Origin of the sequence: Streptococcus taoyuanensis (assembly GCF_029589235.1) — a bacterium.
Taxonomy (GTDB): domain Bacteria; phylum Bacillota; class Bacilli; order Lactobacillales; family Streptococcaceae; genus Streptococcus; species Streptococcus taoyuanensis.
Map to the genome: position 1 here is coordinate 1 of NZ_JARQVW010000001.1, position 57,671 is coordinate 57,671.

The window sequence follows — 57,671 nt, forward strand, 5'->3', positions numbered from 1 at the left end:
GTAGAGCCCACTCAACCACTGCGTCTTGCTCGACAATCCAAAAACAATTGAGAGGCTAGGACTTTTGTCCCAGCCTCTTTTTCATTATAAAATCAGAATTTCTAAACTCTAACTCATTCTATGGTATACTAGGAATATGTTAGATTTGAAAGATTACGGAATTACCATGTGGGAGGAGGAAAAAATTGCTTCCTTCAGAGAAAAGTTATTAGCCTGGTATGATGCCCATAAACGGGATCTCCCCTGGAGAAGGACCCAGGATCCTTATAAAATTTGGATCTCAGAAATTATGCTTCAGCAAACACGAGTCGATACGGTGATTCCTTATTATGAGCGTTTTTTAGACTGGTTTCCGACGGTCGCTGATTTGGCTCAAGCTCCTGAAGAAAAACTCTTAAAAGCTTGGGAAGGCTTGGGGTATTACTCACGTGTCCGCAATATGCAGAAAGCTGCCCAGCAGATAATGGAAAATCATGGAGGAGTGTTTCCATCAAGTTATGAGGAAATATCTAAACTCAAGGGAATTGGGCCTTATACAGCTGGTGCGATCGCTAGTATTGCCTTTGGATTACCAGAGCCAGCAGTAGATGGCAATGTCATGCGTGTTCTAGCCCGCTTGTTTGAGGTGGACTACGATATCGGAGTTCCAACTAATCGCAAGATTTTTCAAGCTATGATGGAAATCTTGATCGATCCGGCCCGTCCGGGTGATTTCAATCAGGCTTTGATGGATTTGGGATCCGATATTGAATCGCCAGTCAATCCACGGCCGGAAGAGAGTCCTGTTAAGGAATTTAGTGCGGCCTACCAACAAGGGACAATGGATCGTTATCCCATTAAGGCTCCTAAGAAGAAACCTGTACCTGTCTATCTCACAGCCTTTATTATCAAGGATAGTCAAGGCCGCTATTTGTTGGAGAAAAATGAGCGAGAGGGGCTTTTATCAGGTTTCTGGCATTTCCCCTTGATCGAAGTGGATAGCCTATCTGAGAACCTAGGCCAATTATCTCTATTGGATGGGAAGGGGGAAGCAGAGAGTAACCCAGAAATTATTTCTTTTGAACAGGACTATGACTTGGCCATTGATTGGCAGGACAGATCTTATCCTATCGTTCAGCATGTCTTTTCGCATCGCAAATGGCAGGTTCAAATTCGATATGGTCTGGTAAAAGAAGGAGAACAGCCAGCAAGTGAATCGACTGTTTGGTTAACACCAGAAGAATTTTCGGACTATCCTTTTGCTAAACCCCAGCAGAAGATTTGGATGACTTTTTCGGAAAATGAAAAATAGCTAGAGACTGATCTCTAGCTAATTTTTTTATAGATGAGCGAATGCTTTGATTTCTTCTTCGGACATGGATGAGTCGCAACGAACACTGACTTCACCGGATTCGACATGTAAAAATCCTGGGACAGTTGGGATGCCGTAGTTTGAGCGGAAGGCTTGTAATGCGTCTAGCTGACTTGGTTCTTCACTATTGATGAAGTAGATATGAGCTTTTGTTTTAGCTACGACAGTTGCCAACTTAGCAGCGAACTTCCGGCAGTAAGGACAAGTCTTGCGTCCGATAAAGAAGGTTGCTGTTTCTTTTTGATCGATTGCTTCCTGCGCACGCGCGACAGTTGTCACTTCAAGATCTTTAATATCTTCTAAAAATTGTTCCATGAGATTACCTCGCTTTCTTCTATGTCTAGTATGCCATATTTTCTATAAAATCGCTGGTATTTGCTACGAAAGAAAGAGAGAGTGGGACAGAAATCGGTTATTCGTTAGAATTCGATTTCGTCGTCACACCTCCGCACAGTTGAGTAGGGCTGTAAAAGCTGATAAAATCAGCGTACTAGAGTCCACTCAACCACTGCGTCTTGCTCGACAATCCAAAAATAATTGAGAGGCTAGGACTTTTGTCCCAGCCTCGTGTTTTAGCCTACAAAAGCATTGATTTCTGCTTCGATATTTGCAATTTTTTCTTTAGCATCTGCTTCAGATTCACCAACTGTAGCGATGTAGAATTTGATTTTTGGTTCGGTACCTGAGGGACGAACGGCAAACCATGAATCATCAGCCAAAATGTATTTAAGCACGTTGCTTGGAGGAGTTGTCAACTTTTCAACGCCGTCAGCAGTAGTAGCTGTTTGTTCCAAGAAGTCTTCTGTCTTAGCAATGTCTGTATTGTTAAATTGTTTAGGAGCATTGCCACGGAATTTATCCATAATTTTCTTGATTTCAGCAGCCCCGTCCACACCTGAAAGGGTAACAGAGATGGTTTTTTCTGCGAAGTAGCCGTATTGTTTGTAGATTTCTTCGATACCATCTGCCAAAGTCATACCACGTGAGCGGTAGTAAGCTGCGATTTCGGCGACGATAAGAACAGCTTGGATAGCGTCTTTGTCACGTACGAATGGTTTGATGAGGTAACCGAAGCTTTCTTCGAAACCAAGCATGTAAGTGTGGTTGTGTTGTGTTTCAAATTCATGGATTTTTTCACCGATAAATTTGAAACCAGTCAAGACGTTAAACATTGTTGCGCCGTAGCTTTCTGCAATCTTAGTCACCAACTCAGTTGATACGATTGATTTACAGAGGGCAGCATTGGCAGGAAGTGTACCAGCTGTTTTGTGAGCTTCAAGAATGTATTTAGCAATGATCGCTCCGATTTGGTTACCAGAAAGGTTTAGGTAAGAACCGTCTGGTTGGCGGATTTCAACACCAAGGCGGTCAGCATCTGGGTCAGTTGCAACCAATACATCAGCGTCTACTTTGCGACCAAGTTCTTCAGCAAGAGCAAAGGCAACTTGGTTTTCAGGGTTTGGAGATTTAACAGTTGAGAAGTCAGCATCTGGAACAGCTTGAGCTTCAACAACTTGAACAGCTTCAAATCCAGCTTGGGCAAGAGCACGACGAGCCAACATTTCACCAGTACCATGAAGTGGAGTGTAGACGATCTTCATGTCGCGTCCGAATTCATTGATCAAGTCTTGGTTGATGTTAACACCTTTCACTTCTTTCAAGTATTCAGCGTCGACGTTTTCACCGATAACTTCAATCAAGCCGTTAGCTTTGCTTTCTTCAAGGTCAGCTAATTGTACAGTGAAAGGATTTTCGATAGCACGGATGTAATCTGTCAATGCATCAGCATCTGCTGGAGGCATTTGTCCACCGTCTTCACCGTATACTTTGTATCCATTAAATGGAGCAGGGTTGTGGCTAGCAGTTACCATGATCCCAGCAAATGTGTGGAGATGACGAACAGCAAATGATAATTCAGGTGTTGGACGAAGGCTTTCAAATACATACGATTTGATCCCATGAGCAGCCAAAACTTGAGCAGATTCAAAAGCAAACTCAGGAGAGAAGTGACGGCTATCGTAAGCGATCGCAACTCCGCGTTTCTTGGCTTCCTCACCTTTTGAGTCGATCAATTGGGCCAAACCTTCAGTTGCTTGGCGAACAACGTAAATGTTAATGCGGTTGGTACCAGCACCAATCAATCCACGCATACCAGCTGTACCGAATTCAAGGTTGGTATAGAAGGCATCTTCTTTTGTTTTTTCATCCATTGCGACCAACTCATCACGAAGGTAAGCTGGTAATTCAGCAAAGTCGAGCCATTTTTGGTAGTTTTCTTGATAGGTCATGCAAGCGTCTCCTTTTTGCTTATAATTTAATCGCTTACATTATAGCAAATTTTTTCTGAAAATTCTAGCGATAAATGTAAATCTTTTCAAAAAAATAGAGCTAATTCACCATCAAATAAAGCCAAGATAAATTGGTCTTGGCTTGAAAGGTTATTTTAATTTTTCAAGAGATGGAACGACGGCACTGGTAATGAGGACTGTAGCAATGACTTCGATGAGAGAGTTGGTAGATATAATCAAGGCTAGGAAATGTTGAATTCCACCACCGAAGCTATTTCCAAAGAAGAAATAAATCCCACTTAGAACGAAAACAGTATTGGTCATAGAGCCGACAATTCCAGCGATCATAAGTCCTGTACGATTGCGAATCCAGCGATAGACGAAGTAAGGGGTTACCCCAATGAGAATCCGAGGGACTATGGCAATGATAAGGGAGTAGAGATTCCCGTGAGGGACAAAGGGACTAAAGAGATAGCTGGCTGGTGTTATAACCAGGGTATTCATGGTGAGGCTAAAGAGTCCCATGAGGAGTCCTAGAATTGCTCCAGTTCGAGGTCCGTAGATAATAGAAGCGATCACGACAGGAATATGAACCAAGGTTGGTTGAATTCCTGATGGGACAAATTGCAAAATGAAGGACGTCACAAAGTGAATGGTGATCATCACGGCAAAAAAGATGGCAATTCGTGAAATAGAGGCTGATTTTCTCATAAACAATTCTCCTTAACAGCTTGGATGATAGTGTCGACAGTGGCTAGAGCTCCAGAACCTTGATCTCCACAAGCGAGAGTAGCCTCTCGAGGTTGGATGATCTGGTAACCATAGTCTTGTAAGAGTTTTAGATTTCGTTGGGTAGCAGGATGATCTAGCATTTTTGTATTCATAGCAGGGGCCAGTAATTTTTTAGTCCTTTGAGGCAAGGCTAGAGCTGTGCTTGTGACCATATTATCTGCAAGTCCCATGGCCAATTTAGCAATGGTGTTGGCACTGGCCGGCGCTACAAGAAAGAGGTCAGTTTCTTTCCCAATGTCGATGTGCTCGATCCGCTGTGGATCGTCTTCAATCATAACATCAAGCCCCACTTGATTTTTTGAAAGAACTTGCAAGGTTAAAGGGGTGATAAATTTTTGGGCTGAAGGAGTCATGAGGACCTTCACTTCAAATCCCAATTTGGTTAGTTGGCTAGTAATATCAGCAGCTTTATAGGCGGAAATACTACCGGTAACCGCTAAAGTAATGTGTGTCATATGTTCCTTTTTATTTGATATAACGTAGGATAGCCTCTGCGATTTCTGCTTTCGTAGAAGCTTCTAGGACCTGATCATCTGTCACTAGATAGGCTTGATGCTGACCGTTCTGAATCTTGGTCAGATCGTTGGCAACGATCATGCTGGCATGATTTTTAACGAGGCTTTCACGCGCTACTTGGATCAACTCTGCAGAAGAAACGTCGACTAATAGCTTAAAGCCGATCAGTTGAATGGCAGGGTTCCATTCTTTGACGAGCGAGATAATCTTCGGATTTTTTTTTAGAAAGAGTACTTGGTATTCTTCTTTGGAAGAAATTTTCGCTTCCTGATTTTCACGATGGATAAAGCTATGAAGGTCTTGAGCTTTCTCAACTTCATCAAGGCCTGTCATGTAAACAGGTGTGTAGTCTGAGACTGCCATAGCGTGAATCAAAACCTGATGTTGAGGGACTTCCGTTTTCATTTGTGTGAGAAGTTCTTCGACATTCTGGATCAATAGAAGTCGAAGCTGTGGGTGAGGATCAGGTTTAAGCGCGGTAGGCGTTGTGATCAAGGTCACCTGATGTCCCTTTGCAAGAGCCATTTCGGCAAGGATTTTTCCTAGGCTTCCGGTGGAATGATTGGTGATCGCACGAACGCTATCAATGGCTTCGCTTGTCCCGCCAGATGTAATTAAAATATGCATATGCTTATTTTACACAAAAAAGATACGTAAGTAAAGTTCTGAAGCTATTAGGATTAGCTATGTGTAGCCATAAAATTTACATAAAAAACGAACGTTCGATTCAAAAGGTGGAAAAACTATGTTATTTTCGCGAATTTTAGGTATAATAGATCTATCAAATATAAAGGAGTCCCTTATGAAAACAGATATCGAAATTGCTCAAAGCATTGAACTCCAACCGATTGTGGACGTTGTGAAGAAAATTGGTTTGGTTGACGATGATCTTGAATTGTATGGAAAATACAAGGCGAAATTGAGCTTTGATAAGATTCGTGAAGTTGAGAAAAATCCAGTAGGAAAACTTATCTTAGTCACTGCGATCAACCCAACTCCAGCTGGAGAAGGGAAATCAACCATCACCATTGGTCTAGCAGATGCTTTGAATAAAATCGGTAAAAAAACCATGATTGCCATTCGCGAACCTTCTTTAGGTCCAGTTATGGGGATTAAAGGTGGTGCTGCTGGTGGTGGCTATGCCCAAGTTCTACCGATGGAAGATATCAACCTTCATTTCACAGGGGATATGCATGCGATCACAACGGCTAATAATGCCCTCTCAGCATTGATTGATAATCATTTGCACCAAGGAAATGAGCTAGGAATTGACCAACGTCGGATTATCTGGAAACGGGTAGTGGATTTGAATGACCGCGCTCTTCGTCATGTTTCTGTCGGTCTTGGCGGCCCTTTAAATGGGATTCCGCGTGAAGACGGTTTTGATATTACCGTTGCTTCTGAGATCATGGCCATCCTTTGCTTGGCGACAGATATTGAAGATTTGAAACGTCGTTTGGCCAACATCGTGATTGGTTACCGTTATGATCGTAGCCCAGTTTATGTCCGTGATTTGGAAGTGGAAGGGGCTCTTGCCTTGATCCTCAAAGATGCGATTAAGCCAAACTTGGTTCAAACTATCTATGGAACACCTGCCTTTGTTCACGGTGGTCCATTTGCCAATATCGCCCATGGATGTAACTCTGTATTAGCAACGACGACAGCTCTTCATTTAGCAGACTATACGATTACAGAAGCAGGATTTGGTGCTGACCTTGGCGCTGAAAAATTCCTGGATATTAAGACTCCAAACTTACCTACATCACCAGATGCAGTCGTAATCGTAGCGACACTCCGTGCCCTTAAGATGAACGGTGGAGTGACCAAGGATGCTCTGACAGAAGAAAATGTAGAGGCTGTTCGTGCTGGTTTTGCCAACTTGAAACGTCACGTTGAAAATATCCGTAAGTTTGGCATTCCTACAGTGGTTGCCATCAATGAATTTATCACCGATACAGAAGCAGAAATTGCTGCTTTGAAAGAATTGTGTGCTGAAATTGATGTACCAGTTGAGCTTGCGAGCGTATGGGCGAATGGTGCGGACGGTGGAGTTGACCTTGCTGAAACCTTGGTTAAAACCATCGAAACAAATCCAGCTAACTACACACGCTTGTATGATAACAACCTTACTGTTGAAGAAAAAATTGAAAAGATTGTTACAGAAATTTATCGCGGTACTAAGGTGAATTTTGAGAAGAAAGCCAAGACACAAATTGCCCAAATCGTGAAAAATGGTTGGGATAAGTTGCCAATCTGTATGGCTAAAACACAATATAGCTTCTCTGATAATCCAAATGCCTTGGGAGCTCCTGAAAACTTTGAAATCACTATCCGTGAAGTGGTTCCAAAATTGGGTGCAGGCTTTATTGTCGCTTTGACGGGGGATGTGATGACCATGCCTGGTTTACCAAAACGTCCAGCTGCTTTGAATATGGATGTGGCTGCTGATGGAACAGCCATCGGTTTGTTCTAATAGCTAGATATCTAAAAACAACTTCTGTTCAAATGAGCAGAAGTTGTTTTGGTCTTGTTAATCAATCATTATTCAGTAAGGAGTTGGTACCTGATTTTTCGATAGATTATGATGAGCTGTAGGGTCATGGGAATCCAGATAAGGGGTTCGCAGAGAATGACCCCCATGTAGCCGGTGTGAGGAATAATCCACAGAACGAAGAAAATTTTTCCAAACAATTCAATAAAACTGGATGTGAGTGGGGTTAATTTTTTACCCATTCCCTGTAGGGCATTTCTCAGGATGATGAGACTCGCCAAAATAGGATAAAAGCAAGAGCTGATCTGGAGATAAAGACTGGCATTTGCAATGAGATCAGGATTTGTCGAGCCGGAAATAAAGCTGGTTAAAGACGGACTTGTGAAGAATAGAAGAGCAGCAACCAAGACAGACCAAACCCAAGAAAGAAGGTTGGCAATGGTAACGCCTTTTTTGATCCGCTGGAATTGCTCTGCGCCAAAATTCTGCGAGATAAAGGTTGTGATACTTGAGGCGATAGCTGTAATCGGTAAAACGGCAAAGGACATGATACGACGGGCTGCGACCTGTGCACTGATAATGGTTGTTCCAAGCTGATTAATAGCGGATTGGAGGATAACCGTTCCAATCGAAACGATGGAAGTCATGAGGCCCATGGCAAGGCCCTGACTTAGCAGATCCTGATAAAGATCCTTGTCCCAAACAAAATCCTTGCGATGTGGGAGCAGAAAAGGGACCTTCTTACGAATATAGAGAAGACAAAGAAGGGCCGAAATACCCTGGGCGATGATGGTCGCAATCCCAGCAGATTGAACTCCGAGATGGAGTTGGGTAATAAAATAAAGATCGAGAAGAATATTGAGAATGGCAGCGATAATCAGGAAGTAGAGTGCTACTAAGCTATCGCCAACCGCTCTAAGAAGTCCGGCACAAAGATTATAGGCAAAGGTCACAGCCACACCGTTAACAATGGTAGAAATATAGAGATAAGACTGGGACACAATTGCTGATGGGGTCCCTAAAAACTGGAGCAGGGGATAAAGTCCGACAGCACCAATGAAGATCACGAAGAGACTGAGGATGCCACCAGTAATAGCAGTTGCGGCAACTGATTTTCGTAATTGATCTTCATTTTTGGCTCCATAATTTCTCGCGATAATAATCCCCATCCCATTGCCAACACCGACAGCAAATCCAACAATCAAATCAAAAATAGCAGAGGTTGCCCCAATGGCGGCCAAAGATTTTTGACCTAAAAAACGCCCTACAATCATGACATCTGAGATATTGTAGAGTTGTTGAAAGATATTGGACAAAAGAATAGGAAAGGCGAAACTCAAAAGAGCGGGTAAAATAGGACCATCTATGAGGTCCACACGTTGAATTCTTTTCATAGTGTCATTATACCAACTTCAGTAACCAGCGACAAGCATCGGTAGTTGAATCCCCTTACATTTTTTGGTATAATCAGGGCAGAAAAGGAGGCTTTTATGAGCTTAACCAGCCAATTAATCACGGAAACGTTCCCAGATCTGGACAAGGTCGAGAGGCTGAATATCGAGGCATTTCCAGAAGAAGAGCGAGTTCCTTTGTCGGAATACCTGCGTTATACGGACAATGACGATGCTAATTTTTTTGCTTTTTATAACGAAGAAGAATTTGTAGGATTTGCTTTTTCTATCTATAACCAGAAAGTTTTTTATGTTAGCTTCTTTGCCATTATGCCCCACCTACGTAGCCACGGTTATGGTCAAGAAATCATTGAAAAATTGGTAGAATTTTACCAAAGAACCATGATACTTGAAGTGGAACGTTTAGATGAAGAATGTGACAATCTAGAGCAACGTAAGTCTCGGATGGATTTCTATAAGCGAAATGGATTTAAAACTGCCAATGCCTTTTTAGAATACGAAGGACTGAGCTTTGAAATTCTCTATCGGGGTGATCACTTTGACGAAGAGGCTTATCGCGATATTTTCCGTAAACTGCAGGAAGAAAATTATTTCGATTTCCGCATTAAATATAGACACTTTAGTGACCACTAGACAAGAAAGGGAGTGGGAAAGAACTCTGATTAGTTAAAAAGAGTTCGTATTCCCACCCCCGCACAGTTGATTAGGTCATCTTTGTAGCTTGAAAAGCGAACAAAGATGCCAATCAACCACTGCGTCATATAGTTACTTCTATCAAGCATAGAAGGCTGGACAGTTTTTGCCCAGCCTCTTTTAGTTTAGATGTTGCATGAAGAACTCAATCAGTTTCATGATTTGTGTAAAGAACCAAGGTAGAAACAGAAGAGCTAGGAAGGCAACATGCCATTTCCAATAGAGTGAAACCAAGCCAACGGTTTCTCGAATCCAAGCGGATGGGAGATAGTAAAAAGCTGTTCTTGAACCGATACTTCGACCAGGTATTTTCAATCGTCTCATAAAGACACCTGCACGGAGCGCGTGAAAAGAATTGGTCACCACAAGGACTCTCTTGCCAAGCCCCTGTTCTTCAAGGATACGCTTGCTAAAGGTCAGGTTTTCAAAAGTAGTACGAGAGCGATTCTCGATGAGAATGGCGTCTTCAGGAACCCCGTGTTCCATTAAGTATCTGGCCATCGCTTCCGCCTCAGCGATCAGCTCATCTGACCCTTGGCCACCGGAAACAATCAGCTTTGGTCGTCCCTCGAACTGCTCATAGATGAACTTTCCTTTCTCAAGACGCTGGGCCAAGAGTGGGGGAACCTTGTCTCCGATCAAACCTGAGCCAAGGATGATGATGGCGTCTGGCTCTTTGCGAACCGGAAAGAGATTGCAAAAGGTCCCATAGGATACATAAGAGAGGTAGAGAAAGGTCATGTAAAACAGGGCAAAGTCAGTCAGATAAATGAGGATGTCATTCCCTGGGAAATAGGGTAGAAAATGAAGTGCCAAAGCTCCGATAATAAACAGCCCATAGAGAAGCGAGAGGAGGTTGGCCAGTCTTTTTCCTTCAAAAGCCATCATTTGACGGCCGTTAAAAAGGAGAAAGATAGATGAGAAAATAATGCTGAGAAAAACGAAGATGGAAATCACAACAAAGACAATAATTGCAATTTGTTGATTAAACCATAGCTCAGTTCGAACGACTAGGAGAAATGCAGAAATCAGTAGAAGAAGTCCTAGGTTTATCGAAAAGAGATAAGCATTGAAAATCCTTCTGCGATCACTCATAAAGAACAATAAAAAAATAAGAGCTGGAAATAACCAGAATAGATATAGATACATGTTTTGCACCTCGTAAAATCTTACATCCATTGTACCATAATGACTGATAGAACTAGCGGATTGTTCATGCAAATAAGTTGCATTCTTCAAATGAATTTGATAAAGTTAAGATTATCGTTTTTTTAAGGAGATCGTATGTTACGAAAAGGTTCCCTGACAGGTTTATTACTGTTTGGTATTTTTTTTGGTGCTGGAAACCTGATTTTCCCACCGGCTCTTGGTGCTTTATCGGGTAATCAATTTTGGCCAGCTATTGCTGGGTTTGTCCTTTCAGGAGTGGGAATTGCCATTGTGACCTTGATTATCGGGACGCTTAATCCCAAAGGATATATTCATGAGATTTCTCGTAAGATTTCACCTGTTTTCGCGATTGTATACTTAGTTGCGCTGTATCTTTCGATTGGTCCTTTCTTTGCCATTCCAAGAACGGCGACGGTATCTTTCGAAGTGGGGACAGCCCCCTTATTAGGTGGAATGAATGCCAGTTTAGCACTTTTCATTTTTACCCTGGTCTATTTTTTGTTAGCCTTTCTGATTGCTTTGAATCCATCTAAGATTCTAGATCGGATCGGTCGTATATTGACTCCAATCTTTGCGATTCTCATTTTGATTTTGGTCGTTCTTGGAGCTTTAAAATACAGTGGACACGCTCCAATGGTGGCCACCAAAGCCTATCAGGCTTCTACCTTTGGGCAAGGATTTTTAGAGGGCTACAATACCTTGGATGCCTTGGCTTCTGTTGCCTTTAGTGTGATCGCAGTGACTACCCTGAATCAACTTGGATTTTCAAGTAAGAAAGAATACATCAAGACCATTTGGTTGGTTGGGATTGTCGTAGCGCTTGGTTTTAGTGTGCTGTATATCGGTTTAGGATATCTGGGGAATCATTTTCCAATTCCGGCTTCTGTTATGGCATCTGATACCAATAAAGGGGTGTATGTATTATCAGAAGCGACCAAAGCGATCTTTGGTCCGACTGCTCAGATTTTCCTAGCAGGAATGGTGACGGTAACTTGCTTTACCACAACAGCTGGTTTAATCGTCTCTACTAGTGAATTCTTCCATAGCACCTTCCCTAAGGTTTCTTACAAGGTCTATGCAAGTGTCTTCACTCTGATTGGTTTTGCGATTGCCAACCTTGGCTTGAATACCATTATTGCTTTCTCATTGCCAGTCTTGATGATTCTTTACCCAATCACCATTACCATTGTATTGATTGTGATAGTGAATAAATTTGTGGCTCTTTCAAAACCAGGAATGCAACTGACTATTTTCTTGGCCAGCTTGGTCTCTCTTGCAAGTGTTCTGGCAAGTACCTTTAAAATTTCACTAGTAGAAAAGGGGATTGCTTTGCTTCCATTTGCGGCTCAATCTCTTCCATGGTTAGTGCCAGTAGTCATCGGGATTCTTTTATCGCTCGTATTACCAAATAAACAAACGGCAGAAGAATAAGTTATATTAGAAACTCTAAAGTTTCATGCTTTAGAGTTTTTCTTTTGAAACTAGTATCTAAATCCAAACTTTAGTAAAAAAACGTAGCAGAAATTTTTATTTTTTGTCAGTCAATGTTATACTGAATGTAGCATATCAATATACGGAGTGAACTATGAATCCAATCGTTTTTTCATTGACAGTTTTTCTTGCGGGTATTCTGTCTTTCTTTTCTCCCTGTGTCTTTCCTTTGCTTCCGGTTTATATTGGAATCTTACTAGGAAGTGATCAGGAAAAGGCTATCCAATTGTTCGGGAAAAAAATTCGCTGGCATGGCTTGCTGAAAACCCTTTGTTTTATTGCAGGTATTTCTGTTATTTTCCTCCTCATTGGTTTTGGAGCGGGCTTGCTTGGAAAGATCATGTACACCAATTGGTTTCGTTATCTGATGGGAGCCCTCATCATTATCCTTGGTCTTCATCAAATGGAAGTCTTTCATTTTCATTTCCTTGAAAAGCAAAAATCAGTAGATTTTGGAGCCAACAAACAGAAGAATGAATTGTTTTCAGCTTTTCTCCTTGGTCTTGGCTTTAGTTTTGGTTGGACGCCTTGTATTGGTCCGGTATTAGGATCAGTTCTTGCTTTAGCAGCATCAGATGGACAAGATGCTCTTATGGGAGCTATTTATCTCCTTGTTTATACCTTGGGAATGGCTCTTCCGTTTTTACTGTTGGCCTTAGCATCTAGTCTGGTCCTACCTTACTTTAATCGTCTCAAACCCCATTTGTTATTGCTGAAGAAAATCGGCGGAGCCATCATTATTCTGATGGGAATTCTCTTACTTTTGGGACAATTGAACAGTTTGTCATCTATCTTTTCATAAAATAATCCGGAGGTTTAACGCATGATGAAAGGTTTTAAATACGCTTGTTTCTCAGTTCTCTCTTTAGCTTTGCTGTCAGCTTGTTCCATGAATCAATCCAGTGAGAGTAGTATGGACAATCAGCCAACAATGAATACAACAACGAATAAGAATCCTTTGGTAGGAAAAGACGCTAGTGACTTTGAACTAAAGGATATGAAGGGGAATACGGTCAAACTTTCAGACTATAGAGGCAAAAAAGTCTATTTGAAATTTTGGGCAACCTGGTGTGGCCCTTGCCGGCAAAGTATGCCTGAATTAGAGAAATTGGTCAAGGATTCGGATAGAGACTTTGAAATTCTAACCATTATGGCACCAGGACTCCAAGGTGAAAAAACAGAAGAAGAATTCGTTAAATGGTTTGATCAACAAGATTACAAGTCCGTACCGGTCTTGTACAATCCAGACGGTTCTGCATTTGCAGATTATCAGGTTCGCTCTATTCCTACAGAAGTCTTTATAGACAGTCATGGGAAAATTGGACATGTCCAATTAGGGGTTATTTCAAACGACGATGCTAAGAAGATCATTAAAGAGTTACAATAAAAAAATGAAGCACGAAGCTTCATTTTTTTCTAGTTTCTTAGTTGCTTGCACCAGATGTAGCATCAGCAGCTCCATCACTGTGTCCTCCAGCATCGGAAGCACCTGAAGTTGCATCTGCATCACCATGACCACCAGCAGGAGCAAATGGCCCGCTTCCGCCAACTAGACGTTGTCCTGTTGTTTGTAGGTACCAGTCCAACCATGGTTTGAAGTTGAAGACAATCTCATTGATACCAGCGTATGAACCATCTTCATAGTACATAGCTTGGTAGTTGTGAGTATTGATCACGCCTTCAGGAGACCCTGGAACAATGGTCCGAACATAGTCTTGGTTACCGTTACGAAGGGTACCAATCACCCATTCCACGTTTTTCATACGTGCTGGTGGTAGGGAGCCATGAACGGTTGACATCCGGCTACCTGATTGAGGTGGCACGCGTTTCGCAAACATGGTATCTGGATCTTGGTGGGCATTGTTGTAGTAGAGGAATTGGTTGTTGTCATCAGCGTACGTCAATTCGAAAGGCATAGCTTTCAAGAACATATCAATCTGATTAACAGTCAGGATACCGTGGTCCAATTTGACATAAGTATCACCAGATACAGCCCCTGTAATTTCTGCAACTTTTTCTACCCAATCTGGATCATCCGGATCAACCTCGGTAACAGTAGTAGCGATTGGTTTTCCGCAATCCAAATCTTCTGTTTCAATTGGTTTTGGTTTTTTCAATTTAGAAACGACTCCTACGTATTTCACAAAGTTATCTAAACAAGTTTCAAGGAATTTTACAGTCCCTTCGTTGATGATATTGCCGTCTGCATCAAAAGCTTCTTTCGCTTTTCCGAGAAGGAATTCGTTCCCCGGAAGGGTATAGGCATTGACACCAGGAGCATCTAGAATCTTACGAAGGTGAACTTGGGCACGAGAAGTACCTTGGTCGTAGTAAGAAGCACCTACAATCATGACAGGTTTGCTTTCAAAAGGATGCACTTCATAGGAAAGCCATTCTAAAACAGATTTTAATCCTGCTGAAATAGTGTGGTTGTGTTCAGGTGTTGCGATAATCACACCATCAGCACGGGTAATTTTATTGTTAAGGAGACGCAATTGGAAGCTTTCGTCCCATTTCTCATCTTGGTTAAACATTGGAACTTCATCGATTTCAAGAACTTCTAATTCAAATTTGATCTTGAAGTGACGACGGATGAATTCCAAAAGTTTGCGGTTATATGATTGGTCGTAGTTCGATCCTACAAGTCCTACAAATTTCATGCTAGTATGTCTCCTATCTTACAAGTTTTCCCAGTCAAAGTCTTCTGCATCTTTGCGAAGCAGTTCTTGAGCGTTGCGCAATTTTTCAGTAACTTTTACAAAGATACGGAAGTCATCAAAGATGGCATCCAATTTCTTGATGACATCAAGGTCTACCAAGTCACCATTTTGATCAAACGCTTGAAGAGAGTGAGAAAGCAAGAATTCGTCTGGAAGAACAGTTGCTTTGATTTCTGGTGAGTTCAAGATTTGACGAAGTTGCAATTGCGCACGAGAAGAACCAAGTGTTCCATATGATGCACCTGTGATCATCACTGGCTTGCTTAAGAGAGGGTAGATCCCATAAGATAACCAAGCAAGGGCGCTCATCAAGACAGCAGGGATGGAATGATCGTATTCTGGTGTGCCAATGATGACACCATCAGCTTCCTCGATTTTAGCAGCAATCTCTAAGGTAGCTTCAGGAACTTGTTTGTTGGCTGGCTTGTTGAAGACAGGGATATCTTTGATCTCAACCAATTCAATTTCAGCCTTATCAGCAAAATGCTTTTGCATGTATTGAAGTAGTTGGCGGTTTGTTGAACGTTTGGAGTTTGTTCCAACGATCGCAATAAGTTTTGTCATGGAAAATTCCTTTCTGATAGGAGAATTATAAATAAGATTGAAGCCCACTTGTATAGGCAATCTTGCCTGATTGAGAAACCAATAAGGTGTCTATACCAGGAAGTGATTCAACAGTGTTGAGGATAGAAGCAGGAGCTTCCCCGAACAGGCGGGTAGTCCATATCTCCCCGTCTACGGATCGATCAGATATGATGGTGATACTGGCTAAGTCTGTCTCAACCGGATAGCCCGTCTTACTATCAAAAATATGGTGAAACGACTGGCCGTCAACTTCTAAATGACGCTCGTAGATACCAGAGGTGACAACAGATTTATCCTTGACTGAGAGGACCAGTAGGTGCTGGCCTCTTTTTTCGACTGGATTTTGAATACCAATCCGCCAAGGCTGTTGTTTGATGGGGTGTTGACCGACAGTGAGGATATTGCCTCCCAGATCAATCAAGGCATCTGTTACTCCCTGGCTCTTTAAAAAGGTCGCAATGCAGTCTGCACTATAACCCTTAGCCAAGGCTCCTAAATCAATCTTCATTCCAGGACGCATCAGAAAGACTGTATGGTTTTCTAGGTCGAGCTGGATTTGGTGAGGATCGATCTTGGCCAGGGCTTGATCAATTTCCCCTTGCTGGGGACGTCTAGCATCTGAAAATCCAATTCGCCAGGTCTGTACAAGAGGACCAATGGCAATGTTTAAATGGCTGTTTTGAGCTTGACTATGTAAGGTTCCTAAAGCAATCAGTTCAAAAAGATCTGGATGCACCTGAACTGGCGCAATACCAGCTTGGTGATTGACCTCCATGAGTTCAGAACTTGCATCATTGGCACTGAAGCGATGTTCGTAGGAGCGAAGAAGTTCAAAGCAGCGGGCTAAGAGTTCATTCGCTTGTGGGTGACAGATTGAAACAGTGATGGTTGTTCCCATCAAACGTTCGGATCGACTACTTAGGTCCACTAAAAATCTATCCCTTCCTATTTTCACTTATTTATAGTATATCAGAAAGAGACCGTTTTCACAATCCTTTCAGTCAAATTATTTGACATTTTTTGAAACATGTGAAATGTGATTTTCTGGAAAATTGAAAAAAAGATCACAAATTCTGAGCAAAATAATTGTAACCGATATCATTTTTGTGATATACTCAAGAAGTAAATTAAATTAAAGGTAGGATTAATTCTATGAGTAAAATCGTTGTTGTAGGGGCTAACCATGCCGGAACAGCTTGTATCAACACTATGTTAGATAATTTCGGAAATGAAAATGAAATTGTAGTTTTTGACCAAAACTCAAACATTTCATTCCTTGGATGTGGGATGGCGCTTTGGATCGGTGAGCAAATCGATGGTCCTGAAGGTCTTTTCTACTCTGACAAAGAAAAATTGGAAGCAAAAGGTGCAAAAGTCTACATGAACTCTCCTGTTCTTTCAATTGACTATGACAACAAAGTGGTGACTGCAGAAGTTGATGGAAAAGAACACAAAGAATCTTACGAAAAATTGATCTTTGCGACTGGATCAACACCAATCATTCCTCCAATTAAAGGAGTTGAAATCGTACCTGGTAACCGCGAATTCAAAGCAACTCTTGAAAATCTTCAATTCGTTAAATTGTACCAAAACGCTGAAGAAGTGATCGAAAAATTGAAAGACAACAGCAAACACTTGAATCGTATCGCCGTAGTTGGTGGTGGTTACATTGGTGTTGAACTTGCTGAAGCTTTCGAACGTCTTGGTAAAGACGTTGTCTTGGTGGATATCGTGGACACTGTCTTGAATGGCTACTACGACAAAGACTTCACTGACATCATGGCGAAAAACTTGGAAGACCACAACATCCGTTTGGCACTTGGACAAACAGTTCAAGCGGTTGAAGGAGATGGTAAGGTGGAACGCCTTGTAACTGATAAAGAAACCTTCGATGTAGATATGGTTATCTTGGCTGTTGGTTTCCGTCCTAATACAGCTCTTGCTGATGGTAAGATCGAACTCTTCCGCAATGGTGCCTTCCTTGTTGATAAGAAACAAGAAACTTCACTTCCAGGTGTATACGCAGTTGGTGACTGTGCGACTATCTTCGATAACGCTCGTAACGAAATGAGCTACATCGCTCTTGCGTCTAATGCGGTTCGTTCAGGTATTGTCGGTGCCTACAATGCGACTGGTCATGAATTAGAAGGAATCGGTGTTCAAGGTTCTAACGGTATCTCTATCTACGGCCTTCACATGGTTTCAACTGGTTTGACGCTTGAAAAAGCGAAAGCTGCAGGCTTCAATGCCACTGAAACTGGCTTCAACGACCTTCAAAAACCTGAATTTATCAAACATGATAATTACGAAGTTGGTATCAAGATCGTCTACGATAAAGACACTCGTCAAATCCTTGGGGCTCAAATGGTATCACGTGATAGCGCCATTTCAATGGCTATCCACATGTTCTCACTTGCGATTCAAGAACACGTGACGATTGATAAATTGGCTTTGACTGACTTGTTCTTCTTGCCACACTTCAACAAACCTTACAACTACATCACAATGGCGGCTTTAACTGCTGAATAATAACTAAAGTTCTATTAAAAACTTTCCTTAGGTGAGTACGGACGTCAGCGAACTTCGTAGAAGTTCCATGACTAATTATTGAGCCTAAGGTCTCAATAATTCCGAGTGCCTGAAACTGTATTGTTTCAGGCATTTTTCTCACAGCGGAAAGTTTTGACTTTTCTTTATTCGTTCCATAATAAATAGAACATATTTATATTTCTTTGTAGAATTTCTTAACTTATTTTACTTGATAAAATGGTTTGTCTACATTCTAAACAAAACTAACAAGGGTGTTTTTGTTTTTTTCTGTCTTTCCATGTATTCAGAGGCAGTGAAATAAGGTATAATGAATAGGATAAGAGTTTGAAGGAGTTAGGGAATGTCTGCTAAAGAAGAAGCCTTAAAAAAGGAATTTCATTTTGCCTCTAGTTCGATTGTAGCCCATATTGTCAGAGGTGTTCTGGTTGGGATTGTTGTGGGATGCATCGTCTCGAGTTTTCGTTTTTTGATCGAGCATTTGTTTCATTTTGTTCAAGGTGTCTACAAGGAGATGTCTGGTCAACCATTTTATTTGCTGGCGATGCTGTTGGGGTATGGGGTGATCGTACTGATTGCTGGTCGCCTCATTCGCACCAATCGGGATATCAAGGGATCAGGAATTCCGCAAGTCGAAGCAGAGCTAAAGGGTCTCTTAGCGGTCAGTTGGTGGGATACCTTGTGGAAGAAGTATATTCTAGGTGTCTTGGCCATCGGAAGTGGCTTGATGCTTGGTCGTGAAGGTCCTAGTATTCAATTAGGAGCGATGGGTGGAAAAGGAGTGGCTCATCATTTGAAGGTCAGTCCGGTTGAAGAGCGATCTTTGATTGCAAGTGGAGCTGCTGCTGGTCTTGCGGCTGCCTTTAATGCACCTATAGCGGGGCTCTTATTTGTGGTTGAAGAGGTCTACCATCATTTTTCACGCTTCTTTTGGATTTCGACCTTGGCTGCTAGTTTGACTGCTAATTTTATTTCACTCAATGTCTTTGGTCAAACACCAGTGCTTCATATGCCACAAAATATTCCGCCGCTCCATCTGTCTCAGTACTGGATTTATCTTTTTCTTGGAGTCTTTTTAGGGGCAGCGGGTTATGTCTACGAAATAGTGGTTCTCAATATCGGTCGATTGTATCGTTTACTTGAAAAGATTTTTCATGTTCCCTCTCATTACTCTTCCTTATTTGCCTTTGTCTCGATTCTTCCAATCGGCTATTTTCTTCCACAAATTCTTGGTGGCGGGAACCAATTGGTGTTAGATTTAGCTCGAGTACCGTATCCAGTTCTATCGATCCTTCTCTATTTTACGATCCGGTTTATCTGGAGTATGTTGAGCTATGGTAGTGGTCTACCTGGCGGAATTTTCTTGCCCATTCTAGCTTTAGGATCTCTTTTAGGGGCCATTGTTGGAACTTTCCTCCAAAATATTGGCTTTATCTCTCAAAATCAATTACCTCTCTTCATTATTTTAGGAATGAGTGGGTATTTTGGGGCTATTTCGAAAGCTCCTTTAACAGCGATGATTTTGGTAACAGAGATGGTAGGCGATATTCGAAGTTTAATGCCACTAGGGATGGTCACCTTGGTAGCTTATATGATTATGGATCTCTTCCATGGTGCGCCAGTCTATGAAGCCATGCTGGAGCAACTCTTGCCAGATAAGGCGCAAGAAGAAGGAGAGTTGACTTTAATTGAGATCCCTGTATCAGAAAAGATCGCAGGAAAGCAAGTCCATGAACTGCACCTCCCTCAAGATATCTTGATCACCACGCAAATGCGAAGTGGTAAGAGCTATACGGTCAATGGTGCGACCCGCTTGTATCTAGGTGATAGCATCTTTGTGGTGGTTAAAGAATCCGAAATCGGACGAGTCAAAGATATTCTTTTGTAAAAGACAGATTCTCAGAAAAGTTTTTCTATTATTAAATTTTCAGACAATTATTGAAAAATGAGAAAATATCTGGTAAAATAAGGGCAAGAACAAATGAGGAGAAGTCTTTCATGAAAAAATATAGTCTACTCTTATTGAGTGTTGCTCTTTTAGCAGGGTGTGCAAATACTACTAGCAAACAGTCCAGTCAAAAGACGCAAACCAGCTCAACGGTGCAGTTGTCAAAGGCTGACCAGAAGACCTTGGACAATGCGACAGCTGAATACAAAGACTTTGTTGAAATGCAAATTGACCAATTGCTCAAGGATACAGAAGGATTCCGAGCTACCCTAAAAGACGGGAATTTGGAAGAAGCTAAAAAACAATATCCCTTGATCCGTATGGCCTATGAACGTTCCGAACCGATTGCTGAAACCTTCGGAGAATCGGATGTCAAGATCGACTACCGTTTGGTGGATTATGTGGATGAAAATAAATCAGAAGATGGCTGGTCAGGTTTCCACCGGATTGAACGTATCCTTTGGGAAAACAATACTACAGATGGAACAGACAAATACGCTGACCAACTAGTGAACGATATCAAGGAGTTGAAAGCTAAAATTGCTACAGTAGAAGTCACACCGGATATCATGTTGACCGGAGCTGTCGATTTGCTCAACGAAGTGGCAACGCAAAAGATTACGGGTGAAGAAGAAGTCTTCTCTCATACAGATCTTTACGACTTCCGTGCCAATATTGAAGGGGCTGAAAAGATCTTCTCTCTCTTTAAACCCTTGATTGAGAAAAAAGATGCTAAATTGGTTAAAACCTTGGAAGCAGAGTTCAAGAATGTTAATGCTTTATTGGACAAACACATGACAGATGATTCAAACTATAAGTCTTACACAGATTTATCCAAGGAAGATACCAAGGAATTGGCTGAAGCTGTGACCAAACTTGGTGAACCTTTGTCTCAAATGGGTGTGATTTTAGATGGGAAATAAGAAAAATGGCTGACGAAAAATTTTTAGATAAAAAAATGGACCGTCGTGAATTTCTTAAAAAAGCAGGTATTGGAGGGGCTGGTCTAGCGCTAGGTCTCTCTGGTGCATCTGCTTTTTTCGCTAAACAAGAAAGTTCCAGCAAAAAAGCTTATGATGGGGATGAAGACATCTCCTTTTATGGCAAGCACCAAGCAGGGATTACGACGGCCATGCAGAAGGCTTGCTACTTGGTGGTGTTAGACCTTCACACGACGGACAAAAAAGAAGTCATCCAGCTCTTTAAAGACTGGACTGATTATAGTAGTAAATTAGTCGAAGGAGAGTTGGTCAAAAAAGATGGGTCCAATGCCCTCTTGCCACCAACAGATACTGGTGAAACAGTAGGACTTAACCCCTATCGCTTGAGCCTGACGTTTGGGGTTTCGGCTTCCTTTCTAAAGAAACTGGGCTTGGAGTCCAAGCGTCCGAAACTCTTTCGTGATTTGCCTCCATTTCCAAAGGAGCAGTTGCAGGACAAATACACTGGTGGTGATATCGTCATTCAAGCCTGTGCAGATGATGAGCAAGTAGCCTTTCATGCGGTGCGAAATCTGATTCGTAAGGGTCGCAATACCATTACCATGAAGTGGAGCAAATCAGGCTTTGCAGCTATTGGTGACCGAAAAGAAACGCCGCGCAACCTCTTTGGTTTCAAGGATGGAACAGCAAATGTCACGACTGAGAAGGATTTTGACAAGGTCGTCTGGACTGACAGCAAGGACTGGATGAAGGGTGGTTCCTATATGGCTCTTCGCCTAGTGCAAATGCACTTGGAAACTTGGGATCGAACCAATTTGCAGGAACAGGAAAATACCTTTGGTCGCTACAAGGAGTCCGGTGCTCCCTTTGGTAAAACCAACGAATTTGATGAAGTAGATTTATCTAAACTACCAGTTGATTCACATGTCCGTTTGGCCAAAGAAGTCGATCGACCGATTTTACGCCGGTCATATTCCTATTCGGATGGCATCAATGAACAAACCGGGCAATTTGATGCAGGCTTGATCTTTATCGCCTTTCAAAAGGATCCGAACAGCTTTGTCAAAATCCAAACCAACTTGGGCGCAGTAGACAAAATGAACGAGTATATCACTCATATCGGAAGTGGACTCTTTGCTTGCTTTGCAGGCGTTGAGAAAGGAGGGTATCTTGGTCAAGCACTCTTTGAATAAACTCTTGATCCTTTTAGGCCTTCTTGCCTTGTTCTGGACTCATCCAGTGGCTGCGGAGTCTTATAGCGATCTCTTTATCAAGATCACGGATGCAACAACCGCTGTACAAAATAAGGACCAGAAAAAGGCCAAGGCATTAATCGCTGAGATTCAGGCTGATTTTGAATCCAAAGATCACCATGATTCCAAGGCAGGGAAAAAAGTTAACCAAGCCCTGGCTATAAAAGGGGAGGTAACCAAAGACGATCTTACCAAGATCTCATCAGCCTTGCTGGCTTTTGAAAAAGAGCAAAATCCGGTCGATTTAGAGGCGGAAAAAGACAAACTCGTGAGTCGGCTCGCACCTTATTTTAAGAACCTACAAGAGGCCATTACAGCTAAGGATCTGGATAAAACCCGTCAAACCTATGCTGATCTCAATAACACCTGGACGCGAAACGAAGCGGTGGTAAGAGATCACAGCACAGCCTACTATGGCAAAATCGAGACGGCCATTTCGCTCTTGCGCAGTAGTATTGAAACAGAGCCTACTGATTTCACTAACATCCAGTCCTCTTATAATGACCTCAAAATTGGGATTGATGCCTTTGTAAAAGGAGAAGCCATTAGCAGTGCCAGTACGGATTTGACGTTGAAAGATGGGATCAAGCTTTTGGAGAAGGCGCAAAGCCAATTTCAATCCGGCGACGATAAATCTGCTGCAGCGACTATGAAGCAGTTCATCACGATCTGGCCAACCATCGAGGGAGATGTTAGCACGACCAATCCCAGTCTCTACACGCGCGTAGAGAGCGAATCCCCGGTCATTATGGTCAAGGGGAAAGAAAAGGCCTATCAAGAGAAATTACAAGCCTTGATCAAGGACCTGTCTGCGATCGATACGACAGCTTCTTACAACGTCTTTGACGCCATGTTAATTCTTCTGCGTGAAGGAGTAGAAGCTCTTCTGATCGTCATGGCGCTTGTAACGACCCTTAAAGCCACTAAGATGAGGAAAGGCCTCAAATGGGTTTACGGTGGAGCTATAGCTGGTGTTCTTGCCAGTGCAGCGATTGCTCTTGTTCTGCAAGTAGCATTTCCAGCCGTTACTTCGGGGTCTAATCGGGAAATCATTGAAGGTGGGGTTGGGATTTTCGCTGTGGTCATGATGATCCTCATCGGAATTTGGCTCCACAGCAAGTCCTCTGTCAAACAGTGGAATGCCTTTATGGACCGTCAAATGAAGACAGTGACGGCTACAGGAAGCTTTGTATCGATGTTTGCTCTCAGTTTCTTAGCAGTCTTTCGTGAAGGGGCTGAGACCATTCTCTTTTATGTCGGGATCATTCCGCGGATTACAACTGCGAATTTCTTACTGGGAATCGGGCTTGCTATAGCCGTTCTCATCATCATTGCAGTGGCCATGACCAAGGCCAGTCAAGCTATCCAACCTCATCGAATCTTTTTCATTCTGACGTGGTTGATTTACGCTTTGGCCTTCAAGATGCTCGGTGTCAGCATTCACGCCCTGCAGTTGACCAATATCCTACCTAGTCATTTGGTCAATGGACTTCCAACCATCGATTGGGCGGGGATCTATCCAAGCTGGGAAGTTCTTCTTCCTCAAGGTATCTTTGTGGCCTTGATCGCACTCGTTACGGTGAGACAACATGGCAAAGAGTAGAGCAGATGAAATGACTATTGTTGAACATTTGGTCGAATTTCGAAAACGATTGATCGCAGTGGTCTTGTGCTATATTATCGTCTTCATCCTAGCATTTGTATTTGGAGGAGAAATCTATCAAGCCTTGACGGCTAGCCTGCATCAAAAACTGCTGGTACTGGGACCGAATGATATTCTCTGGATCTATGTATCGCTGGCCAATCTCACATCCTTTAGCCTGACCTTGCCCTTTATTGTCTACCAGATTTGGCAATTTGTAAGGCCGGCTTTGAGGGAGAAGGAGGCGCGTGCAGTCTTTGCCTACATCCCAGCTAGCTTTATTTGCTTTGTACTGGGGCTTGCATTTGGTTATTTCTTTGTCAGTCCAGCTATTTTAGAGGTCCTGATGCGATTGGGAGAAGGGCTGTTTGATACCCAATTAACAGCACAAAATTATCTAACCTTCTTATGGCACACTACCTTGCCTTTAGGGGTCTTGTTCGAGTTACCAGTTTTGGTCGCTTTTCTGACCTCGATTGGACTTTTGACACCACAGTTTTTAATAACCTACCGACGTTATGCTTACTTTGTTCTGCTGGTCTTAGCCGTCGTGCTAACCCCTGCAGACTTTATCAGTGACTTGGCCATGACACTCCCTTTGATCCTCTTATTTGAAGTCAGTGTCGCCTTCAGTAAAGTCATCTATTCAAGAAAAAGGAGAAACTAATGGGAATTTTACGTGATATTGGAGCACCAGGTTTGATCATCATCATCCTGGGCGCCCTCTTGATTTTTGGACCAAAACGCCTGCCTGAGTTGGGCCAGTCCATCGGCAAAATGTTTGCTGAATTTAAGACAGCTGTCAATAAAGGCAGTGAAGAAGCAGATCAAGACGCCAAAGAAGAAAAAGAAGAAAAAGAATAATCAGACAATTTTCAAAATTCTATTGAGTTCGATTGCATAAAAAGGTATAATAAGACAAGTACTTGCAATCGACGAAGGAGGAAACCATGATTATTACGATTTTGTCACTCATTTTCTATTTTAGCTATATCGGATTCTTATGCTGGTTGGTCGTAAAAATTGTCGAAAAATTGTTCAATTTCTTGTTGAACCGTTAATGAAGAAACAATCCATTTCACCCCGAGTGAGTGGATTTTTTGTGTCCAATTCAGTTAGAAAGATTCAAACAAAGAGGTTTTAACGGTCTCAGATTGAAGATAAAGTCATATAAAAAACTTTCCTTAAGTGAGTACGGACGTCAGCGAACTTATTAGAAGTTCCATGACTAAATCAAAATACAAAGGGCGTCTGCGGATAAAGTCAAAAGAGGAAATTAGAAAGCAAGTGAAACAACACAACAAAACCATCGTTTTACTGACTGTTTTGTTTATTGCTATGCTTTCCATTTAAATGTTTTTATATCTTTCAACTTCTAGTATTTCTTGTTACTAGTGATGGACTATATCGTTTGTTTTTCTTATTTATTTTATAAGAATGTTAAGCTTAATAGAAATACAGTAATTACAAGATTGTAATATATTCTGTTATAGCTTTATGTGGCATGGGTATAAATTGATATGACTTTTATTATCTATGGTATAATGAGATAAATTTGGAGTTGTAGAGGCGAGCATTTGGAAGAACATAGACCTGATTTTAGAGATATAAAATCATTTGAAGAATTTAACAGATACTACTGGTATCGAGAAGAGCTTTCACAAATTTGTAAGTACCTTGGATTAGAATACAGATGTACAAAAAAAGAATTAAATCATATTATAGAACAATATTTTAGGGGAAATAGAGTAGAAAAAGTTTTGAGGAAAAGAAACAAAAATCAAACCGAAATAATAACCCTAAATACATCATTACTTGAATGTGGGTTTTCCTTTAATCAGAAATTTCGTGATTATTTTTCAGCTGTAACAGGTGTTAATCCGTTTAAGTTTAATGCTGATATGGCAACTGCTTGGAGAAAAGTAAAACGGGACAACAACATAAATTTTACAATCCAAGATATGATTAAAATATACTATGGAGAGTCAGACTACGCCAAGTATGATAATTCAGCTTGCCAATGGAATCAATTTCTAAAAGACTTTTGTGCCGATGAATTTAGCAATCATTACTCCAACAAGTTAAAAGTTGCGGCTATCCTTTGGAATGAAGTTAGAGATTCAAAAAATAAAAAAATTTATTCACGGGGACTTCTAAAAGAATATAGCTACAAAATAGAGGAGTACTGTAAGTAAACAACTTCAAGTTTGTCGAACGGAATATAAAGTATTAAAGACGATAGCACTCTGTTTTTGCAGAGTGCTTTTTTGTTTTATAGAATATAAGAGAATGTGGGATACTTGCTTTCTCTGCTAGATGATCGAGCAGAGAAAGATTTATTAGATATGACATCAGTCAGCTAAACCCTTTTAGCTGGCTTTTTTGTTAGCGACTCGGTCATTAACTTGCTTGTCAAAATATAATTCGGTATCATAGATATATAATGTTTGGTAAGTAAGTCCTATTGTCAGTTCGGAACAAGTAGATAGGAGAAGGGGAGAAAAAACTAGTGAATAAAGACCAATTGATAGAGAAACCAGAAATAAATATTGTTGGGGTTATTGCAAATCATCAGTTTAACTGGTATATTTGTTCAAACGAAATGTGGACAATGGATATCGATAAATATATTCAGGCATACCAGGAAGCAGGTCTGGATGTTGATTTCTCCTATTTACCTGAGATTCAGCAGAATCTTCATGTGATTACAAAAAGCAATCTTGAGAGCTACTTAGAAATGTATAAAGATGATTGGCTGAAGGTGACGGTTGAAGAATTGATCTCAATGATCAAACGTTCAATGGAAGAGGAGAACTTGAATTCAGAGATTATTCTGGAAGGAAAAGCCCTGCTTCCGGATCTTTTCATCGATTTTGATAAAGAAGAATTTTATTCAAACCATCTGGGGATGAAAAACTACGAAAGATATGTGCCAAACGGATGGAAGTTTTTTTCAGGACGTTTTGATCATTTGATCCCCAAAGAGGAGCAATATTGGATTGAAGAGACCAAGAAAACTGAAGGAACTAGTCTTCTATTCATATAAAAATAATACAGTTTAAAAGTATTTCATGAGACTGTGAAATGCTTTAAAATTTCGCCACATTTCAAATCTTTATATTCCGTTTCGTTAGGAATAGCGATGGAAAGCCAACCAAATATGCTATACTGAAGTAGATAGAAGGAGGAGCGACTGATGAGCAGAAAGTGGGTAAAGATCATTGCTATTTTAATTTTCATCCTATCCGGTAGTTACTTTGTCTACAATAAACTAACGAAGCCGAATCTTGGACCGAAAACAACAAAGCTCTATAAGCATGGTTTTCTTTTGCTAGAAGAACAAATCGGAACCTACATCAAAGAACACTATACTGGGATTGAGAAGATTGAGTTCTCCCCAATCTACGTTACTGAAGAAGGGTCAACATTCTCAAATGCCTATGTGCGTCCGACGATCTATGACAAGTATGGAAATAAAGCTACTCTGGGAGATAAAATAAAGAAATTTATTCCATTAAGTTATGGATTGATTTCAGACATTGTTCTTGATTTTGATGGAGGTGGCAATGAAGTCATTGAGTTACTGGACTCAAATGGCAAACCTGTAGACGTTTCAAATGAGGAGCATTTGCCTAAGAGAGCTATACTCACAGAGGCAAGTAGTACAGATGAAAATATTGAATTATTAGTAGAAGATGGTCAGTTAATAGGAGTCGTAAAGGATGATAAAGGAAGCCCTGGTGCAGAAATTGTTTATAATACGGAACTCCATAAAGGAGACGCGAGAGAGTAGCGCTAACCAATGAAATAGAATGAAAAAGAAAGGACAAAACACATGCAGTATTATTTTATTGGTGGCCTAGGTGGTAATAGCTACCATCTGGCTCCACTTATTGAAAAACTAGGCTTTCCTGTGACCTTTCTAGATCCCTATAGGAAGATGATTCAGACAGAAAACGATCTTCGTGCTTGGTTTCAAGAGCAGATCGGCCAGGTGGAAGAGATCTGTTTATTTGGGCATTCCTTGGGTGGAGATTTGGCTCGTTATCTGTCTGCTGAGTTTCCTCAGATCCAGGCTTTGATTCTCCTTGATGGGGGTTATCTGGATATGGAAAAGATCCTGCCTCTTGAAGAAGAGCTAGAAGGAACTTCGTCCTTCATGCAGCAGCAAGTCTTTGCGACTTTAGAAGAAGCTGTGTTAGCAGAATTCGGTGAGGAAGCAGATCCTACGCCTATAGCGCGAAAAGCAGTAGAGGCTAGCTATCGCTGGAATCCAGCGAGTGAACAATATGAATTAAATCTGGATCTCGAAAAGGTCATGGCTTTATTGCGTCTACGGCGTCAGATCCAGACTTACCAGATTCCACTGGCCGACCTGCCTGCCCTTTTTATTGGACCTCGGTACCAAGAAGAACCGGAATGGAGAAAAGACGCTCTGAAGCAGATAGATCCCCAGATCGAGCAAGTCTTGCTAGATGGTTTGGGGCACGAACTGTATACAGAGGCGCCTGAAATTGTAGCTAGAGAAGTGAACAATTGGCTCCAAAATGTTCATAAATAAAACCTGTTTCTCTTTTTGAAACGGGTTTTTGTCTTGTAATTTCCGAACGTTATTTCCTATAAAATCATTCCCATTGCATTAGGTCCGTATCTTTGGTATAATCTATCAAGGAAACGTCAAGAGACGTAGCGATGCGCTTGCGCATAGGTAGGTCAGTTTTTAGAAAAGAGATTTTTCAATCTATGTTAAATGAATTTCCTATTTTCGACTATGAAGATATTCAGTTGATTCCCAACAAATGTATCATCAATAGCCGGTCAGAAGCAGATACAACCGTCCAATTTGGAAAGCATACCTTCAAGCTTCCAGTCGTTCCTGCCAATATGCAGACGATTTTAGATGAGAATGTCGCAGAGCAGTTGGCGCGTGGTGGTTACTTCTACATCATGCACCGTTTTGATGAAGCGGGTCGGATTCCTTTTGTCAAACGCATGCATGATCAAGGTTTGATCGCTTCCATTTCGGTTGGTGTTAAGGAATACGAATACGACTTTGTGAGTCAATTAAAGGCAGATGCGCCTGAGTACATCACTATTGATATCGCACACGGTCATGCGGATAGTGTCATTCGGATGATTCAACACATCAAGAAAGAATTACCAGATACCTTTGTCATTGCTGGAAATGTTGGAACTCCTGAAGCTGTTCGTGAATTGGAAAATGCGGGAGCTGATGCGACTAAGGTCGGAATCGGCCCTGGTAAGGTTTGTATCACCAAAGTGAAGACTGGATTTGGTACAGGTGGTTGGCAATTGGCTGCTCTTCGCTGGTGCTCAAAAGCAGCGCGTAAGCCAATCATTGCGGATGGTGGTATTCGGACTCATGGTGATATTGCCAAATCGATTCGTTTCGGGGCATCTATGGTCATGATCGGTTCTCTCTTTGCAGGACATATTGAAAGTCCTGGTAAAACAGTAGAGATTGATGGAGAGTCTTTCAAAGAGTACTATGGATCTGCTTCAGAGTACCAAAAAGGTGCTTATAAAAACGTCGAAGGTAAGAAGATTTTATTGCCTGCCAAGGGTCATTTGCAAGATACCTTGACAGAAATGGAACAAGATTTGCAAAGTTCGATCTCTTATGCAGGAGGCCGAAAATTAGCAGATTTGAAACATGTTGACTATGTGATCGTTAAGAATTCTATCTGGAATGGCGATGCACACTAATTGAATTACTTATTTATTTCACGAATAGGCGTGATGTTTCTACAAGGTGCCGGAACACCTAACAATAAGTAAGTCGGGATTATTTCTCTTTCTAGAGAGATTTCAAGGCTTGCTTAGCAGGCCTTTTTGTATTTTGTGAATGAAGTAGAGGATTTTTTAAAAAAGTAGGAGGAAGTATGAAATTACTTGAAGAGCGCATCTTAAAAGATGGCAATGTTTTAGGTGAGAATATCCTCAAGGTGGACTCCTTTTTGACCCACCAAGTGGATTTCAAATTGATGAAAGAAATTGGTCAGACTTTTGCGGACCGGTTCAAAGATGCTGGCGTGACCAAAGTCGTGACCATTGAAGCATCTGGGATTGCACCTGCCCTTTATGTAGCTGAAGCACTGGATGTTCCCATGATCTTTGCTAAAAAGGCGAAAAACATCACGATGAATGAGGGCATCTTGACGGCTGAGGTTTATTCCTTTACCAAGCAAGTCACCAGCACAGTTTCGATTGCTGGTAAATTCTTGGATCCATCAGATAAGGTTTTGATCATTGACGATTTCCTTGCAAATGGGCAAGCAGCCAAAGGCTTGATTCAAATCATCGAACAAGCCGGGGCTCAAGTCGAAGCGATTGGGATCGTGATTGAAAAATCCTTCCAAGATGGACGGGGATTGTTAGAAGAGTTGGGATATCCAGTTGTATCCCTCGCACGTTTGGACCGTTTTGAAAATGGTCAGGTTGTATTCAAGGAGGCAGACATCTAATGCAAAAACAAGAAAGCCATTCACAGGCGGCCATTCTAGGCTTGCAACATCTTTTGGCCATGTATTCGGGATCTATTTTGGTGCCGATCATGATCGCAGGAGCTTTGGGCTATAACGCTCATCAACTAACCTACCTCATCTCTACAGATATCTTCATGTGTGGGGTCGCAACTTTCCTTCAAGTGCAGCTCAATAAATACTTTGGGATCGGTCTTCCGGTAGTCCTTGGGGTTGCCTTCCAGTCGGTAGCACCTCTTAGCATGATCGGAGCTAGCCATGGTAGTGGGGCTATGTTTGGTGCCTTGATTGTCTCAGGGATTTATGTCATCCTTGTCTCTGGTTTCTTCTCTAAGATTGCTAATCTCTTCCCATCTATTGTAACGGGATCTGTTATTACAACCATTGGTTTGACTTTGATTCCAGTAGCGATTGGAAATATGGGAAATAATGCGCCAAAACCAACCGTTCAAAGCTTGATTTTGGCTGTGGTGACTATTCTCATCATTTTAGTTGTTAATATCTATACGACTGGTTTTATTAAATCCATTTCAATTTTGATTGGTTTGATCACAGGTACTGCCATTGCGGCTTCTATGGGCTTGGTGGATTTCACACCTGTATCGCAAGCACCAGTGATTCACGTTCCAACGCCATTCTTCTTTGGAGCTCCTAAGTTTGAAATCACCTCCATCTTAATGATGTGTATCATCGCAACAGTTTCTATGGTGGAATCAACAGGTGTCTATCTTGCTCTTTCTGATATTACTAAAGATCCAATTAATAGCACGCGCCTTCGCAATGGTTATCGCGCTGAAGGGTTGGCCGTCCTTCTCGGCGGTATCTTCAACACCTTCCCTTACACCGGATTCTCACAAAACGTTGGCTTGGTGAAATTGTCTGGTATCAAGACTCGTCTTCCAATCTACTATGCGGCTGGTTTCCTTGTTCTTCTTGGTCTCCTTCCTAAGTTTGGTGCTTTGGCACAAATCATTCCAAGTCCAGTTCTTGGGGGAGCGATGCTAGTCATGTTTGGTTTTGTATCGATTCAAGGGATGCAGATCCTTGCGCGTGTTGATTTTGAACACAATGAGAACAATTTCTTGATCGCTGCTGTATCGATTGCTGCAGGGGTTGGTTTGAACAACAGCACTCTCTTCAACGGCCTTCCAACAGGATTCCAAATGTTCTTTGCGAACGGAATTGTCGTTGCCAGTGTCTTGGCGATCGTTCTCAATGCTATTTTAAACCGTAACAAACACTAATCTCACATGAACCGGAGGTCCTTGGATCTTCGGTTTTTTTGACTTTTAAAGAAACATATAGTAGAGTGGAAGAGGAGAAAATCTTATTTGATGAGAAGAGAGTTAGAATCATGTATGTAACCTATCACTTTAAAGAGCGCTTACGCTTGTTTTTGAGTCTATTTTTGCCGATTTTGATCTATCAATTGGCCAATTATTCGGCCAGCTTTGTCGATACAGCCATGACTGGTCAGTACCGGACCCTTGATTTGGCTGGTGTTTCTACAGCTACCAGTCTGTGGAATCCATTTTTTACTTTTCTGACAGGGATTGTCTCTGCGCTGACACCGATTGTTGGGCATCATTTAGGAAAGGGAAATAAAGAACGGATTGCTGGCGATTTTTACCAATTCCTCTATCTGTCATTTGGTATGGCCATTCTCTTAATAGGCTTTGTTTGGGGGATTGCACCCATGATTCTCAAGCAGATCGGCTTAGAAAATGTTGTTGCTCAAATAGCCATTCGCTACTTATATTTCCTTTCTCTAGGAATCTTACCCTTGTTGCTCTTTAGTATCGTGCGGACCTTCCTTGATACGTTGGGAATGACGCGACTATCGATGTACTTGATGCTCTTGCTCTTGCCTTTGAATGCTTGTTTTAACTATATCTTGATCTATGGGGTATTTGGTTTTCCTGAGATGGGAGGAGCGGGAGCAGGTCTTGGAACCTCTCTGGCCTACTGGGTCTTGCTGGCTATTGCAGTTTTGATCTTGTGCAAGCACCCTAAGGTAGCATCTTTCCAATTGTGGAAGCCACAACCTTATGATTTTAAAGGGATGAAAGAAATATTGCGCCTTGGGCTTCCAATCGGTGGAATTGTTTTTGCAGAAGTCATCATCTTCTCGCTGGTTGGTCTGTTAATGGCAAAATTCCCATCACTTACCATTGCGAGTCACCAATCGGCCATGAATTTTTCTACCCTGATGTATGCTTTCCCGGTTAGTATCTCCAGTACCATGGCGATTATCGTATCTTATGAACTGGGAGCAGGAAGACCAGAAGTGGTCAAACAATATTGCCGTTTGGGCCGGCTGACAGCCTTTGGCTTTGCCATTATCACCCTGGTCTTTCTCTATACATTCCGCTTCCAACTAGCAGGGCTATATGGCAAGGATCCAGTCTTTATCCAACAAACAGCTATTTTCATGACCTATAGTCTCTTTTTCCAAGTAGCCGATACCTTCGCAGCACCCCTACAAGGGATTTTGCGGGGCTATAAGGATACAACGGTTCCGTTCTTATTAGGTGTCTTTAGTTATTGGTGTATCTCTATCCCACTAGGGATTTTCCTTGATCATGTGATCAACCTTGGTCCATATGCTTATTGGATCGGCCTTATTTCTAGCCTTGTCGTAAGTGGAATTTGTTACCAACTTCGGCTCTGGCAGATCGAAAGAAAGCAAACAAACTAGAATGAAGTCTGGGAAACCAGGCTTTTTGTCTACCGTAAATTTCATAAATTTTCTGAAAGTTCTTGACAATTGATATCAAAGTGGTAAGATTAGGAGGTAGAAATGAAGAACTAGAAGGAGAACAAGATGAGAAGTGATATGATCAAAATGGGGATCGACCGAGCACCAGCGCGTGGTCTCCTCTATGCAACAGGGCAAGTAAAATCAGCAAAGGATATGCAAAAGCCCTTTATTGCCATTTGTAACTCCTATATTGATATCGTTCCAGGCCATGTTCACCTGCGTGAATTAGCAGATGTTGCTAAGGAAGCTATTCGCGAGGCTGGTGGGATTCCTTTTGAATTTAATACCATCGGGGTCGATGATGGAATTGCTATGGGACATATCGGGATGCGTTATAGTTTGCCATCACGCGAGTTGATCGCAGATGCTGCTGAAACAGTCATCAATGCCCACTGGTTTGATGGTGTTTTCTATATTCCCAACTGTGATAAGATTACACCAGGTATGATTTTGGCAGCCATGCGGACCAATGTGCCTGCCGTATTTTGTTCTGGTGGACCCATGAAGGGTGGCGTTGACATGACAGGGCATCAGGCGACGCTCTCAAGTTTGTTTGAAGCTGTCGGTACTTATCAAGCTGGTGATATGGGCATGGATGAACTGGATTTCTTGGAAAAAAATGCCTGTCCAACCTGTGGCTCTTGCTCTGGTATGTTTACTGCCAATTCCATGAACTGTTTGATGGAAGTATTAGGCCTTGCTCTTCCTGGAAATGGTACCATCCTAGCTGTCTCAGATGAACGCCGGGAATTGGTTCGCCAAGCGGCCAAACAATTGGTAGAGAATATTAAAAAGGATATCCGCCCACGGGATATTGTGACCAAAGAAGCCATCGACGATGCCTTTGCGCTCGATATGGCCATGGGTGGTTCTACCAATACTGTGCTTCATACACTCGCTATTGCGCGTGAAGCAGGGATTGACTATGATCTCAAAGATATCAACGAAATTGCCAAGAAGACACCTTATCTTTCTAAAATTGCCCCTTCAAGTATTTATACTATGCATGATGTGCATGAAGCTGGTGGTGTTCCAGCCATTATCAATCAGTTGATCAAAAAAGGTGCCATTAAGGGTGATCGTATCACAGTTACTGGTAAAACCTTGAAAGAAAATGTAGCTGGTGCTGAAATCAAAAATGAAGAAATTATCCATCCAATCGAGCATCCTATTTCACCTGTAGGTGGTTTGTCGATCCTCTACGGAAATATTGCTCAGGATGGAGCTGTTATCAAGGTCGGTGGGGTCGATCCGTCTGTGACCACTTTCCGTGGTAAAGCTATTTGTTGCGATTCACAAGATCAAGCCCTTGAGTTGATTGACAATGGAACAGTCAAGAAGGGACATGTCGTTGTCATTCGTTACGAGGGTCCTCAGGGTGGTCCTGGTATGCCAGAGATGTTGGCACCAACTTCTAAGATTGTCGGACGCGGTCTTGGTAAGGATGTGGCACTGATTACGGATGGTCGTTTCTCAGGAGCTACTCGTGGGATTGCTATTGGTCATGTTTCTCCAGAAGCGGCAGAAGGTGGTAATATCGCCCTAATCAAAGATGGGGATGAAATCGTGATCGATCTTCCAAATCGTACTATTGATTTGCTTGTCGATGATGCCACTCTTTCAGAACGTCGCAAACATTTGAAACCTTTCAAATCAAAAATCTCCAGCGGTTGGTTGCGTCGTTATACAGCCTTTGCCAAATCAGCCAATGTCGGCGGAACCTTGATGAGTGACGAAGAATTCGAAGAACGGAAAGCAGAACGTCAAGCCCAAGAAAAATAAGAAAAAGCCTTTCCTGCTATGTGATATCACAAGCAAGAAAGGCTTTTTTAGTGGAACCATTATTTGGTGCGCATTTCACCTTGAGGGAAGTAGGTTCCTTCAGGCATATCGTTAATGATGACGTGAACTGCTGACTGAGGAGCACCAGTATTGCGAACAACAGCTTCGGTTACTTCCTTGGCCAAGGCTTTCTTTTGTTCCAAGGTGCGTCCTTCAAATAGGTCAATTCGTACAAATGGCATATGGCCACCTCCTAAATTTTTTATAGGACTATTTTATCACATTTTGGGATACAAAGCTTAGCGAAATTATGGTAAAATGATAATGAAACACATTTTAGAGAGAACAAAAGGAAAATGGCACAATTATATTATAAATATGGGACCATGAACTCGGGGAAAACCATTGAGATCTTGAAGGTGGCCCATAATTATGAAGAGCAAGGAAAGAGCGTCGTCATCATGACCTCGGCAATCGATACACGAGATGGAGTAGGAGTGGTTTCTAGTCGGATCGGTATGAAACGAGAAGCCGTTGCAATTGAAGACGATACGGATATCTTTGGCTTTATTAAAAACCAAACAATCAAACCTTACTGTGTCTTAATCGATGAAGCTCAGTTTTTGAAACGCCACCATGTCTATGATTTGGCAAGAGTCGTGGATGAACTGGATGTGCCGGTGATGGCTTTTGGCCTCAAAAATGATTTCCGAAATGAACTCTTTGAAGGTTCCAAACACCTCCTCTTGTTAGCCGACAAGATCGAGGAGATCAAAACCATCTGCCAATACTGTTCCCGCAAGGCAACCATGGTCTTGCGTACCCAAGCAGGTAAACCTGTCTATGATGGAGAGCAGATCCAGATCGGTGGACACGAGACCTATATCTCCGTTTGCCGCAAGCATTATTTTAATCCAGACATTCCAACTGAAAGCGTCTAGAACGTTTTAGAGAGGATAATAATGTCTATTTGTTTAAAAGATATTATAATAGAGAATTATTTTGACGTTTTAAATCTAGAAGTTCATCCAAACCAAAGGAATTTTATTGCATCCAATTCCATTAGCTTAGCTGAAGCCTATGTATATGATAAAAATGGTGATTTTATAGCTCCCTTAGCAGTTTATGATAAGGAAGTATTAGTTGGTTTTGTTATGATTGCCTATGACCAGAAAATTGGAATCAGCAAGGGGAACTACTTGTTATTTCGTTTTATGATCGATAAACGATTTCAAGGTTTAGGCTATTTTAAACCGACTATGGATGCAGTCATTGACTTTGTTCGAACAGAGCCAGCTGGAAAAGCAAGAAGTCTTTGGTTATCTTATGAACCGGAAAATAATCAAGCGAGATCTTGCTATCTCCATTATGGATTTAAAGAAACTGGCGAAGTCATAGAAGACGAAATTGTAGCAATCTATGATCTAACAACCAAGAATTAAGGAGCAAACATGAATATCTATGATCAACTACAAGCTGTAGAAGACCGATACGAAGAGTTAGGAGAATTATTGAGTGACCCAGATGTGGTCTCTGATACCAAACGCTTTATGGAGCTTTCAAAAGAAGAGGCTTCCACTCGTGATACGGTGACAGCCTACCGTGAGTACAAGCAAGTCCTTCAAAACATCGTTGACGCTGAGGAAATGATTAAGGAAGCAGGCGGCGATGCGGACTTGGAAGAAATGGCCAAGCAAGAGCTAAAAGATGCTAAGGCTGAAAAAGAAGAGTACGAAGAAAAACTGAAGATTTTACTTCTTCCAAAAGATCCAAACGATGACAAGAACATTATCTTGGAAATCCGTGGAGCAGCAGGAGGAGACGAAGCCCAATTGTTTGCTGGCGACCTTTTACAAATGTACCAAAAATACGCGGAAAGCCAAGGTTGGCGTTTTGAAGTCATGGAAGCTTCCTACAATGGTGTTGGTGGGATCAAAGAAGTCGTAGCCATGGTTTCTGGTCAATCGGTTTATTCAAAACTCAAGTATGAATCTGGTGCCCACCGGGTGCAACGGGTTCCTGTGACAGAAAGCCAAGGTCGTGTCCATACCTCAACTGCCACAGTTCTGGTCATGCCAGAAATCGAAGAAGTCGAGTACGACATCGATCCAAAAGACCTTCGGATTGACATCTACCACGCATCTGGTGCGGGTGGACAGAACGTCAACAAGGTCGCTACAGCCGTTCGTATCGTCCACTTGCCAACCAATATCAAGGTCGAGATGCAGGAAGAACGGACCCAACAGAAGAACCGTGAAAAAGCCATGAAGATCATCCGTGCGCGTGTGGCTGACCACTTTGCTCAGATTGCCCAAGACGAGCAAGACGCTGAGCGGAAGTCTACTATCGGTACTGGTGACCGTTCAGAGCGGATCCGGACTTACAACTTCCCTCAAAACCGTGTGACTGATCACCGGATTGGCTTGACCCTTCAAAAATTGGACACCATCTTATCTGGTAAATTAGATGAAGTGGTCGATGCTTTGGTCTTGTATGATCAAACACAAAAACTAGAAGAGTTGAATAAATAATGTTGTTGGGACCATTATTAGCCCAGTATGAAGAAGAATTAATAGCCGTTGGAGAGGAAGCAGAAAGCCTCTCCTTCGCGTATCGAGCTTTAAAAAACTGGACCTTTACAGACTTTGTCCTGGCCTTGCAAAAAGAAGTGGAAGTAGAGGATCAGGCCTTGCTTCTATCCATCTTTGAGCAGCTGAAACATCACGTCCCTGCCCAGTATATTATTGGTAGTGCAGAATTCTGTGGCCATGTTTTTACAGTTGATGAGCGCGTGCTGATTCCACGACCAGAAACTGAGGAGTTGGTCGCTCTCATACTTGAGGAAAACGATGGGGAAGCCTTAAGAGTTCTGGATATTGGAACAGGAAGTGGTGCCATTGCCATTAGCCTAGCCCTTGCTAGACCTAACTGGCAGATTCAAGCTAGTGATGTGTCAGAGGAGGCCTTAGCCCTAGCTCAAAAAAATGCCCAGCAGTTAGAAGCAGTCGTTTCCTTTAAATCTTCGGATGTACTAGATGATCTAAAAAGTCCTTACGACTTGATTGTTTCCAATCCACCCTATATCTCGCGTGATGATCTAGAAGAAGTTGGAGCTAATGTATTAGCCTCTGAACCTCACTTAGCTCTCTTTGCAGACCGTGATGGATATGCTATCTACGAAAAGATTGCCCGGCAAGCACCAAGTGTTTTAACACCAAAAGGAAAGATCTATCTAGAAATTGGCTATAAGCAAGGAAGCAAGGTAAAAGAGCTTTTTCAAGAGGCATTTCCCGACAAACGCATTCGCGTTCTGAAAGACCAATTTGGACAAGATAGAATGGTAGTAGTAGACAATGGATCACATTGAGAAAGAATTAGAAGCAGGACGTGCGGTTATTCTGCCAACTGAAACAGTCTATGGTATTTTTGCCAAAGCTTTGGATCAAGAGGCAGTTGATTATATTTACGAATTAAAACGTAGACCCAGAGAGAAAGCCCTGAACTTGAATGTAGCAGACGAAGAAGATATTCGAATTTATTCGAAAAATCAACCTAGCTATTTAACAAAACTGATTGAATCATTTTTACCTGGGCCTTTAACTATTATTCTTCAGGCTAATGAAAAGGTGCCAGAATGGATTCATTCAGGGATGTCTACGGTTGGCTTTCGGATGCCAGCCCATCCGAAAACATTGGAATTAATTCGTAAATATGGTCCTTTAGTTGGTCCTTCTGCAAATCTATCTGGACATGCAAGTGGAACAAAGTATAAGTCTATTGTAAAAGAATTTGATCAGGTAATTCCTGGCTTTGAGGACGATGCTTTCCTTACTGGCCAAGATTCGACTATCCTAGATATTTCTGGGACCAAAGCAAGGATTTTACGACAAGGGTCGATTACGAAAGCTGATTTGCTTCAACAAGTGCCCGAGCTTTCTTTTGAGGAAGATGACCTTCCTCTGTCATAATGTATATAAAAAATTATTTAATAAGGAGTAGACCTATGATTTTTGATAAAGAAGACTACAAAGCCTATGATGCAGACCTATGGAATGCTATTTCCAAAGAAGAGGAACGCCAACAAAACAATATCGAGTTGATTGCTTCTGAAAATGTCGTCTCTAAGGCAGTGATGGCTGCTCAAGGGTCTATTCTGACAAATAAATATGCTGAAGGCTACCCTGGTCGTCGTTACTATGGCGGGACAGATGTGGTTGATGTGGTCGAAAGTCTCGCGATCGAACGGGCCAAAGAAATCTTTGGGGCTAAATTTGCCAACGTTCAACCGCATTCAGGAAGTCAGGCAAACTGTGCTGCTTATATGGCCTTGATTGAGCCTGGTGATACTGTTATGGGGATGGATTTAGCTGCCGGTGGTCATTTGACGCACGGAGCTTCTGTGAGCTTCTCTGGTCAAACCTATAACTTTGTGTCTTATAGTGTAGATCCTGAAACAGAGCTCTTGGATTTTGACGCCATCTTAAAACAAGCTCAAGAAGTCAAACCAAAACTCATTGTTGCTGGTGCCTCAGCCTACTCTCATATTATTGATTTCTCAAAATTCCGTGAGATTGCAGATGCAGTAGGAGCTAAGCTCATGGTTGATATGGCCCATATCGCTGGTCTCGTGGCAGCAGGTCTTCATCCAAGTCCAGTTCCTTATGCCCATATCACGACCACGACCACTCACAAGACCCTTCGTGGACCTCGTGGAGGCCTAATCTTGACCAATGATGAGGAATTGGCTAAGAAAATTAACTCTGCTATTTTCCCTGGTATTCAAGGAGGACCGTTGGAGCATGTCATTGCAGCCAAAGCTGTCGCCTTCAAAGAAGCGCTGGATCCTGCCTTTAAAGAGTATGCAGCTAACGTGATTAAGAACAGTCAGGCCATGGCTGATGTCTTCTTGCAAGATCCAGATTTCCGAGTTATTTCAGGAGGAACAGAGAACCACCTTTTCCTTGTCGACGTCACTAAAGTCGTTGAAAATGGGAAAGTGGCGCAAAACTTGTTGGATGAAGTTAATATCACTCTCAACAAGAACTCTATTCCTTATGAAACCTTGTCTCCATTTAAGACCAGTGGGATTCGGATTGGTGCAGCAGCTATCACCGCTCGTGGTTTTGGTGAAAAAGAAAGTCGCACCGTTGCTAAACTCATGATCAAAGCGCTAAAGAATGCGGATAATCAAGAAGTATTAGATGAAGTGCGTAGCCAAGTCAAAGCCTTGACAGACGCCTTTCCACTTTACGAGGACTAAACCATCTTATGGATATTTACGTAAAAAAAGCCATCATTCATCAATTTAGCCCAGACGATACCGATCTCTATCTAGCGGACAAATTCCTGAATATCACCCCAAAAATTGAGGAATACTTGCGCAAAAAGATTGAACGGGTCTATTCTGATGAAGCTAGGACCGGTATTTTCGAAGAGGACAATCCTTTTCTTGAGCTGATCTCAGACGACCTACTAGAAAGTTCAGTAGCCGTAGCCAATCGCTGGAAGGAAGAATTTGTCGTCTCTGAGAATCAAAAAACCAACGATTTGATTTTTGTTGATTTTTCAAAAGAAGGGGTGGACCACTTTGCTTTTCTTCGGATTGCCTTACGGGAAACCTTGACGCATCTTGGCGGTGAAGTGGACAATCCGATTAAGTTGACACAAAATAATCTACCTGGTTTTGGGACTGGTGCTGATGAGGCTTTGGTCATTAATCTTCAAAGCCGCAAATACCACTTGATTGAAAAAAGAATCAAGTACAATGGGACGTTCTTAAATTATTTTTCTGAGAATTTGTTGCAGGCGCAACCTAAGATCTCGCCTAAAAAGTCGATCAAAGCACTAGAAAAAACAGCCCAGCGTATTGCGGAAAGCTTTAACACGGATGATTTTCAATTTCAATCAAAGGTTAAATCAGCTATTTTCAACCATATTGAGGAAGAAAATAAACTCTCTCCTGAGAAATTAGCGGATGATCTCTTCGACGACAATCTGACTGCCCGGCTTAGTTTTATTGACCAAGTTAAAGAAGCTGTACCAGAGCCTGTCACCTTTGAAGAGATTGATGCAAGTCGCCAGTTGAAGAAGTTCGAAAATCAGAAATTGTCATTGTCAAATGGAATTGAACTGATCGTTCCGAATAATGTCTATGAAGATGCAGAGTCTGTTGAATTCATTCTAAACGAGAACGGGACCTATTCTATTTTGATCAAAAATATTGAGGATATACAGAGTAAATAATGATTAAACGCATAGTGAAGATCTTTTTTATCATCTTACTGTTATTTGGAATCTACAAGGGAATTCAAATTCACCATGATGTTAAGCAAGTCATGCAGTACCGCTCCCTGGTTAGAGAAGTCCTTGCTGAGGAGGATACCACAGCCAATGAAAACCTCATTCTGGCTATGATCTATACAGAGACCAAAGGTCGTGAGGACGATGTCATGCAGGCGAGTGAGAGTGCAAGTGGTGAGACCAATACTATTAGTGATAATAAGGCCAGTATTCGCCAAGGAATTCAAACTCTTTCAGATGAGTTAAAAGAAGCCAAGAAAAAAGGCGTTGATAGCTGGACTGCGGTTCAAGCCTATAATTTTGGGAAAGACTACATCGATTACGTCGCAAAACACGGTGGAACAAATTCCCTAGAGTTGGCCCGCGCTTATTCACGGGATGTAGTAGCGCCAAGTCTTGGCAATGTAACCGGTGAGACTTATCTTTACCTCCACCCTATCTCTCTTTTAAACGGGATGGAACTCTACATTAATGGGGGCAATATTTATTATTCCCGTTTGGTAGAAACCAATATGACGATTATGAAGTTATTTTCATGGTTTTAATCATTTTCCAGAGAGCCGATTGGCTCTTTTTAAAGTTGATCAATTCTGCCTCCGATTTTTAGGGAAAATAAAAATGTCATGCATTCTTAAAAAAACTGTAAGCTAGTTTTAAGAAATCAACTGTATAATGAAAATCGAAGTGGGTAAACTCTTTATTTACTTCTTTTTTCATCCCTAGTGAGGTGAGAAAAGTAATAAGAGATTCCAGATTTGATTTGAATTAGAAAGAAGAAAAAGATGAAATTAAAGAAGATTGCATTGTTTGTAATAACGACTTTGGCCTTGTTTACCGCTGTCCCTCGGGTTTCTGCAGATAGCAATGTGCAGAAAGTCATCGACGAAACCTATGTCAAACCAGACTATGTTTTGGGCTATTCGCTGGACCAAAGTCAAATCGAACAAACCTTGAGTCTCTTGAACTACGATAGTTCAAAAGATAAAGAAGAGTGGAAGACCATGACACCAGAGGTTTATTCTTCGATTATGAACGTTGCGAACGATGATAGTTTGGAACTTTATTCCTCTGTTAAAATTCAAAAATTAGGTAAAAATAAGCCACTAGAAGTGAATATCGTGACACCTCAAAACATCACCAAGGTCACTGCAGATATGTATCGTAATGCAGCCGTTACACTTGGATTAGAGCATGCTCAAATTACAGTAGCTTCCCCTATCCAAGTGACCGGAGAAAGTGCCTTGGCTGGGATCTATTACTCGCTTGAGAAAAATGGTGCCAAAGTTTCTCAAGAAAGCAAAGATCTGGCCCAAGAAGAGTTAAAGACTCTATCCGGGATCAATGAAGAGAACGCTAGTAAGAAAAACTTCGATGCGGATAAGTTAAACGTAGCATTGACCGACATAAAAACGGCAGTAGCCAATGCCAAACAGAACAATCAGGATTTAAGCAAGGATGATATTCGAAAGATCGTCGAAGAAACTCTGAAAAATTATAAGCTGGATACAACTGTAACAGGTGATCAGATTAATTTGATCGTGAATTTCGCAGTCAACCTCTCAAAGAGTAGCGTCATCAGTAGCAAAAGCTTTACGAAGACCTTGTCGGACTTGAAAGATAGTATCGTAGACAAGGCAGGCGATACCTTTAATAATATCAATCTCAATTTTGATACAAATGCTATTCTAAAAGACAGTGGAAACTTCTTCACAAATGCGTGGAATGCCATTGCTGGCTTCTTCGGAGCCATCTGGAATGCCATTGTCAAATTCTTTAGTGGTTTAGTTGGCTAAAAATAGCACGAAAGCACTGCAGACAATAAGTCAGAGTGCTTTTTGTGTGTGATTTCCTATTTTTATACTTAATTAGATATTTTATGTTATGCTCGTGAATCAAGGTCCCCCGGACCTTAAACTCGCTTTTCTATTTCTTGGCTCGTGAAAAAAAGGTCCCCCGGACCTTTTTTTTATTCCCACTCTACAGTTGCAGGTGGTTTACTTGTGATATCGTAGACGATGCGGTTGACGTGGTCAACTTCGTTTACGATACGGACTGAGATTTTTTGGAGTACTTCCCATGGAATCTTCGCGAAGTCAGCTGTCATTCCATCGATAGAAGTGATAGCACGGATGGCAATAGTGTAGTCGTAGGTACGGCCGTCACCCATAACCCCTACTGAACGAACGCCTGTGTTGACAGTGAAGTATTGCCAGATATCGCGGTCAAGACCAGCTTTGGCGATTTCTTCACGGAGGATAGCGTCTGATTCACGAACGGTTTCGAGTTTTTCTTCAGTGATTTCTCCCATAACACGGATGGCAAGACCTGGTCCTGGGAATGGTTGGCGCCATACGATGTGGTCTGGCATACCAAGCTCAGTACCAAGCGCACGAACTTCATCTTTATAAAGAGTATTCAGTGGCTCGATCAGTTCAAACTGCATGTCTTCTGGAAGTCCACCCACATTGTGGTGAGACTTGATGGTTTGAGCAGTATCGGTACCAGACTCGATCACGTCAGTGTAGAGTGTTCCTTGAGCAAGGAATTTCACGTCTTTCAATTTGCTTGCTTCGTCATCAAAGACATAAACAAACTCGTTACCGATGATCTTGCGTTTTTGTTCTGGATCAGACACACCAGCTAACTTATCAAGGAAACGTTTTGCAGCGTCTGCTTTAACAATGTTCAAACCAAACTTACCACCAAGCATCTCCATCACTTGATCTGCTTCCCCTTTACGAAGAAGACCGTGGTCTACAAAGATACAGATCAATTGATCGCCGATGGCTTTTTGAAGGAGAACCCCAACAACAGAAGAGTCAACACCACCTGAAAGACCAAGAAGGACACGTTTGTCTCCGACGGTTTCACGGATTTTTTTGATCTGCATGTCAATGAAGTTGTCCATGGTCCAGTCACCTTTAGCCCCACAGATGTTCAAGGCAAAGTTACGCAAGATGTCATAACCGTGAACAGAGTGACGAACCTCAGGGTGAAATTGGATTCCGTAGATTTTCTTGTCTGGATTTTCAATGGATGCAAATGGACAGTCAGCAGAAGTACCAGTGCGGATAAAGTCAGCCGGAATTTCTGTAACAGCATCTCCATGGCTCATCAAAACCAATTGTTTGTCTGGTGTGCCGGCAAAAAGAGCAGAAGATTCTGTCAAAGTCAATTCAGATTGACCATATTCGCGGTTACCAGCATCACCTGCAGGAACGACCTTCCCACCCAATTTATGGGTCAACAATTGCATTCCGTAACAGATTCCAAGGATTGGAATACCAAGTTCGAAAATTTCAGGATCGATATCAAAAGAACCTTCCTCGTATACAGAGTTTGGTCCGCCTGAAAGAACGATCCCGACTGGATTGATTGCACGAACTTCATCAGCAGAAATCTTGTGGCTCTTCAACTCTGAGAAGACACCAATTTCACGAATACGCCGTGAAATAAGCTGATTGTATTGGCTACCGTAGTCAAGCACGATGATTTTTTCAACATCATGCAAATCAGTTGATAGGTTTGTCATCTTATCCCCTTCTTAAAGAAATTTACTTTCCTCTATTCTAACACAAAAGCCTTGTCTTTACCAATCTCTGATTGAAGAATTAGGAATTTTACGCTACAATAGAGATAACACAGAGAAAGAGCAAGGTTATGATTCCAGCTTACATTCAAATTCATGATCAGATTAAGTCTGAGATTGATCAAAAAATATGGAAAATCGGGGAGCGTCTTCCCAGCGAACGCGATCTAGCTGAGAAATTTCAAGTGAGTCGGATGACGCTTCGTCAGGCCATTACGCTTCTGGTTGAAGAAGGAGTGCTTGAAAGACGAGTAGGAAGTGGCACATTTATCACTAGCACGCGCGTCCAAGAAAAAATGCGAGGCACAACCAGTTTTACAGAAATTATGAAATCGCAAGGCAAGGAACCTTCTAGCCAAGTGATTTCTTACCGTAAAACCATTCCTAGCCTCCAAGAAGTGGACAAATTGGGCATTGATAAGACAGAAACCATCATTCGGATGGAGCGGGTCCGGTATGCCGATGGGATCCCTGTTGTTTATGAAGTGGCCTCTATTCCAGAGAAATTTATTAAGAATTTCAATCGTGAAGAGGTTACCAGCCATTTCTTCCAAACCTTGGAGCGTCATGGCTATAAGATTGGAAAGTCGCACCAGACCATCTATGCGCGATTGGCCAAGGATAAGATTGCGGAGTACTTACAGATTTCAAAAGGGCAGGCTATTTTAGGTCTGACACAGGTTTCCTATTTTGAAGATGGGACGGCTTTTGAGTATGTAAAAAGTCAGTATGTCGGCGAGCGGTTCGAATTTTATTTAGAAAATAACTAAGCTCGCAAATCGTAAAAATAGAAAACTCTTCAAATGTGTGAGAGGCTCACTCTCTTTGGCATTTGGGAGCTTTTTTAGGTTGAAATCATTCTTTCTAAATAGTGATAGTAAAGGCAACATTGAAAATTTTTAAAAATTTTTAAAAAAAATTTTATTTTTTCTTCAATTTTTGATTTTTTTTACGAATTAATAGATAGAAACTAGTTTTAGATCTAAAAAAAGATATAAGGCAGGAAAAAATGAAAAAAATTAAAATCGATGTGGTAGCTGTTCCCTTGAGTGGGCATCTGTACCCAACTTTAAATCTCGTTAAACCCTTATTAGATGATCCAACTATGGAAATCCGAGTTTTCACGGGTCCTCAGAAAAAAGCCGTCGCAGAAAGTCTCGGCTTCACGGTCGTTCCGATTCTAGAGGACAAAGTAGAAGAATTTGAACGCGCGGCGAATAACGATAAAAAACACAATCTCTTTTCAGCTTATCGGCAATTGTCTAGGAGTCTTGATTTGATTAATCATGTATCGGATCAATTGCTAGAGGAGTGGCGTGTCAACCGTCCAGATATTGTCATTGCTGACTTTATCACTCTATCAGCAGGCTTTGTGGCAGAAGAGTTGGAAATTCCTTGGATTACCACCATGGCAACCCAATTTGCAATCGAAACTCCTTATGGTCCTCCTTGCTTCTTCGGAGGGATGGGAATCGCGCGCACGAAGAAGGAAGAGAAGATCCAAGCACTATGCCGTAAACTCACGCGCATTGGAAAATACTGTGGGGCTTTCCTCTTACGCAAACGCTTAAAACGTTACAATTTCAAGTTGTACAATCAAAAAGGAGTGGAGACCATCTACTCTCCTTATGCCATCTTTGGAATTGGGATGATGGAGCTAGAGTTGAAAACACACTTCCCTCATCAATATGCGTGGCTTGGCCCTTTGGGGACTTCTCTTGAAAAAGCTGAAGATTATCCTTTAGATCTCAGTCCTTACGAGGACAAGACGAAGGTACTCGTGACATGTGGAACCCAGTTGCCTTGGGCGAAGGAGAATTTGCTAGAACAAACCAAGCAGTTGGCCAAAGAGCATCCAGAATGTCACTTTTTTGTCACTCTTGGAGATGGGGCAAAGGAATTCTCTGAAGAAGAAGTAGCGCCAAATGTGACGGTTGTCTCTTATCTGCCCTACAAAGAATATATTCCGCAGATGGACTATGTCATTCATCATGGAGGAGCTGGAATCTTTTATCAGTGTATTGAATTTAAGAAACCAGCCTTGATCTTGCCTCATGATTATGACCAATTTGACTATGCGACTCGAGGAGTAGAAGCAGGAATTGCCTTTCAAGCTCATCGCAATCGCACCGAAGAGATTCAAGCAGGTTTTAATGCCCTATTAGAAAAAGAATCTTGGGAAAAGTTAGAAAGACTAAACAAACTTTCAAAAACCTACAAGCCGTTGGATACCTTGGAGTTTGAAATTCAACGATTATTAAGACGTGGAACGGATGGGAAACTATGAAAATTCTTGTAACAGGCGCGACTGGCTTCCTTGGAAAATATGTGATCGATGAGTTGTTGGCTCACGATTATACCATTGTAGCCTTTGGCCGAAACGAAAAAATTGGGAAGGCTCTGGAAGGTGAGCGCGTCCAATTTATCAAAGGGGATTTGAGCTCTATTGAGGAATTAAGACAAGCCTTTCAGTCTGTTGATGCTGTGGTTCACGCTGGAGCTTTATCTTCAGCTTGGGGACCTTGGAAGGCCTTCTATCAGGCGAATGTAGTTGGCACTCAAAATGTCCTTGAATTGTGCCGTGAATATGCGGTAAAACGCTTGGTTTACGTATCTTCTCCTAGTATTTACGCAGCTGGAAAAGACCAATTAAACATCATGGAAAGTGATGCTCCAAAAGAAAATCACCTCAACAATTATATCCGAAGCAAATTGGCGTCCGAAAAACTTTTTTCTGACTATCCAGATGTGCCAAGTATCATCTTGCGTCCTAGAGGATTATTTGGTGTGGGGGATACCAGTATTTTGCCTCGTGTCTTACGCCTCAGTCGAAAAATTGGAATTCCTTTGATTCGAGGGGGAGAGCAGCTCATGGATATGACCTGTGTGGAAAATGTTGCCCTAGCCATTCGCTTGGCTCTGGAATCAAAAGAAGCACACGGACAAGTATATAATATTACAAATGGGGAACCAAAGACCTTTAAGTATTTGATCGAAACAACATTAAAGGGATTGGGAGAGCCGATCCGCTATCGGAAAATTCCGGCAGGTCTTGTAGCAGGTGCGGCCTATAGCCTGGAAGGAGTATATCGATTCTTTCATCTGAAAGCCGAACCCCCATTGACTCGCTATACCTATTATCTCCTTCGATATAGCCAAACTCTCGATATTCAAAAGGCCCAAACCGAACTTGGCTACTATCCAAAAATGACCATTGAAGAAGGGATTGACAACTATGTCCAACATGATCAAGCGCATTGATTATTTTCCAGCAGGCTATTGTAGCAGTCATTCCGGTCTCTTATTCAAAGGGATTCCGAATGAAAAAATGCAATTTCCAGCAGGTGTCTTTTTGATTCACCACCGTGAAAAAGGTTATATTTTGTACGATACCGGCTATCACTACGAGATTAAGAAAAAAGCTCGGTATTTTTGGTACCGTCTAGCCACCCCAATGCAGATGAAAAAAGAAGACCAGATCAATTATTTATTGCAAGAGCGTGGGATTGATCCAGCAGAAATTACTTATGTGATTCTTTCGCATTTGCACCCTGATCATCTCGGTGGAGCAGCCCTTTTCCCAAATGCTCATTTCTTTGTTACCCAGGAAGTCTATGAGGTGTACCAAAAACCGAAATTTAAAGATCTAATTTTTAAAGAGTTTTTGCCAGCTGATTTCAAAGATCGGGTGACTTGTCTCAAAGCAGATCAAAGGCATCCTGCTTTCCCCTATCGCCCGACTGCGGATCTTTTTGGTGATGGGAGCATTCTTGTTTCGTCCATCGATGGGCATGCGAGAGGGCAAGGCTGTCTTTATCTGGATGAGCTCAAGCTCTTTATTGGAGCAGATCTTTCTTGGGGAGTAGAGCTCTTGCCTTACACAGGGCAAATGCGACTGATTCCTTCCTTGGTTCAGGATGATAAGAAGGCTTATTTAAAAGGAGCTGATTTGCTGGAAACACTCTTGCAAGATGGCATTCAAGTTGTGGTCAGCCACGACCCGCAAGATCGGATTGAAAGGATTTTAAATGAAAAAAACAGTCTTTCTGAAAACCTTTATTGAAACCAGATGGTGCCATCGATTCCGTTCTAAGGAGGCCTTGAAGCGATACCAAGATAAACAATTGGCACGCTACCTTGCATTTATCACTTCTCAATCCCCCTATTTTCAAACCCATTCTCCCGAATCCTTTGGAACCATGGATAAAACCTTCATGATGACACATTTCAATGAACTCAATACCCTGGGAGTGGATCGAGATCAGGCTTTAGAGATGGCGATTCGCGGAGAACAAACACGAGATTTTACTGAGATGAATGGAGAAGTAGCAGTGGGCTTGTCTTCGGGGACTTCCGGCCACCGAGGAGTCTTTGTCACCACAGAAAAAGAAAGAAGTATGTGGGCTGCAGCGATTCTAGCCAAGATGCTACCGAAAGGAAAACTGTTTGGTCATCGCATTGCCTTTTTCTTACGAGCGGACAATGAACTCTATCAAACCATTAATTCAGGCCTTATTCGCTTGGAATATTTTGATATTTTCAAGGATAGCAAGGAGCATTTAGAGCGACTCAAAGACTATCAACCAACCATTGTGGTCGCACCAGCTTCAACCTTGATTGAGTTAGCCAACTATGTCAGCAATCAGCAACTTGCGATCCAACCTGTCAAGGTTGTTTCTGTTGCAGAGATTCTAGAAGATCGAGATGCTCAGACCATCGCCAAAGCTTTTCAACTAGACAAGGTTGATCAGGTCTACCAAGCGACAGAGGGATTTTTAGCTTGTACCTGTTCAGAAGGCAATCTACATCTCAACGAAGATATTTTGTATGTCGAAAAAGAGTATCTTGATGATAGCCGCTTTTATCCGATTATTACGGATTTCAAACGAACCAGTCAACCCATCTATCGCTACCGCCTCAATGATATTTTGGTGGAAGAAAAGTCCCCTTGCCCTTGTGGTTCCGTCTTTACTCGAATAGCAAAGATCGAAGGACGATCGGACGATATTTTCTATTTCAAAAAAGAAGATGGCAGTAGCCAGATGATCTATCCAGATTTTATTCGACGGTGCATTCTCTTTGTCGAAAATATTCAGGACTATCAAGTGACTCAGTTGGCAGATGGATCCATTACCATTGCCTTGAGTTACCGGACAGAGTCTATAGAGCATGCGATCTTTGCTCAATTTGAACTCTTAGCTCAGCAAAAACAATTCATTCTCCCAAGTATTCAATTTATCGATTACCAATGGGACCCAACACGTAAATTAAAACGTATTCAACGACTTCAATAAAAGGAGAATCCTATGACTACTGTAAAAAGACATTTGCAAATTAAAGGCTATGGAACAGCGCTTCCAGCTCATACCGTGACTTTTAAAGACCAAACTCGTTACCGCGTGAAAGAAGGAGAAGAAACACAGATTGATCTTGCAGCGCGTGCGATTGAAGCGGCTTTAAACCATGCGGGGCTTGAAATGGCAGACATCGACTGCCTTGTTTCGGCTAGTGCGGTTGGCGTTCAGCCCATTCCTTGTACAGCAGCTCTGATCCATGAGCGCGTGGCCAAGGGACTAACGATTCCTGCTATGGATATCAATACTACTTGTACCAGTTTTGTATCAGCTTTAAGCACTGTTTCTTATCTGATTGAAGGTGGAGAATACCAACGGGTGCTGATTGTATCTAGTGAAGTAGGGAGCCTAGGGCTGAATCCTAAACAAAAAGAAAGCTTTGAACTGTTTAGCGATGGAGCTGCAGCCTTTATCTTTGAAGCAACAAAGGAAGATAAAGGAATCATTGCTAGCATGCAACGTACCTGGTCTGAGGGAGCCCATGATACCGAAATTCGTGGTGGTTTGACAGCTTATCATCCGAAATTATACTCTGAAGCAACCAAGACCGATTTCATGTTTGACATGAAAGGGAAGAAGATTCTTTTGCTTTCTGCCCGTGTTATTCCAGAAATGTTCCAAGAATTCCAAGAGAAATCAGGCATTTCTAAAGATGCTGTAGACTATATTATTCCTCACCAAGCAAGTCGCGCCTTACCACTCGTCATGGACAAATTGGGAGTCGGCAAAGACAAGTACCTCAATATTGTCAGTGATTATGGAAATATGGTTTCAGTAGCCGTACCTTTCGGCCTAGCCTATGCATTGGATCATGGCTATGTGAAGGAAGGAGATACCATCTTCTTGATGGGAACTGCAGCAGGGATGACGGTCAATATGTTGGCACTGAAACTTTAATGATGAATCCTCTCATTTCAAGCTCAAAAAGCATCAAGTCCCGCTAGTCTTTAGCGGGCTTTTTTGATATAATGAAAGGTATGGAAATTGAGAAAACCAACCGAATGAATGCGCTCTTTGAGTTTTATGCAGCGCTCTTGACGGACAAGCAGATGAACTACATCGAGCTCTATTACGCAGATGACTACAGCTTGGCTGAGATTGCAGAAGAGTTTGGAGTGAGCCGTCAAGCGGTCTATGACAATATTAAACGTACAGAAAAAATTTTGGAAGACTACGAAATGAAACTCCATATGTATTCCGATTACATTGTACGCAGCCAGATTTTTGATCAGATTTTAGAACGCTATCCGGAAGATACTTTTCTACAAGAGCAGGTTGAAATTTTATCAAGCATTGACAATCGGGAGTGATTATGGGCAGTCTCGTCATTTATCAAGGAATACCTTGCAAACTATTAGTCGCAGAGGAAGTATTTCCTACTCGACTACAGATTATCTCGCCCAATGATATCTCCAAAGCTATGCAAATAGGTTTTAACTGTTGGGGATATCCAAATGAAATCATGAAAGAAGTCACACCCGAGGAACTAGAATGTTTGCAACATTTCGGACGATTTCCACTGAATTGAAAAAATAGGAGAAAATAATGGCATTTGAAAGTTTAACCGAACGTTTACAGAACGTCTTTAAAAATCTTCGTAAGAAAGGGAAAATCTCTGAAGCGGATGTCCAAGAGGCAACCAAAGAAATTCGTCTAGCCCTCTTAGAGGCCGACGTTGCCCTTCCTGTTGTAAAAGACTTTATCAAACGTGTCCGCGAGCGGGCTGTTGGTCATGAAGTCATTGAAACCTTGAACCCTGCCCAACAGATTGTGAAGATTGTCGATGAAGAATTGACAGCGATTTTGGGTTCTGAGACAGCAGACATTATCAAATCTCCAAAGATTCCAACCATTATCATGATGGTCGGTCTTCAAGGGGCTGGTAAAACAACCTTTGCGGGTAAATTGGCCAACAAATTGGTCAAGGAAGAAAATGCACGTCCTTTGATGATTGCGGCCGATATCTATCGTCCAGCAGCCATTGACCAGTTGAAGACCCTCGGTCAACAGATCAATGTCCCTGTCTTCTCACTTGGTACAGAAGTCCCTGCAGTAGAGATCGTTCGTCAAGGTTTGGAGCAGGCGAGAGCCAACCACAATGACTATGTCTTGATCGATACGGCTGGTCGTCTGCAAATCGATGAAAAACTCATGGGTGAGTTGCGCGACGTCAAAGCCCTTGCTGAGCCGAATGAAATCCTCTTGGTTGTGGATGCCATGATCGGTCAAGAAGCGGCCAATGTGGCGCGTGAGTTTAACGAACAACTCGAAGTGACCGGGGTGATCTTGACCAAGATTGATGGGGATACCCGTGGTGGTGCAGCCCTTTCTGTCCGTCAGATTACTGGGAAGCCAATCAAATTCACTGGTACTGGTGAAAAAATCACTGATATCGAAACCTTCCACCCAGACCGCATGTCTGGTCGGATCCTCGGTATGGGGGATATGCTGACGCTGATCGAGAAGGCTTCTCAAGAATACGACGAGAAACGCTCTCTTGAACTCGCTGAAAAGATGCGGGAAAACACCTTTGACTTCAACGATTTCATCGATCAGTTAGACCAGGTTCAAAACATGGGTCCAATGGAAGATCTGCTCAAGATGCTTCCAGGTATGGCCAATAACCCTGCCATGAAGAACCTTAAGGTCGATGAACGAGAAATTGCTCGCAAACGGGCGATCGTATCATCCATGACACCAGCTGAACGGGAAAATCCAGATTTGTTGAATCCAAGCCGTCGTCGTCGGATTGCTGCTGGATCAGGAAATAGCTTTGTCGAAGTCAATAAATTCATCAAGGACTTTAACCAAGCCAAACAGATGATGCAAGGCGTCCTCTCTGGCGACATGAACAAGATGATGAAACAAATGGGGCTCAATCCAAATAACATGCCGAAGAATATGCCTGGTGGAATGCCTGATATGTCTGCCCTCGAAGGTATGATGGGACAAAGTGGCATGCCTGACTTGTCAGCTCTTGGTGGAGGCGCTGGAATGCCTGATATGAGCCAAATGTTTGGTGGTGGTCTCAAAGGAAAAGCCGGAGAATTTATGATGAAACGGGCGATGAACAAAATGGCCAAACAAATGCGCAAAAATAAGAAAAAACGGAAATAATCCTTTCTAATAAAGGCCTGGAACACACTGTTCTGGGTTCTTTTAGAAACTACTACTAGAGGAAACATGTTAAAAAAACTATTTCAACAACTCATTCGTTTCTTTATAAGACTGTTTTCTTCGCACAGAAAGCCCTTTGAATTTCCTAAAGGGTCGAAGAAACCACCGATCAGACCGATCATCTTTGTACCTGGAAGTTCAGCTAGTATTCAGCGTTTCAATGGAACAATTCGTATGCTCCATCGCTTTTCTAGAAAAAAACAGAGTCTCTTAAAAATTAAAGTCAATAAAGATGATTCTATAGAGATGGAAGGAAGACTCAATACGAAAGAGCCGAATCCAATGATTGTGATTGGCTTTGAGAACAATCGAGACGGCTACAGCAATATCAAGCAGCAAATCGAATCCCTTAAGCTGGCTTTAACCTACCTTCTTGATCACTATTATTTCACAGAATTTAAGGCAGTAGGGCACTCCAACGGAGGACTAGTTTTGACTGGTTTACTAGAAAGTGGCTTTTTAGAAAAGAAAAAACTGACCGTAAGCAAGCTCGCTATTATTGGTAGCCCTTATCAATTCAATCAAGAGATGTATGATAATTTTCAAAGATGGAAACATCGCTTAGAAAAAGAAGTAGAGGTCCTTAACTTTGTCGGTAACTTTACTGGAAAATCAGACGGCATTGTTCCACTTACTAGTGCACAAGCAGCACAATCTATTTTTGAGAAACAAGCCTATACAGAAGTCAATTTAAAAGGACGCAAGGCTCATCATTCTGCATTACCCACTAATCCAGATCTAGTGAAACAATTAAGTCTATTTTTGAATCTATAAGTAAATTACATAATTTCGGTTATGTATTTTTTATTTGTCTCTTGCAATCCTTAAGTAAATATGGTACATTTTTGGTAGCGATTACACATACTTAAGGAGGATTTTATGAAAGATCCCAAATTATTAGAAACAATGAAAGATTACAAGGGACGGGATGAGGTTCCCGCAGATTTTGATGCTTTTTGGGATCAAGCTCTAGCAAAGATGACTCAACTTCCTGAATACAAGCTTGAAGAACGAGATTTCAGTATTCCAAATGTGATTTGTTATGAATTAACATTTAAAGGAACCAGAAAAGGCCTTGTCTATTCAAGAATGATTCTTCCAAAAACGGATCAAAAGATTCCAGTAATTTTCCATTTTCATGGCTATATGGGCCGTTGTTGGGATTGGGCTGATATGCTGGCTTATACAGTAGCCGGCTATGGTGTTGTGTCTATGGACGTAAGAGGTCAGTCAGGCTTTTCAACCGATGGAGATCGTTCACCACTTGGAAATACGGTAAAAGGACAGATTATCCGTGGCGCCGTGGAAGGTCCAGATGAGCTCTTTTATAAGGATATCTACTTAGATCTTTACCAGTTAATTGAAATTGTAGCCAGCCTTCCTCAAGTCGACGACAGCAAACTTGCCAGCTATGGAGCCTCACAAGGTGGTGCCTTGGCCCTGGTTGCTGCTGGATTGAATCCTCGTATACAACGAACGGTAGCCATTTATCCATTCTTATCAGATTTCAGACGAGTATTGGAGATTGGGAACACCAGCGAGGCTTATGACGAGCTTTTCCGTTATTTCAAGTTCCATGATCCATTCCACGAAACCGAAGATCGTTTGATGCAGACATTGGCCTATATTGATGTGAAAAATTTTGCCCACCGCATCAAAGGACAGGTTCACATGATTACCGGACTAGATGATGATGTCTGTTATCCTGAAACGCAGTTTGCCATTTATAATCGATTAGAATGTCCAAAAGAGCATTTAATCATGCCAGAATATGCCCACGAAGCTATGAATGTTCAAGTCAATGATCGAGCTTATAATTGGCTCTGTGGTAGCAAGATTCCATTTCAATATGTAGAAAAATAAGTTACAGAAGAAAACAATCAGTAAATCCATGAGATTTGCTGATTTTATTGTGTTTAAAAGGGATCTAGTATAGAAAGGGATACAAAACAGTCCTATAGATACCCTATGACATTTTTCCGAAAAACTATAATTTTCTTGAAAAATATATCCGGCTATGCTATACTACTAGTATAGAAAGATTTGGAGAAAAACATGAAACGCGAGATCTTATTAGAACGGATTGATAAACTCAAACAAGTCATGCCCTGGTATGTATTGGAATATTACCAATCGAAACTAGCCGTTCCCTACAGTTTTACAACCTTGTACGAATACTTAAAGGAATACGATCGATTTTTCACCTGGGTCTTGGAATCTGGTATATCGGATGCTGACACCATAGCCGAGATCCCTTTAGACGTTCTGGAGCACATGACCAAGAAAGACATGGAATCCTTTATTCTTTACTTACGTGAACGTCCTCTGCTCAATGCCAATACGACGAAAAATGGGGTTTCTCAAACAACTATTAACCGTACCCTTTCTGCACTTTCTAGTCTTTATAAGTATTTGACTGAGGAAGTTGAAAACGAGCAAGGGGAACCTTATTTCTACCGTAATGTCATGAAGAAGGTTGCAACCAAGAAAAAGAAAGAAACCTTAGCTGCTCGAGCTGAAAATATCAAGCAAAAGCTCTTTTTAGGTGATGAGACAGAAGGTTTCTTGAACTATATCGACCAGGAATACCCTAAAACACTTTCAAATCGAGCCTTATCTTCCTTTAATAAGAATAAAGAGCGAGATTTAGCCATTATCGCACTTCTTCTTGCCTCTGGTGTCCGTCTCTCTGAAGCAGTTAACCTAGATCTTCGAGATCTCAACCTTAAGATGATGGTGATTGACGTTACTCGAAAAGGTGGAAAACGAGACTCTGTCAATGTTGCTGCCTTTGCTAAACCCTATTTAGAGCAATATCTCGCTATTCGGGATAAACGCTATAAGACAGAAAAAACCGATACAGCCCTCTTCTTAACCTTATATCGAGGTGTTCCGAACCGGATTGATGCTTCTAGTGTCGAAAAGATGGTGGCCAAGTATTCAGAAGACTTCAAAGTCCGTGTGACACCCCACAAGCTTCGCCATACCCTAGCAACTCGTCTCTATGATGCAACCAAATCCCAAGTTTTGGTCAGCCATCAGCTAGGACATGCCAGCACTCAGGTAACGGACTTGTATACGCATATCGTAAATGACGAACAGAAAAATGCCTTGGATAGTTTATGAGATACATAATATAAATTATGTAATATATTTAGTGTTAGAAAAAGAGCGTAGATCTTTGATAGAATCTTACGCTCTTTAATTATTTATTTTCTTTAACTTCATTTATTTGTATGATTTCTTACTCCAATTGTAAAATCATTTTTCCAATTATTCATGAATTTGATTTTGAAGCAATCTTTAGAATTCTTTGTTTTCAAACAGTTTAATAGCAATATAAAAAATTACGATTGAATAAATAACAGTTAAAAGTAGTTGAATGGTGTAGCTAATTATCGAAACATTCCTTGTAATAGGGTTTAAAATATTCAATACTCCTAATGGGCTAAAGGATAATAATAAGTTATTTTTGTTTAATAAACTTCTTGAAATCACTTCTCCTAAACCTTTTAACAAAACAACTCCAACTAGGGCACCCGATAAAGAATTTGTTATCAAAAATAAACAAATAATTGTTGTGCTATAAAAAATAGTTGTAAAAAACGTTGTAATAATTTGAATGAATCCGGCTGTAAAAGTAAGCATAGTATCTGCAGATGAAGAGTAAGCTCCTATTGTAAAAAATCCAAATAATAATGTTGTCGTTATAAAAGATGTTAGAAATAAAACAGCTAAAATTATGAATGAGACAAAAATAGATGCAAACAATTTAGAAAACAAAATTTCTACTCGTTTAACTGGCGTGACTAACAATGATTTAATTGTTTTTTGCTGGATTTCTTGATAAAAAGGTACTAATGCTACTATAACTCCTACTATCATAGCAAATATCGAAAATGTATCGCTAGAGGTTTTAAAAACATTCCCAAATGAAGATTCTGGTGCAACCATTCTTAGATACAGTATCAATAGAGAAATGACACAAATAAACCCTCCAAAAACATAGATAATCTTTTTTGCAGCAAATAATTTGAACAACTCAATCTTTATTAATTTAAGCATATCAAACCTCCATCTCTCTCTGCATTTTGATAAAAATATCTTCAAAATTATTTTGTTTCTCAGAAAAATTTATGATGGAGATATCCTGACGTAATAACTCTGTGAGTAGTTTCTCCTTTACCTCTTTCATTGATTCTATATCTAAAGATAACTCAAGTTGCTCTATTCCCTCAGAAAAAACAATGTTTAAGTTATTTAAGATAGACTTTGTAAGTTCTAAGTTATCAGTTTTCAACAACCAAATATTCTTAATAGATCCAAGTGATAAAAACTCTGTCTTTTCCCCTTGGAAAATTACTT

Annotated in this window: 57 protein-coding genes and 1 riboswitch (1 of these 58 running past the window's edge); of the genes, 43 read left to right on the forward strand and 14 right to left on the reverse strand. The window is 41.5% G+C overall.

The features are described 5' to 3' along the window. Positions 1-136 precede the first annotated feature (136 nt). The gene (gene mutY / locus P5Y91_RS00005) at positions 137-1,291 is read left to right on the forward strand and encodes an A/G-specific adenine glycosylase (RefSeq protein WP_277838623.1); all 1,155 of its coding nucleotides are present in this window, start codon (positions 137-139) and stop codon (positions 1,289-1,291) included. Positions 1,292-1,318: 27 nt separating this feature from the next. On the opposite strand, the gene P5Y91_RS00010 is transcribed toward mutY, so the two are convergent. The 5 genes from P5Y91_RS00010 to P5Y91_RS00030 all read right to left on the reverse strand — a co-directional run bounded on the left by P5Y91_RS00010 (position 1,319) and on the right by P5Y91_RS00030 (position 5,574). Then, complete coding sequence (locus P5Y91_RS00010) at positions 1,319-1,666, reverse strand: DUF6568 family protein (RefSeq protein WP_277838625.1); 348 nt, start codon at positions 1,664-1,666, stop codon at positions 1,319-1,321. A gap of 257 nt (positions 1,667-1,923) precedes the next feature. After that, the gene (locus tag P5Y91_RS00015) at positions 1,924-3,639 is read right to left on the reverse strand and encodes a phospho-sugar mutase (protein ID WP_277838627.1); all 1,716 of its coding nucleotides are present in this window, start codon (positions 3,637-3,639) and stop codon (positions 1,924-1,926) included. A 150-nt stretch (positions 3,640-3,789) separates the two neighbouring features. Continuing rightward, positions 3,790-4,350 (reverse strand): ECF transporter S component, encoded by a 561-nt coding sequence (locus P5Y91_RS00020; RefSeq protein ID WP_024056113.1) that lies wholly within the window; start codon positions 4,348-4,350, stop codon positions 3,790-3,792. After that, entirely contained in the window at positions 4,347-4,886 is a 540-nt protein-coding gene (gene coaC, locus P5Y91_RS00025; protein WP_277838630.1) for a phosphopantothenoylcysteine decarboxylase, read from the reverse strand. The genes P5Y91_RS00020 and coaC overlap by 4 nt, the downstream gene beginning before the upstream one ends. A 10-nt stretch (positions 4,887-4,896) precedes the next feature. Further along, positions 4,897-5,574: a phosphopantothenate--cysteine ligase gene (locus P5Y91_RS00030; RefSeq protein WP_277838632.1), complete on the reverse strand. Its 678-nt coding sequence runs from the start codon at positions 5,572-5,574 to the stop codon at positions 4,897-4,899. A gap of 175 nt (positions 5,575-5,749) precedes the next feature. Here P5Y91_RS00030 and P5Y91_RS00035 point away from each other — a divergent pair, with 175 nt between their 5' ends. Continuing rightward, a complete protein-coding gene (locus P5Y91_RS00035) occupies positions 5,750-7,420 on the forward strand; it encodes a formate--tetrahydrofolate ligase (RefSeq protein WP_277838633.1) in 1,671 nt (556 codons plus the stop codon). Positions 7,421-7,488: 68 nt separating this feature from the next. Here the strand turns inward: P5Y91_RS00035 and P5Y91_RS00040 are convergent, their stop codons facing one another. Continuing rightward, complete coding sequence (locus P5Y91_RS00040) at positions 7,489-8,832, reverse strand: MATE family efflux transporter (protein ID WP_277838635.1); 1,344 nt, start codon at positions 8,830-8,832, stop codon at positions 7,489-7,491. Between the two features lie 96 nt (positions 8,833-8,928). On the opposite strand from P5Y91_RS00040, the gene P5Y91_RS00045 reads away from it, so the two are divergent. After that, positions 8,929-9,483: a GNAT family N-acetyltransferase gene (locus P5Y91_RS00045; RefSeq protein ID WP_277838636.1), complete on the forward strand. Its 555-nt coding sequence runs from the start codon at positions 8,929-8,931 to the stop codon at positions 9,481-9,483. 180 nt (positions 9,484-9,663) lie between these two features. Here the strand turns inward: P5Y91_RS00045 and P5Y91_RS00050 are convergent, their stop codons facing one another. Further along, positions 9,664-10,692 (reverse strand): YdcF family protein, encoded by a 1,029-nt coding sequence (locus tag P5Y91_RS00050; RefSeq protein WP_277838637.1) that lies wholly within the window; start codon positions 10,690-10,692, stop codon positions 9,664-9,666. A 135-nt stretch (positions 10,693-10,827) separates the two neighbouring features. On the opposite strand from P5Y91_RS00050, the gene brnQ reads away from it, so the two are divergent. From brnQ to P5Y91_RS00065, 3 genes are all read left to right on the forward strand, one after another. After that, the gene (gene brnQ / locus P5Y91_RS00055; RefSeq protein ID WP_272157678.1) at positions 10,828-12,144 is read left to right on the forward strand and encodes a branched-chain amino acid transport system II carrier protein; all 1,317 of its coding nucleotides are present in this window, start codon (positions 10,828-10,830) and stop codon (positions 12,142-12,144) included. Between the two features lie 154 nt (positions 12,145-12,298). After that, positions 12,299-13,006 carry a thiol-disulfide oxidoreductase-associated membrane protein CcdA2 gene (gene ccdA2, locus P5Y91_RS00060; protein WP_049482972.1) on the forward strand — a complete coding sequence of 236 codons (708 nt, stop codon included), beginning with the start codon at positions 12,299-12,301 and terminating at the stop codon, positions 13,004-13,006. Positions 13,007-13,027: 21 nt separating this feature from the next. Continuing rightward, a complete protein-coding gene (locus P5Y91_RS00065; RefSeq protein WP_024055504.1) occupies positions 13,028-13,591 on the forward strand; it encodes a TlpA family protein disulfide reductase in 564 nt (187 codons plus the stop codon). A 37-nt stretch (positions 13,592-13,628) separates the two neighbouring features. Here P5Y91_RS00065 and P5Y91_RS00070 read toward each other — a convergent pair whose 3' ends face one another. From P5Y91_RS00070 to P5Y91_RS00080, 3 genes are read right to left on the reverse strand one after another with little or no spacing between them, the layout of a single operon-like run. Next, a complete protein-coding gene (locus P5Y91_RS00070; protein ID WP_118398244.1) occupies positions 13,629-14,864 on the reverse strand; it encodes an NAD(P)H-dependent oxidoreductase in 1,236 nt (411 codons plus the stop codon). A gap of 18 nt (positions 14,865-14,882) precedes the next feature. Then, positions 14,883-15,488 (reverse strand): NADPH-dependent FMN reductase, encoded by a 606-nt coding sequence (locus P5Y91_RS00075; protein ID WP_118398247.1) that lies wholly within the window; start codon positions 15,486-15,488, stop codon positions 14,883-14,885. 25 nt (positions 15,489-15,513) lie between these two features. After that, positions 15,514-16,437 carry an FAD:protein FMN transferase gene (locus P5Y91_RS00080; RefSeq protein ID WP_310648358.1) on the reverse strand — a complete coding sequence of 308 codons (924 nt, stop codon included), beginning with the start codon at positions 16,435-16,437 and terminating at the stop codon, positions 15,514-15,516. Between the two features lie 224 nt (positions 16,438-16,661). Between P5Y91_RS00080 and nox the strand changes: the two genes are divergently transcribed. The 16 genes from nox (at position 16,662) to ilvD (ending at position 34,886) form a co-directional block, all read left to right on the forward strand. Continuing rightward, entirely contained in the window at positions 16,662-18,038 is a 1,377-nt protein-coding gene (nox, locus tag P5Y91_RS00085; protein ID WP_003001563.1) for a H2O-forming NADH oxidase, read from the forward strand. 361 nt (positions 18,039-18,399) lie between these two features. Next, complete coding sequence (locus P5Y91_RS00090; protein WP_118398252.1) at positions 18,400-19,944, forward strand: ClC family H(+)/Cl(-) exchange transporter; 1,545 nt, start codon at positions 18,400-18,402, stop codon at positions 19,942-19,944. 110 nt (positions 19,945-20,054) lie between these two features. Continuing rightward, positions 20,055-20,927, forward strand: a complete 873-nt coding sequence (gene efeO, locus P5Y91_RS00095) for an iron uptake system protein EfeO (RefSeq protein WP_118398255.1) — start codon at positions 20,055-20,057, stop codon at positions 20,925-20,927. A 5-nt stretch (positions 20,928-20,932) separates the two neighbouring features. Continuing rightward, complete coding sequence (gene efeB, locus P5Y91_RS00100) at positions 20,933-22,138, forward strand: iron uptake transporter deferrochelatase/peroxidase subunit (protein WP_118398258.1); 1,206 nt, start codon at positions 20,933-20,935, stop codon at positions 22,136-22,138. Further along, positions 22,116-23,801 carry an FTR1 family iron permease gene (locus tag P5Y91_RS00105; protein WP_277838643.1) on the forward strand — a complete coding sequence of 562 codons (1,686 nt, stop codon included), beginning with the start codon at positions 22,116-22,118 and terminating at the stop codon, positions 23,799-23,801. The genes efeB and P5Y91_RS00105 overlap by 23 nt, the downstream gene beginning before the upstream one ends. Then, positions 23,788-24,507, forward strand: coding sequence for a twin-arginine translocase subunit TatC (gene tatC / locus P5Y91_RS00110; protein WP_223141909.1), 720 nt, complete (start codon positions 23,788-23,790; stop codon positions 24,505-24,507). Before P5Y91_RS00105 ends, tatC begins: the two co-directional genes overlap by 14 nt. Then, on the forward strand, positions 24,507-24,704 hold the full coding sequence (locus tag P5Y91_RS00115; RefSeq protein ID WP_277838647.1) for a Sec-independent protein translocase subunit TatA/TatB: 198 nt from the start codon (positions 24,507-24,509) through the stop codon (positions 24,702-24,704). Before tatC ends, P5Y91_RS00115 begins: the two co-directional genes overlap by 1 nt. A 713-nt stretch (positions 24,705-25,417) precedes the next feature. Beyond that, entirely contained in the window at positions 25,418-26,035 is a 618-nt protein-coding gene (locus P5Y91_RS00120) for an SAP domain-containing protein (protein ID WP_023918090.1), read from the forward strand. Between the two features lie 314 nt (positions 26,036-26,349). Then, complete coding sequence (locus tag P5Y91_RS00125) at positions 26,350-26,886, forward strand: hypothetical protein (protein ID WP_023918092.1); 537 nt, start codon at positions 26,350-26,352, stop codon at positions 26,884-26,886. 150 nt (positions 26,887-27,036) lie between these two features. Further along, complete coding sequence (locus tag P5Y91_RS00130) at positions 27,037-27,633, forward strand: hypothetical protein (protein ID WP_023918094.1); 597 nt, start codon at positions 27,037-27,039, stop codon at positions 27,631-27,633. Between the two features lie 42 nt (positions 27,634-27,675). Beyond that, on the forward strand, positions 27,676-28,401 hold the full coding sequence (locus tag P5Y91_RS00135) for an alpha/beta fold hydrolase (RefSeq protein WP_277838648.1): 726 nt from the start codon (positions 27,676-27,678) through the stop codon (positions 28,399-28,401). Between the two features lie 182 nt (positions 28,402-28,583). After that, positions 28,584-29,567 (forward strand): GMP reductase, encoded by a 984-nt coding sequence (gene guaC / locus P5Y91_RS00140; protein ID WP_021153179.1) that lies wholly within the window; start codon positions 28,584-28,586, stop codon positions 29,565-29,567. After that, positions 29,557-29,652: riboswitch (purine riboswitch) on the forward strand. It overlaps the preceding gene by 11 nt. Before the next feature lie 91 nt (positions 29,653-29,743). Beyond that, positions 29,744-30,325, forward strand: a complete 582-nt coding sequence (locus tag P5Y91_RS00145; RefSeq protein ID WP_003001484.1) for a xanthine phosphoribosyltransferase — start codon at positions 29,744-29,746, stop codon at positions 30,323-30,325. Further along, positions 30,325-31,587: a nucleobase:cation symporter-2 family protein gene (locus tag P5Y91_RS00150; protein ID WP_277838650.1), complete on the forward strand. Its 1,263-nt coding sequence runs from the start codon at positions 30,325-30,327 to the stop codon at positions 31,585-31,587. The genes P5Y91_RS00145 and P5Y91_RS00150 overlap by 1 nt, the downstream gene beginning before the upstream one ends. Before the next feature lie 110 nt (positions 31,588-31,697). Beyond that, positions 31,698-33,041: an MATE family efflux transporter gene (locus tag P5Y91_RS00155; RefSeq protein ID WP_277838652.1), complete on the forward strand. Its 1,344-nt coding sequence runs from the start codon at positions 31,698-31,700 to the stop codon at positions 33,039-33,041. Between the two features lie 126 nt (positions 33,042-33,167). Next, positions 33,168-34,886 carry a dihydroxy-acid dehydratase gene (gene ilvD / locus P5Y91_RS00160; RefSeq protein WP_223345113.1) on the forward strand — a complete coding sequence of 573 codons (1,719 nt, stop codon included), beginning with the start codon at positions 33,168-33,170 and terminating at the stop codon, positions 34,884-34,886. A gap of 59 nt (positions 34,887-34,945) precedes the next feature. Here ilvD and P5Y91_RS00165 read toward each other — a convergent pair whose 3' ends face one another. Continuing rightward, complete coding sequence (locus P5Y91_RS00165; RefSeq protein WP_001117401.1) at positions 34,946-35,128, reverse strand: 4-oxalocrotonate tautomerase; 183 nt, start codon at positions 35,126-35,128, stop codon at positions 34,946-34,948. Between the two features lie 114 nt (positions 35,129-35,242). Here P5Y91_RS00165 and P5Y91_RS00170 point away from each other — a divergent pair, with 114 nt between their 5' ends. From P5Y91_RS00170 to P5Y91_RS00210, 9 genes are all read left to right on the forward strand, one after another. Continuing rightward, entirely contained in the window at positions 35,243-35,827 is a 585-nt protein-coding gene (locus tag P5Y91_RS00170) for a thymidine kinase (RefSeq protein WP_003007269.1), read from the forward strand. Between the two features lie 21 nt (positions 35,828-35,848). Beyond that, entirely contained in the window at positions 35,849-36,328 is a 480-nt protein-coding gene (locus tag P5Y91_RS00175) for a GNAT family N-acetyltransferase (protein ID WP_223345114.1), read from the forward strand. Positions 36,329-36,337: 9 nt separating this feature from the next. Continuing rightward, the gene (gene prfA, locus P5Y91_RS00180; RefSeq protein WP_003007273.1) at positions 36,338-37,417 is read left to right on the forward strand and encodes a peptide chain release factor 1; all 1,080 of its coding nucleotides are present in this window, start codon (positions 36,338-36,340) and stop codon (positions 37,415-37,417) included. Beyond that, positions 37,417-38,253 (forward strand): peptide chain release factor N(5)-glutamine methyltransferase, encoded by an 837-nt coding sequence (gene prmC, locus P5Y91_RS00185; RefSeq protein ID WP_277838661.1) that lies wholly within the window; start codon positions 37,417-37,419, stop codon positions 38,251-38,253. Before prfA ends, prmC begins: the two co-directional genes overlap by 1 nt. Then, entirely contained in the window at positions 38,240-38,854 is a 615-nt protein-coding gene (locus tag P5Y91_RS00190) for an L-threonylcarbamoyladenylate synthase (RefSeq protein WP_277838662.1), read from the forward strand. The genes prmC and P5Y91_RS00190 overlap by 14 nt, the downstream gene beginning before the upstream one ends. A 35-nt stretch (positions 38,855-38,889) precedes the next feature. Next, positions 38,890-40,146: a serine hydroxymethyltransferase gene (gene glyA / locus P5Y91_RS00195; RefSeq protein WP_277838663.1), complete on the forward strand. Its 1,257-nt coding sequence runs from the start codon at positions 38,890-38,892 to the stop codon at positions 40,144-40,146. A gap of 8 nt (positions 40,147-40,154) precedes the next feature. Beyond that, positions 40,155-41,129: a nucleoid-associated protein gene (locus tag P5Y91_RS00200; RefSeq protein ID WP_277838665.1), complete on the forward strand. Its 975-nt coding sequence runs from the start codon at positions 40,155-40,157 to the stop codon at positions 41,127-41,129. Next, positions 41,129-41,731, forward strand: a complete 603-nt coding sequence (locus P5Y91_RS00205) for a lysozyme family protein (protein WP_277838666.1) — start codon at positions 41,129-41,131, stop codon at positions 41,729-41,731. Before P5Y91_RS00200 ends, P5Y91_RS00205 begins: the two co-directional genes overlap by 1 nt. A 237-nt stretch (positions 41,732-41,968) precedes the next feature. Beyond that, positions 41,969-42,979 carry a DUF1002 domain-containing protein gene (locus P5Y91_RS00210; RefSeq protein WP_277838667.1) on the forward strand — a complete coding sequence of 337 codons (1,011 nt, stop codon included), beginning with the start codon at positions 41,969-41,971 and terminating at the stop codon, positions 42,977-42,979. Between the two features lie 173 nt (positions 42,980-43,152). On the opposite strand, the gene guaA is transcribed toward P5Y91_RS00210, so the two are convergent. Then, a complete protein-coding gene (guaA, locus tag P5Y91_RS00215) occupies positions 43,153-44,718 on the reverse strand; it encodes a glutamine-hydrolyzing GMP synthase (protein ID WP_061591075.1) in 1,566 nt (521 codons plus the stop codon). Between the two features lie 128 nt (positions 44,719-44,846). Between guaA and P5Y91_RS00220 the strand changes: the two genes are divergently transcribed. From P5Y91_RS00220 to xerS, 12 genes are all read left to right on the forward strand, one after another. After that, on the forward strand, positions 44,847-45,545 hold the full coding sequence (locus tag P5Y91_RS00220) for a GntR family transcriptional regulator (protein ID WP_003007291.1): 699 nt from the start codon (positions 44,847-44,849) through the stop codon (positions 45,543-45,545). Positions 45,546-45,784: 239 nt separating this feature from the next. After that, positions 45,785-47,062, forward strand: coding sequence for a glycosyltransferase (locus P5Y91_RS00225; RefSeq protein WP_277838669.1), 1,278 nt, complete (start codon positions 45,785-45,787; stop codon positions 47,060-47,062). After that, on the forward strand, positions 47,059-48,036 hold the full coding sequence (locus tag P5Y91_RS00230; RefSeq protein WP_277838670.1) for an NAD-dependent epimerase/dehydratase family protein: 978 nt from the start codon (positions 47,059-47,061) through the stop codon (positions 48,034-48,036). The genes P5Y91_RS00225 and P5Y91_RS00230 overlap by 4 nt, the downstream gene beginning before the upstream one ends. Then, positions 48,011-48,838, forward strand: a complete 828-nt coding sequence (locus tag P5Y91_RS00235) for an MBL fold metallo-hydrolase (RefSeq protein ID WP_277838672.1) — start codon at positions 48,011-48,013, stop codon at positions 48,836-48,838. The genes P5Y91_RS00230 and P5Y91_RS00235 overlap by 26 nt, the downstream gene beginning before the upstream one ends. After that, positions 48,804-50,069: a F390 synthetase-related protein gene (locus P5Y91_RS00240; RefSeq protein WP_277838673.1), complete on the forward strand. Its 1,266-nt coding sequence runs from the start codon at positions 48,804-48,806 to the stop codon at positions 50,067-50,069. Before P5Y91_RS00235 ends, P5Y91_RS00240 begins: the two co-directional genes overlap by 35 nt. A gap of 12 nt (positions 50,070-50,081) precedes the next feature. Further along, entirely contained in the window at positions 50,082-51,026 is a 945-nt protein-coding gene (locus P5Y91_RS00245; RefSeq protein ID WP_070665794.1) for a 3-oxoacyl-[acyl-carrier-protein] synthase III C-terminal domain-containing protein, read from the forward strand. Between the two features lie 80 nt (positions 51,027-51,106). Then, a complete protein-coding gene (locus tag P5Y91_RS00250; RefSeq protein WP_003001435.1) occupies positions 51,107-51,439 on the forward strand; it encodes a putative DNA-binding protein in 333 nt (110 codons plus the stop codon). A gap of 2 nt (positions 51,440-51,441) precedes the next feature. Then, positions 51,442-51,657: a 2-oxoglutarate:acceptor oxidoreductase gene (locus P5Y91_RS00255; protein ID WP_277838674.1), complete on the forward strand. Its 216-nt coding sequence runs from the start codon at positions 51,442-51,444 to the stop codon at positions 51,655-51,657. Positions 51,658-51,674: 17 nt separating this feature from the next. Continuing rightward, on the forward strand, positions 51,675-53,246 hold the full coding sequence (gene ffh, locus P5Y91_RS00260; protein WP_049492826.1) for a signal recognition particle protein: 1,572 nt from the start codon (positions 51,675-51,677) through the stop codon (positions 53,244-53,246). Between the two features lie 66 nt (positions 53,247-53,312). Then, the gene (locus P5Y91_RS00265) at positions 53,313-54,080 is read left to right on the forward strand and encodes an alpha/beta hydrolase (RefSeq protein WP_277838675.1); all 768 of its coding nucleotides are present in this window, start codon (positions 53,313-53,315) and stop codon (positions 54,078-54,080) included. A 105-nt stretch (positions 54,081-54,185) separates the two neighbouring features. Beyond that, on the forward strand, positions 54,186-55,169 hold the full coding sequence (locus tag P5Y91_RS00270; RefSeq protein WP_118228173.1) for an acetylxylan esterase: 984 nt from the start codon (positions 54,186-54,188) through the stop codon (positions 55,167-55,169). Positions 55,170-55,361: 192 nt separating this feature from the next. Continuing rightward, the gene (xerS, locus tag P5Y91_RS00275; protein ID WP_277838677.1) at positions 55,362-56,432 is read left to right on the forward strand and encodes a tyrosine recombinase XerS; all 1,071 of its coding nucleotides are present in this window, start codon (positions 55,362-55,364) and stop codon (positions 56,430-56,432) included. Between the two features lie 177 nt (positions 56,433-56,609). On the opposite strand, the gene P5Y91_RS00280 is transcribed toward xerS, so the two are convergent. Continuing rightward, a complete protein-coding gene (locus tag P5Y91_RS00280) occupies positions 56,610-57,371 on the reverse strand; it encodes an ABC transporter permease (RefSeq protein WP_277838678.1) in 762 nt (253 codons plus the stop codon). Position 57,372: 1 nt separating this feature from the next. Continuing rightward, positions 57,373-57,671, reverse strand: partial view of an ABC transporter ATP-binding protein gene (locus tag P5Y91_RS00285; RefSeq protein ID WP_277838679.1) — the final stretch only. The gene runs 628 nt beyond the window's last position; the window shows 299 of its 927 coding nt (coding positions 629-927); its start codon lies beyond the right edge, outside the window; the stop codon is at positions 57,373-57,375.

What these genes read in the sequence shown, in the direction of transcription:
- ilvD (WP_223345113.1), top strand. Translation starts at nt 33,168, where the DNA reads ATGAGAAGTGATATGATCAAAATGGGGATCGACCGAGCACCAGCGCGT.
- P5Y91_RS00245 (WP_070665794.1), top strand. Translation starts at nt 50,082, where the DNA reads ATGACTACTGTAAAAAGACATTTGCAAATTAAAGGCTATGGAACAGCG.
- prmC (WP_277838661.1), top strand. Translation starts at nt 37,417, where the DNA reads ATGTTGTTGGGACCATTATTAGCCCAGTATGAAGAAGAATTAATAGCC.
- P5Y91_RS00065 (WP_024055504.1), top strand. Translation starts at nt 13,028, where the DNA reads ATGATGAAAGGTTTTAAATACGCTTGTTTCTCAGTTCTCTCTTTAGCT.
- P5Y91_RS00235 (WP_277838672.1), top strand. Translation starts at nt 48,011, where the DNA reads ATGTCCAACATGATCAAGCGCATTGATTATTTTCCAGCAGGCTATTGT.
- P5Y91_RS00040 (WP_277838635.1), bottom strand. Translation starts at nt 8,832, where the DNA reads ATGAAAAGAATTCAACGTGTGGACCTCATAGATGGTCCTATTTTACCC.
- P5Y91_RS00135 (WP_277838648.1), top strand. Translation starts at nt 27,676, where the DNA reads ATGCAGTATTATTTTATTGGTGGCCTAGGTGGTAATAGCTACCATCTG.
- P5Y91_RS00220 (WP_003007291.1), top strand. Translation starts at nt 44,847, where the DNA reads ATGATTCCAGCTTACATTCAAATTCATGATCAGATTAAGTCTGAGATT.
- tatC (WP_223141909.1), top strand. Translation starts at nt 23,788, where the DNA reads ATGGCAAAGAGTAGAGCAGATGAAATGACTATTGTTGAACATTTGGTC.
- P5Y91_RS00115 (WP_277838647.1), top strand. Translation starts at nt 24,507, where the DNA reads ATGGGAATTTTACGTGATATTGGAGCACCAGGTTTGATCATCATCATC.
- P5Y91_RS00130 (WP_023918094.1), top strand. Translation starts at nt 27,037, where the DNA reads ATGAGCAGAAAGTGGGTAAAGATCATTGCTATTTTAATTTTCATCCTA.
- P5Y91_RS00050 (WP_277838637.1), bottom strand. Translation starts at nt 10,692, where the DNA reads ATGTATCTATATCTATTCTGGTTATTTCCAGCTCTTATTTTTTTATTG.
- nox (WP_003001563.1), top strand. Translation starts at nt 16,662, where the DNA reads ATGAGTAAAATCGTTGTTGTAGGGGCTAACCATGCCGGAACAGCTTGT.
- xerS (WP_277838677.1), top strand. Translation starts at nt 55,362, where the DNA reads ATGAAACGCGAGATCTTATTAGAACGGATTGATAAACTCAAACAAGTC.
- P5Y91_RS00020 (WP_024056113.1), bottom strand. Translation starts at nt 4,350, where the DNA reads ATGAGAAAATCAGCCTCTATTTCACGAATTGCCATCTTTTTTGCCGTG.
- P5Y91_RS00010 (WP_277838625.1), bottom strand. Translation starts at nt 1,666, where the DNA reads ATGGAACAATTTTTAGAAGATATTAAAGATCTTGAAGTGACAACTGTC.
- efeB (WP_118398258.1), top strand. Translation starts at nt 20,933, where the DNA reads ATGGCTGACGAAAAATTTTTAGATAAAAAAATGGACCGTCGTGAATTT.
- P5Y91_RS00225 (WP_277838669.1), top strand. Translation starts at nt 45,785, where the DNA reads ATGAAAAAAATTAAAATCGATGTGGTAGCTGTTCCCTTGAGTGGGCAT.
- P5Y91_RS00210 (WP_277838667.1), top strand. Translation starts at nt 41,969, where the DNA reads ATGAAATTAAAGAAGATTGCATTGTTTGTAATAACGACTTTGGCCTTG.
- P5Y91_RS00015 (WP_277838627.1), bottom strand. Translation starts at nt 3,639, where the DNA reads ATGACCTATCAAGAAAACTACCAAAAATGGCTCGACTTTGCTGAATTA.
- brnQ (WP_272157678.1), top strand. Translation starts at nt 10,828, where the DNA reads ATGTTACGAAAAGGTTCCCTGACAGGTTTATTACTGTTTGGTATTTTT.
- P5Y91_RS00205 (WP_277838666.1), top strand. Translation starts at nt 41,129, where the DNA reads ATGATTAAACGCATAGTGAAGATCTTTTTTATCATCTTACTGTTATTT.
- guaA (WP_061591075.1), bottom strand. Translation starts at nt 44,718, where the DNA reads ATGACAAACCTATCAACTGATTTGCATGATGTTGAAAAAATCATCGTG.
- glyA (WP_277838663.1), top strand. Translation starts at nt 38,890, where the DNA reads ATGATTTTTGATAAAGAAGACTACAAAGCCTATGATGCAGACCTATGG.
- P5Y91_RS00190 (WP_277838662.1), top strand. Translation starts at nt 38,240, where the DNA reads ATGGATCACATTGAGAAAGAATTAGAAGCAGGACGTGCGGTTATTCTG.
- guaC (WP_021153179.1), top strand. Translation starts at nt 28,584, where the DNA reads ATGTTAAATGAATTTCCTATTTTCGACTATGAAGATATTCAGTTGATT.
- P5Y91_RS00150 (WP_277838650.1), top strand. Translation starts at nt 30,325, where the DNA reads ATGCAAAAACAAGAAAGCCATTCACAGGCGGCCATTCTAGGCTTGCAA.
- P5Y91_RS00200 (WP_277838665.1), top strand. Translation starts at nt 40,155, where the DNA reads ATGGATATTTACGTAAAAAAAGCCATCATTCATCAATTTAGCCCAGAC.
- efeO (WP_118398255.1), top strand. Translation starts at nt 20,055, where the DNA reads ATGAAAAAATATAGTCTACTCTTATTGAGTGTTGCTCTTTTAGCAGGG.
- mutY (WP_277838623.1), top strand. Translation starts at nt 137, where the DNA reads ATGTTAGATTTGAAAGATTACGGAATTACCATGTGGGAGGAGGAAAAA.
- P5Y91_RS00045 (WP_277838636.1), top strand. Translation starts at nt 8,929, where the DNA reads ATGAGCTTAACCAGCCAATTAATCACGGAAACGTTCCCAGATCTGGAC.
- prfA (WP_003007273.1), top strand. Translation starts at nt 36,338, where the DNA reads ATGAATATCTATGATCAACTACAAGCTGTAGAAGACCGATACGAAGAG.
- P5Y91_RS00070 (WP_118398244.1), bottom strand. Translation starts at nt 14,864, where the DNA reads ATGAAATTTGTAGGACTTGTAGGATCGAACTACGACCAATCATATAAC.
- P5Y91_RS00145 (WP_003001484.1), top strand. Translation starts at nt 29,744, where the DNA reads ATGAAATTACTTGAAGAGCGCATCTTAAAAGATGGCAATGTTTTAGGT.
- P5Y91_RS00075 (WP_118398247.1), bottom strand. Translation starts at nt 15,488, where the DNA reads ATGACAAAACTTATTGCGATCGTTGGAACAAACTCCAAACGTTCAACA.
- P5Y91_RS00175 (WP_223345114.1), top strand. Translation starts at nt 35,849, where the DNA reads ATGTCTATTTGTTTAAAAGATATTATAATAGAGAATTATTTTGACGTT.
- coaC (WP_277838630.1), bottom strand. Translation starts at nt 4,886, where the DNA reads ATGACACACATTACTTTAGCGGTTACCGGTAGTATTTCCGCCTATAAA.
- P5Y91_RS00230 (WP_277838670.1), top strand. Translation starts at nt 47,059, where the DNA reads ATGAAAATTCTTGTAACAGGCGCGACTGGCTTCCTTGGAAAATATGTG.
- P5Y91_RS00030 (WP_277838632.1), bottom strand. Translation starts at nt 5,574, where the DNA reads ATGCATATTTTAATTACATCTGGCGGGACAAGCGAAGCCATTGATAGC.
- ffh (WP_049492826.1), top strand. Translation starts at nt 51,675, where the DNA reads ATGGCATTTGAAAGTTTAACCGAACGTTTACAGAACGTCTTTAAAAAT.
- P5Y91_RS00265 (WP_277838675.1), top strand. Translation starts at nt 53,313, where the DNA reads ATGTTAAAAAAACTATTTCAACAACTCATTCGTTTCTTTATAAGACTG.
- P5Y91_RS00270 (WP_118228173.1), top strand. Translation starts at nt 54,186, where the DNA reads ATGAAAGATCCCAAATTATTAGAAACAATGAAAGATTACAAGGGACGG.
- P5Y91_RS00035 (WP_277838633.1), top strand. Translation starts at nt 5,750, where the DNA reads ATGAAAACAGATATCGAAATTGCTCAAAGCATTGAACTCCAACCGATT.
- P5Y91_RS00170 (WP_003007269.1), top strand. Translation starts at nt 35,243, where the DNA reads ATGGCACAATTATATTATAAATATGGGACCATGAACTCGGGGAAAACC.
- P5Y91_RS00255 (WP_277838674.1), top strand. Translation starts at nt 51,442, where the DNA reads ATGGGCAGTCTCGTCATTTATCAAGGAATACCTTGCAAACTATTAGTC.
- P5Y91_RS00250 (WP_003001435.1), top strand. Translation starts at nt 51,107, where the DNA reads ATGGAAATTGAGAAAACCAACCGAATGAATGCGCTCTTTGAGTTTTAT.
- P5Y91_RS00155 (WP_277838652.1), top strand. Translation starts at nt 31,698, where the DNA reads ATGTATGTAACCTATCACTTTAAAGAGCGCTTACGCTTGTTTTTGAGT.
- P5Y91_RS00240 (WP_277838673.1), top strand. Translation starts at nt 48,804, where the DNA reads ATGAAAAAAACAGTCTTTCTGAAAACCTTTATTGAAACCAGATGGTGC.
- P5Y91_RS00280 (WP_277838678.1), bottom strand. Translation starts at nt 57,371, where the DNA reads ATGCTTAAATTAATAAAGATTGAGTTGTTCAAATTATTTGCTGCAAAA.
- ccdA2 (WP_049482972.1), top strand. Translation starts at nt 12,299, where the DNA reads ATGAATCCAATCGTTTTTTCATTGACAGTTTTTCTTGCGGGTATTCTG.
- P5Y91_RS00090 (WP_118398252.1), top strand. Translation starts at nt 18,400, where the DNA reads ATGTCTGCTAAAGAAGAAGCCTTAAAAAAGGAATTTCATTTTGCCTCT.
- P5Y91_RS00165 (WP_001117401.1), bottom strand. Translation starts at nt 35,128, where the DNA reads ATGCCATTTGTACGAATTGACCTATTTGAAGGACGCACCTTGGAACAA.